At 60.0% G+C, this 57,671-nt stretch carries 43 protein-coding genes and 1 tRNA gene (1 of these 44 running past the window's edge); 35 read left to right on the plus strand and 9 right to left on the minus strand.

The annotated features are described in order from the left end of the window. Positions 1–152: 152 nt before the first annotated feature. The gene (locus tag DW850_RS02850; RefSeq protein ID WP_158551165.1) at positions 153–935 is read right to left on the minus strand and encodes a GntR family transcriptional regulator; all 783 of its coding nucleotides are present in this window, start codon (positions 933–935) and stop codon (positions 153–155) included. A 308-nt stretch (positions 936–1,243) separates the two neighbouring features. Here DW850_RS02850 and DW850_RS02855 point away from each other — a divergent pair, with 308 nt between their 5' ends. The 10 genes from DW850_RS02855 to DW850_RS02900 all read left to right on the plus strand — a co-directional run bounded on the left by DW850_RS02855 (position 1,244) and on the right by DW850_RS02900 (position 14,197). Further along, positions 1,244–1,678: a PTS sugar transporter subunit IIA gene (locus tag DW850_RS02855; RefSeq protein WP_117769736.1), complete on the plus strand. Its 435-nt coding sequence runs from the start codon at positions 1,244–1,246 to the stop codon at positions 1,676–1,678. A gap of 83 nt (positions 1,679–1,761) precedes the next feature. Continuing rightward, a complete protein-coding gene (locus DW850_RS02860; protein ID WP_117716198.1) occupies positions 1,762–2,250 on the plus strand; it encodes a PTS sugar transporter subunit IIB in 489 nt (162 codons plus the stop codon). Between the two features lie 71 nt (positions 2,251–2,321). Next, on the plus strand, positions 2,322–3,179 hold the full coding sequence (locus DW850_RS02865; RefSeq protein ID WP_117786175.1) for a PTS sugar transporter subunit IIC: 858 nt from the start codon (positions 2,322–2,324) through the stop codon (positions 3,177–3,179). Continuing rightward, a complete protein-coding gene (locus DW850_RS02870) occupies positions 3,179–4,006 on the plus strand; it encodes a PTS system mannose/fructose/sorbose family transporter subunit IID (protein WP_117584043.1) in 828 nt (275 codons plus the stop codon). Before DW850_RS02865 ends, DW850_RS02870 begins: the two co-directional genes overlap by 1 nt. Positions 4,007–4,202: 196 nt before the next feature. After that, on the plus strand, positions 4,203–4,529 hold the full coding sequence (locus tag DW850_RS02875; protein ID WP_117584044.1) for a DUF202 domain-containing protein: 327 nt from the start codon (positions 4,203–4,205) through the stop codon (positions 4,527–4,529). Positions 4,530–4,633: 104 nt separating this feature from the next. Further along, positions 4,634–5,074: a MarR family winged helix-turn-helix transcriptional regulator gene (locus tag DW850_RS02880; protein ID WP_158565208.1), complete on the plus strand. Its 441-nt coding sequence runs from the start codon at positions 4,634–4,636 to the stop codon at positions 5,072–5,074. Positions 5,075–5,584: 510 nt separating this feature from the next. Beyond that, positions 5,585–11,998: a discoidin domain-containing protein gene (locus tag DW850_RS02885; protein WP_158565209.1), complete on the plus strand. Its 6,414-nt coding sequence runs from the start codon at positions 5,585–5,587 to the stop codon at positions 11,996–11,998. A gap of 217 nt (positions 11,999–12,215) precedes the next feature. Then, positions 12,216–12,680 (plus strand): 5-(carboxyamino)imidazole ribonucleotide mutase, encoded by a 465-nt coding sequence (gene purE, locus DW850_RS02890; RefSeq protein WP_117786178.1) that lies wholly within the window; start codon positions 12,216–12,218, stop codon positions 12,678–12,680. 35 nt (positions 12,681–12,715) lie between these two features. Further along, entirely contained in the window at positions 12,716–13,714 is a 999-nt protein-coding gene (locus DW850_RS02895) for a class B sortase (RefSeq protein ID WP_117786179.1), read from the plus strand. 66 nt (positions 13,715–13,780) lie between these two features. Further along, positions 13,781–14,197, plus strand: coding sequence for a molybdenum cofactor biosynthesis protein MoaE (locus tag DW850_RS02900; RefSeq protein ID WP_117564036.1), 417 nt, complete (start codon positions 13,781–13,783; stop codon positions 14,195–14,197). A gap of 90 nt (positions 14,198–14,287) precedes the next feature. Here DW850_RS02900 and DW850_RS02905 read toward each other — a convergent pair whose 3' ends face one another. Continuing rightward, a complete protein-coding gene (locus DW850_RS02905) occupies positions 14,288–15,517 on the minus strand; it encodes a putative ABC transporter permease (protein ID WP_117786180.1) in 1,230 nt (409 codons plus the stop codon). 294 nt (positions 15,518–15,811) lie between these two features. On the opposite strand from DW850_RS02905, the gene DW850_RS02910 reads away from it, so the two are divergent. The 11 genes from DW850_RS02910 (at position 15,812) to DW850_RS02960 (ending at position 26,138) form a co-directional block, all read left to right on the plus strand. Further along, positions 15,812–17,482 carry an amidophosphoribosyltransferase gene (locus DW850_RS02910; protein WP_117786181.1) on the plus strand — a complete coding sequence of 557 codons (1,671 nt, stop codon included), beginning with the start codon at positions 15,812–15,814 and terminating at the stop codon, positions 17,480–17,482. Between the two features lie 155 nt (positions 17,483–17,637). Then, the gene (gene purM / locus DW850_RS02915) at positions 17,638–18,741 is read left to right on the plus strand and encodes a phosphoribosylformylglycinamidine cyclo-ligase (RefSeq protein ID WP_117786182.1); all 1,104 of its coding nucleotides are present in this window, start codon (positions 17,638–17,640) and stop codon (positions 18,739–18,741) included. Then, on the plus strand, positions 18,731–19,432 hold the full coding sequence (gene purN / locus DW850_RS02920) for a phosphoribosylglycinamide formyltransferase (protein WP_117786183.1): 702 nt from the start codon (positions 18,731–18,733) through the stop codon (positions 19,430–19,432). Before purM ends, purN begins: the two co-directional genes overlap by 11 nt. 152 nt (positions 19,433–19,584) lie before the next feature. Further along, a complete protein-coding gene (locus DW850_RS02925) occupies positions 19,585–20,049 on the plus strand; it encodes a PTS sugar transporter subunit IIA (RefSeq protein ID WP_117786184.1) in 465 nt (154 codons plus the stop codon). A 170-nt stretch (positions 20,050–20,219) separates the two neighbouring features. After that, entirely contained in the window at positions 20,220–21,440 is a 1,221-nt protein-coding gene (locus tag DW850_RS02930; protein WP_117786185.1) for a peptidylprolyl isomerase, read from the plus strand. 54 nt (positions 21,441–21,494) lie between these two features. Next, positions 21,495–21,938 (plus strand): GatB/YqeY domain-containing protein, encoded by a 444-nt coding sequence (locus DW850_RS02935; RefSeq protein ID WP_117786186.1) that lies wholly within the window; start codon positions 21,495–21,497, stop codon positions 21,936–21,938. 379 nt (positions 21,939–22,317) lie between these two features. Further along, complete coding sequence (locus DW850_RS02940) at positions 22,318–23,049, plus strand: amino acid ABC transporter ATP-binding protein (RefSeq protein ID WP_055251548.1); 732 nt, start codon at positions 22,318–22,320, stop codon at positions 23,047–23,049. Between the two features lie 8 nt (positions 23,050–23,057). After that, positions 23,058–23,933, plus strand: coding sequence for a transporter substrate-binding domain-containing protein (locus tag DW850_RS02945; protein ID WP_117786187.1), 876 nt, complete (start codon positions 23,058–23,060; stop codon positions 23,931–23,933). Positions 23,934–23,958: 25 nt separating this feature from the next. Then, a complete protein-coding gene (locus tag DW850_RS02950) occupies positions 23,959–24,705 on the plus strand; it encodes an amino acid ABC transporter permease (RefSeq protein WP_035136546.1) in 747 nt (248 codons plus the stop codon). A gap of 3 nt (positions 24,706–24,708) precedes the next feature. Next, entirely contained in the window at positions 24,709–25,347 is a 639-nt protein-coding gene (locus DW850_RS02955) for an amino acid ABC transporter permease (RefSeq protein ID WP_055285379.1), read from the plus strand. Positions 25,348–25,514: 167 nt separating this feature from the next. Beyond that, positions 25,515–26,138 carry an AAA family ATPase gene (locus DW850_RS02960; protein ID WP_117786188.1) on the plus strand — a complete coding sequence of 208 codons (624 nt, stop codon included), beginning with the start codon at positions 25,515–25,517 and terminating at the stop codon, positions 26,136–26,138. A 452-nt stretch (positions 26,139–26,590) separates the two neighbouring features. Here the strand turns inward: DW850_RS02960 and gltA are convergent, their stop codons facing one another. From gltA to glmU, 5 genes are all read right to left on the minus strand, one after another. After that, positions 26,591–28,000, minus strand: coding sequence for an NADPH-dependent glutamate synthase (gene gltA, locus DW850_RS02965; RefSeq protein WP_117786189.1), 1,410 nt, complete (start codon positions 27,998–28,000; stop codon positions 26,591–26,593). After that, positions 27,991–28,830, minus strand: coding sequence for a sulfide/dihydroorotate dehydrogenase-like FAD/NAD-binding protein (locus tag DW850_RS02970; protein WP_006235793.1), 840 nt, complete (start codon positions 28,828–28,830; stop codon positions 27,991–27,993). Before DW850_RS02970 ends, gltA begins: the two co-directional genes overlap by 10 nt. 359 nt (positions 28,831–29,189) lie before the next feature. Then, complete coding sequence (gene pth, locus DW850_RS02975) at positions 29,190–29,819, minus strand: aminoacyl-tRNA hydrolase (RefSeq protein WP_199575510.1); 630 nt, start codon at positions 29,817–29,819, stop codon at positions 29,190–29,192. Between the two features lie 223 nt (positions 29,820–30,042). Continuing rightward, positions 30,043–31,029 carry a ribose-phosphate pyrophosphokinase gene (locus DW850_RS02980; RefSeq protein WP_089573682.1) on the minus strand — a complete coding sequence of 329 codons (987 nt, stop codon included), beginning with the start codon at positions 31,027–31,029 and terminating at the stop codon, positions 30,043–30,045. A gap of 191 nt (positions 31,030–31,220) precedes the next feature. Beyond that, entirely contained in the window at positions 31,221–32,633 is a 1,413-nt protein-coding gene (gene glmU / locus DW850_RS02985) for a bifunctional UDP-N-acetylglucosamine diphosphorylase/glucosamine-1-phosphate N-acetyltransferase GlmU (protein WP_117786190.1), read from the minus strand. 199 nt (positions 32,634–32,832) lie between these two features. On the opposite strand from glmU, the gene DW850_RS02990 reads away from it, so the two are divergent. Genes DW850_RS02990 through DW850_RS03000 form a run of 3 tightly spaced genes read left to right on the plus strand, consistent with a single transcriptional unit; the run spans position 32,833 to position 36,081 of the window. After that, positions 32,833–33,720, plus strand: coding sequence for an energy-coupling factor transporter transmembrane protein EcfT (locus DW850_RS02990; protein WP_233540594.1), 888 nt, complete (start codon positions 32,833–32,835; stop codon positions 33,718–33,720). After that, positions 33,720–35,363: an ABC transporter ATP-binding protein gene (locus DW850_RS02995; RefSeq protein WP_117786191.1), complete on the plus strand. Its 1,644-nt coding sequence runs from the start codon at positions 33,720–33,722 to the stop codon at positions 35,361–35,363. Before DW850_RS02990 ends, DW850_RS02995 begins: the two co-directional genes overlap by 1 nt. Positions 35,364–35,367: 4 nt before the next feature. Beyond that, on the plus strand, positions 35,368–36,081 hold the full coding sequence (locus tag DW850_RS03000; RefSeq protein ID WP_117786192.1) for a DUF6580 family putative transport protein: 714 nt from the start codon (positions 35,368–35,370) through the stop codon (positions 36,079–36,081). 535 nt (positions 36,082–36,616) lie between these two features. Here the strand turns inward: DW850_RS03000 and DW850_RS03005 are convergent. Further along, entirely contained in the window at positions 36,617–37,435 is an 819-nt protein-coding gene (locus DW850_RS03005) for an exodeoxyribonuclease III (RefSeq protein WP_117786193.1), read from the minus strand. A 114-nt stretch (positions 37,436–37,549) separates the two neighbouring features. On the opposite strand from DW850_RS03005, the gene DW850_RS03010 reads away from it, so the two are divergent. From DW850_RS03010 to DW850_RS03025, 4 genes are all read left to right on the plus strand, one after another. Continuing rightward, positions 37,550–38,302 (plus strand): NAD-dependent protein deacylase, encoded by a 753-nt coding sequence (locus DW850_RS03010; protein WP_117786194.1) that lies wholly within the window; start codon positions 37,550–37,552, stop codon positions 38,300–38,302. Between the two features lie 95 nt (positions 38,303–38,397). Next, entirely contained in the window at positions 38,398–40,128 is a 1,731-nt protein-coding gene (gene folP, locus DW850_RS03015) for a dihydropteroate synthase (RefSeq protein WP_117786195.1), read from the plus strand. Continuing rightward, complete coding sequence (locus tag DW850_RS03020; RefSeq protein ID WP_117786196.1) at positions 40,129–40,830, plus strand: hypothetical protein; 702 nt, start codon at positions 40,129–40,131, stop codon at positions 40,828–40,830. Positions 40,831–41,082: 252 nt separating this feature from the next. Further along, entirely contained in the window at positions 41,083–42,279 is a 1,197-nt protein-coding gene (locus DW850_RS03025) for an ATP-binding protein (protein WP_117786197.1), read from the plus strand. Between the two features lie 105 nt (positions 42,280–42,384). On the opposite strand, the gene DW850_RS03030 is transcribed toward DW850_RS03025, so the two are convergent. Beyond that, on the minus strand, positions 42,385–43,158 hold the full coding sequence (locus tag DW850_RS03030) for a type III pantothenate kinase (RefSeq protein WP_158565210.1): 774 nt from the start codon (positions 43,156–43,158) through the stop codon (positions 42,385–42,387). Positions 43,159–43,354: 196 nt separating this feature from the next. Here DW850_RS03030 and DW850_RS03035 point away from each other — a divergent pair. The 7 genes from DW850_RS03035 to DW850_RS03065 all read left to right on the plus strand — a co-directional run. Continuing rightward, positions 43,355–43,431: transfer RNA gene (locus DW850_RS03035), tRNA-Met, on the plus strand. 453 nt (positions 43,432–43,884) lie between these two features. Continuing rightward, a complete protein-coding gene (bilR, locus tag DW850_RS03040) occupies positions 43,885–45,915 on the plus strand; it encodes a bilirubin reductase, long form (RefSeq protein WP_233540595.1) in 2,031 nt (676 codons plus the stop codon). A 256-nt stretch (positions 45,916–46,171) separates the two neighbouring features. Next, positions 46,172–47,476, plus strand: a complete 1,305-nt coding sequence (locus DW850_RS03045; protein WP_117786200.1) for an ATP-binding protein — start codon at positions 46,172–46,174, stop codon at positions 47,474–47,476. Positions 47,477–47,760: 284 nt separating this feature from the next. Continuing rightward, positions 47,761–48,810 carry a hypothetical protein gene (locus DW850_RS03050; RefSeq protein WP_117759358.1) on the plus strand — a complete coding sequence of 350 codons (1,050 nt, stop codon included), beginning with the start codon at positions 47,761–47,763 and terminating at the stop codon, positions 48,808–48,810. After that, positions 48,811–49,650 (plus strand): hypothetical protein, encoded by an 840-nt coding sequence (locus DW850_RS03055; RefSeq protein ID WP_117786201.1) that lies wholly within the window; start codon positions 48,811–48,813, stop codon positions 49,648–49,650. A gap of 14 nt (positions 49,651–49,664) precedes the next feature. After that, entirely contained in the window at positions 49,665–50,609 is a 945-nt protein-coding gene (locus DW850_RS03060; RefSeq protein ID WP_117640496.1) for a hypothetical protein, read from the plus strand. Positions 50,610–50,648: 39 nt separating this feature from the next. Further along, positions 50,649–57,671, plus strand: the 5' portion of a protein-coding gene (locus DW850_RS03065) for a hypothetical protein (RefSeq protein WP_117786202.1). It continues 3,645 nt past the right edge of the window; only the first 7,023 of its 10,668 coding nucleotides appear in the window; the start codon lies at positions 50,649–50,651; its stop codon lies beyond the right edge, outside the window.

Below are 57,671 nucleotides of genomic sequence, written 5' to 3' on the forward strand. Positions count from 1 at the left end.
TCAGTGGGAAACTCAGCCCCCTCCGCCCCGGCCTACGGTGACTCGGCTGCACCGTGTGCTGCCGAAGGGGCTTTGCGCGATGACTAGGGCTGAAAAAGAAAGTGAGTGTGGGCTCCGCCGTTCGTTCGAACGGCGGAGCCCACGTTTTGGATTTATTGGGCTGTGGCGGTGAAGGTTGTTTTGTCGGCGGCGATGTGCACGTGCAACTTTGCCTGACCGTCGCAGCTGATGAGCACGCCTACCTCGAACGGGGTTCCCGTCTTGTCGTAAGTCGAACGCACGATGCGCATCGCCGCCTTACCGGTGTTCTGTCCCAAAAGGCGCGCCTCATGCTTGTCGAGGTTGACCGTCTCGTAGACGGCATCGACGCTTGCGGGCAGGATGCCGGTCTTTTCCGCGATGTAGGCGTAGAGCGAGCCATCCACGTCTTTGCGTGTGAGCTCGGGGCAAAGTGACACGGGGATATAGACGTAGTTGAGCTCCATGGGTTTGTCGTTGGCGAGACGCAGGCGGCGAATCTCCCAGACGGGTGTCCCTTCGGGCACTTTGAGCCCGGAGGCGATGCCGCGGACGGCCGGTATGCTTGAAAAGGCGAGAATCTGTGAGCTCGGAACCCGTCCCGCTTCGCGCATCCGCGCGCTGAAATTCAGGGCCAGGTCGATGCCGGGCGCTGAGGTTTGGGGCTTGATGAACGTGCCCTGCCCGCGTTTGCGCACCACGCGCCCCTCGATGACGAGATCTTGGAAGCAACGGCGCACGGTCGCGCGCGATAACTCCAGCCGCTCACAGATTTCGAGCTCGCGTGGCAGCGGCGTCTTGGTGTCGAACGCCTGGCTGGCGATAAGCAGGGCGATTCGATGTTTAAGTTGGACATAGAGCGGCGTATCACCGCTGCGATCGAAGGGTTCGGAGGCGAGAAACGAGATCATGTCCATGGGGTACCTCCATGTCGTGAGCATACGTGACATGGTCTGACACTGCGGGACAAACCGGTGATGTCAGGCCCGATTCTTGTCGGTATGTATGGTACATAAGGAACATAAAACATTTACCAGGCAATCTACCTGCTATTTTAAAAATAATTGGAAGAAAAAATAATTTAGGCACAAAAATAGTTGCTACCGTTAACCGATGAATAGTTGCCGTTCGCAGCTGTTTTCTTGTACCGAACATGCCCCGGCGCAACAATAATCTCGGCAAAAAGCAAAGCCGTGCGACACACGGCAGGTCGAGAGGAGACCGCATGCGGTATCTGGTAATGGTCAGTCACGGAACGCTCGCTCCCGGACTGCACAGTGTCCTCAAGATGCTCGGCAATGACGCCCCGAACATCTTGTCGACGAGTCTCGTGGACGGCATGGGCGCTGACGAATATGTCGAGAACGTCAAGGCGATGGTCGCTCCCGTTACCGCCGATGACGAGGTTGTCCTGCTCGGTGACATCCTGGGCGGATCGCCGCTCACCAATGCTATGAACACGATGGCCGAGAAGGGCTTGCTCGCCCACACCATTGCCTTCGGCGGTATGAATCTGCCCATGGCTATGACCGCCATGATGGGGCTTGCCACCATGGACCTGGATTCTCTCAAGCAGATGATGCTGCAGGAGGGCAAGAACGGTATGTCCGAGCTTGTGGTCCCGACCGATGACGCCGACGACGAGGACGACGACATCTAGGCCGCACCAAGGTTTCATCTAGCTGCAAACGTTAGGAAGAAGAGGCCGCGACCGCGGGCCTCATGAAGGAAAGGGGAGAACGTATGATTTCGTTCATCCGTATTGACGACCGTATGATCCATGGACAGACCGTTACCCGTTGGGCCCTCGAGTATCCCTGCGACGGTCTTATCGCCGTCAACGACGCCGCGGCGTCCAACCCCGTGCTCAAGGAGGCCTACAAGAGTGCCTCGGGCAAGAAGACGTTCGTGTGGACCAAGGAGCACTTCAAGGAGGTCTCCGAGAAGGTTCTCAAGTCCAACACCAAGTACTTCCTGATCACCAAGAACCCGCTCGACATGAAGGAACTTCTCGTCGATTTTGGCTTTAAGCCCGGCATGGACCGCATCATCGTCGGTCCCTGCAACGATCGTCCCGGCACCACCAAGCTCGGCAACAACCAGTCGATCACGCAGGAAGAGGCCCAGGCGCTCGAGGATCTCACCAACGCCGGCTACACGGTCGAGTTCGCCCTTATCAAGGAGAAGTCCATCGGTGAGTGGCCCAAGTTCCGCGGTCAGTTTGGCTTCTAGTTAGGCGCCAGCCGCATTTTGGTACCTACAGCCCTGGGGGAAAGGGCTGAGGAATAAAGAAAGGGGAAAGCATGGCAATCAATGCATTCCAAGCCGCGCTGTTCGGCCTGTTCGCCTGCCTGGCATCACTGCCTGGCATGGGTGGCACGACGATCGGCAACTACACTCTGGGTCGTCCTCTGGTCGCCGGCCTCATCGTCGGCATCATCATGGGCGATATGCAGACGGGCATCCTCGTCGGCGCTGCCATCCAGGTTGTCTACATCGCTCTCGTGACCCCCGGCGGAACCGTCTCCGCCGACGTCCGCGCCGTGTCCTATATCGGCATCCCGCTGGCGATCCTCGCCATCAAGAACTCGGGCATCGATCCCGCCTCCGCTGAGGCTGCCGGCATGGCCGCATCCCTCGGTGCCGCCGTCGGCACGCTCGGCACTGTGCTCTTCTATGGCACCGCCACCATTAACCTGGTGTGGCAGGGCATGGGCTGGAAGTGGCTCGAGAAGGGCGACCTCCACAAGCTCTACCTGGTCAACAACGTTCTGCCTTGGATCGGTCACATCGTCTGCTCGTTCCTCCCGACGTTCATCATCACCATGGGCGGCACCGCCATGGTCGACCTTATGAAGACCTACATGCCCATGGACGGCATCGCGATGAAGACGCTGTTCACCGTCGGCTCGCTGCTGCCTACCGTCGGTATCGCCATCCTGCTCAAGCAGGTCATCTCCAAGACGACGGACTTCCTCACGTTCTTCTTCGGCTTCACCCTGTCCGCTGTCATGGGATGCAACCTGATTGCCGCCGCCGGCATCGGCTGCTTCTTCGCCCTGATCAACTATGAGATCGCTTCGCTCAAGATCGACCTCGCAAACGCTCCCAAGGCAGCTATCGCCTCGGGCTCCGATGATGAGGAAGAGGAGGACATCTAATGGCAGAGAAGAAGAAACTCTCTAAGAAAACGCTTGCCAAGTCGTTCCGCAACTGGTCCTATGGCAACCTGACTTGCTTCTCGCAGGAGCACATGCAGACCTTCGGTTACCTGTGCGCCATGCTTCCGATCGTCGAGGAGCTCTACGACACGCCCGAGGAGCAGAAGCAGGCCCTCCAGACCTACTCCGCGTTCTTCAACACCGAGCCGCAGATCGGCACCATGATTGTCGGCGTCACCGCCGGCCTCGAGGAGGCTCGCGCAAACGGCGAGGCCATCGACGACGACGCCATCAACGGCATCCGCGCCGGCCTCATGGGCCCGCTCGCCGGCCTTGGCGACTCGCTGATCGTCGGTACCCTGATCCCGATCCTGCTCGGTATCGCCCTCGGTCTCTCGACCGGCGGCTCCCCGCTCGGCGCTATCTTCTATATCGTCGTGTGGAACCTGCTCATGTACCTCGGCATGCGCTTTGCCTACAACCAGGGCTATGAGCTCGGCGGCAAGGCGGTTGAGGCACTGGTCGGCCCCAAGGCAAAGGCTCTTCGCGATTCCATCGTGATGGTCGGTACCATGGTCATCGGTGCAGTCGGTGCTACCTGGGTCTCCATCACCTGCAGCCCCAACCTGGTGCTGCCCGGCGGCGGTAAGTTCCAGGACACTCTCGATGGCATCTATCCGCACCTGCTGCCGATGGTCTTCATCATCTTCTGCTGGTACATGATGACCAAGAAGAAGGTCAACCCCATCGTTATGATGCTGATTCTCGTCGTGATCGCATTCGTGGGCGTTGTTATTGGCTTCTTCGACCCGGCACTGAGCTACTAGTCATCATCCCCTGGCCCCCTGTAAGGCCGTGCGGCCTCAACCGCACGGCCTTCTGATTTTGCGCCGCCCTTCAAGGGCAATATGGCCAGCGACCTCCATCGCCTACACGACACCCGCTATATTGCTCTTGAAAGATGACGTATTCGAAAAACGATGTTCTTGCACATGATGCACGCTTTGCACGAGGAGGACCCATATGCACGAGAAACACGGACACGACCTTTCGCGCGACGACTTGATCCGCGAGGCTAAGATGCAGACCGATGCTATTCAGCGGCTCAACGTTTGGCTGCGTCTGGGCTATTCGCTCGTGGCTATTGGCTTTTTGGTGGGGATGTGGGGTATGCAGGGCGGCCCCGGCTGGGGCGTCCCCGCGGGCATCGTATGCTTGGTGGTGGGCACTCCGCTTTCGATTGTGCTTAAGGTTGGCACGACCAACGCCAAAAAGAATGTTGAGCGTATGCTCGAGGCCGCGGGTATCGACGTTGAGGAGCTTATGCGACGCAAGAAGGACGAGCAATAGACTTCCGCGTTGGGGTATCATAAATAATTGTTGCGAATGTTAACTAATGTACGGCAAATGACGGTTTTATGGCCCTTCTAGAGTTGCAAAGGACAATATCCCCAGTGGATTACGATGACGTCGCTCGAAAACTGATTGTGTACTCACGTTCCCTTGCCAAGGGATCCTTGAGTGCTGCCGGCGGCGCCAGTGTGGGCGAGGCACCGGTTTTACAGTATCTATCGGGTATTGACGGTGATGTTATTCCCTCCGAGATTGCCAAGAAGCTGAAATTCTCCCGTGCGCGCATGTCGCATATCTTGGATTCACTCGAGAGCAAGGGTTACGTTCAGCGCAGGACCGATCCAAACGATCGTCGGCGTGTGCTGGTGAGCAGTACCGAGGAAGGCCGTGATTTCGCGGCGAAAAAAAATGCCGAGAGTGTGGCATCGCTCTCGAAGCAGCTCTCAGCGCTCGGCGAACACGATGCTCAGGAGCTCGTGCGCATCCTGAATAAAGCCTACAGCCTTACCTATGATGCCGACGACTACCTGGACAATCTATAAGGATGAAGGCAGACATTTAGGTGCATCTTGAAATGCACCCGGGACAGTTGTGCCCATTGACTACCGTCAGCATCTCATTCCAAACCAAATCAGCCAACGTACGGCATAGCAATCTCCGGTAGGTCGCAGGGCGGCGGTCGAGCTTTTCTCTCGGGAAACTTCGCGAAGCCCAGTTCCCGAGGGAAAGGTATGGTCTGTGTAATACCAGATAAACAGTACATTTTTGCTAGATTGGTATTTGACTGAAGAACCAATTGGTATGGCTTATTAAGCCCACCTTGCCGTTGACGCTCATTTTACTGCCGCTGGTGGACTTCCGAACTTGGTTGCGCAAGTGCTCCCATATATTGATATGACCAAGTAGGTGGCTATCTGGTTACTACCAGTTGGCCCCTTGGTAACGGGTGGCCCCATTGTGCGGAATGTACCGAACATCCCCGTTTGATACGTTTTCCCATGCTGCCGGGGGGCGTCCTCGGCACCTCAGCATCTCGGAAGAAAGGAGACCAGGTGCGCAGGAATTCCATTTTTACGAAACGGTGGGTGAAGGGAAGCGCGGTCCTCGTTGCCACTGCAGCGACGCTCGTGTTTGCCAATCCCCAACAGGCGATTGCCACGCCACTCAAGGGCGTCGACTCAGCGACCGTGTCACAGTCTGCCTCGAATGTCGTCGACATCGATTTCGCTGACGGCATCAAGGGCCGTATTACGTTCCTCGAGGACGGTATTTTCCGTTATAACGTCGACCCCAAGGGTGAGTTTTCCGATTACGCCACACCGCGCAGTAAGTCCCACACGGCTAAAATCCAGGCTCAGCCCGATACCTCGGACACCTACAGCAAGCCGAGTGCGACGGTTGCCGACAAGGGCGACACTATCGAGATCACCGGCGGAAAGGCGACCGTGATCCTGGACAAGGCGACCGGCAAGATGAGTATCAAGTCAGGCGACCGTGTCGTGGTTTCCGAGTCCGCGTCCCTCGACCTTGATAAGAAGGGTACCGTCCAGACGCTCGCCAAGGAGAAGTCCGAGAACTTCTTTGGCGGCGGCACCCAGAACGGACGCTTCCTGCACACCAACCAGACCATCGCCATCTCCAACACGAACAACTGGACCGATGGCGGCGTTGCCTCGCCCAACCCGTTTTATTGGACGAGTGACGGCTACGGCGTACTCCGAAACACGTTTGCAGAGGGTTCCTACGACTTCGGTTCCACGGACTCATCGACGGTCACGACTTTGCACAGCGAGAATGAGTTTGATGCCTACTACTTCGTGGCGACCAACGAGGGCGCTTCGAACGTGGCAACCGAGATGCTGCAGGACTACTACAAGGTGACCGGTAACCCGGTACTGCTGCCCGAGTACGGGTTCTACCTTGGTCATCTTAATGCCTATAACCGTGATGGCTGGTCAACGACCTCGGGTCAAAAGAAGTGGGAGACCAAGGGCAGCAAGTCCTCGAGCGAGAAGGGCGACGTTAAGTACGAGTCTGGCATGTCGACGGGCTACAAGCTCGACGGCACACTTGCGGCCGAGACGCTCAACGGTGAGGGCCCTACGGTTGATACCGAGAACATGAAAGCGACCGATTTCGACCGCCAGTTCTCTGCTCGTCAGGTTATCGATGACTACGAGGACAACGACATGCCGCTCGGCTGGTTCCTGCCGAACGACGGTTACGGCGCCGGCTATGGCCAGAACGGTTACTACAAGACCGGCGGCGTCAACTCCGACGGAGCGAGCTCGGCCGACCGTCTTAACGCTGTGCGTGCCAATGTCGACAACCTTAAGAAGTTCACCGAGTATGCCAACTCCAAGGGTGTGAGCACGGGCTTGTGGACCCAGTCCAACCTTGAGCCCGACAGCAACCCTGAGACCCCGTGGCATCTGCTTCGCGACTTCGACGCCGAGGTCAAGACGGGAGGCATCACTACCCTTAAGACCGACGTTGCCTGGGTTGGATCTGGCTACTCCTTTGGTCTTAATGGCATCAAGACAGCTTATGACACGGTGACGACCGGCGCTAACAAGCGCCCCAACATCATCACGCTCGATGGTTGGGCCGGCACGCAGCGCTTTGGTGGCATTTGGACCGGCGACCAGTATGGCGGTAACTGGGAGTACATTCGCTTCCATATCCCCACGTATATCGGTCAGAGTCTTTCGGGCAACCCCAACATCGGCTCCGACATGGATGGCATCTTTGGCGGCGACCCCATCATCTCTGCGCGTGACTACCAGTGGAAGACGTTCACGCCCTCTATGCTTGACATGGACGGTTGGGGCACCTACCGTAAATCGCCCATGACGCACGGCGATCCCTACACAGGCATCTCGCGCTTCTACCTCAAGCTCAAGGCGCAGCTCATGCCCTATATCTACACGAGCGCGGCCTCGGCGGCCAACATCGACACGGGTAACGGCGATGCCGGCCTGCCCATGATCCGCGCCATGCTGCTTTCCGACAACTCCGAGTACGCCGCAAGCACTTCGACGCAGTACCAGTATATGTTCGGTGAGAACTTCCTAGTGGCACCGGTGTATCAGGATACCCAGGCAGACGAGAACGGCAACGACATTCGCAATGGGATTTACCTCCCCAACTACGGCACCGACGAGAATCCCACCATCTGGATCGATTACTTCTCGGGTAAGCAGTATCGCGGCGGCCAGGTTCTCAACAACTACGAGGCTCCGCTTTGGAAGCTGCCGCTGTTTGTGAAGGCCAACGCTATCGTGCCGATGTACGCCGAGAACAACAACCCCGAGGCCGTGAGCGACACCAACACCAAGGGTACCGACCGCAGCCAGCGTATCGTCGAGTTCTTCGCCACCGAGGGCGACGGCACCTTTACGCAGTACGAGGACGACGGCTCCTCAATCGAGAACAACACGACTGAGGACGATTCCTACGGCACGATCGACAATATCTCCTACGGTGAGCATGTGAGCACCGTCTACAGCTCCAAGGCCGCAGGCGGCACCGCGACCTTTACCGCCGAGGCCTCGCAGGGCGGCTACAACGGCTACGACTCCAACCGCACCACGACCTTCGTGGCCAATGTGTCCGCCAAGCCCACGAGCGTTGTCGCCAAGAACGGCGGATCCGCACTCAACGTGGTTGAGGTCGACTCGCAGGAGACCTTTGACGCCGCGACCCCCGAGGCCGGCCAGGCGGTCTACTTCTACAGCGAGACCCCCAACCTCAACCACTACGGCAGCGATGCGGACGGCACCGAGGCCGAGCAGGGCGAGAGCTTCAACAACACCAAGATCACCACGAACCCCAAGGTCTACGTCAAGTTCGCGAAGACCGATGTTGCTGCAGCGGCGCAGACGCTTGAGCTGGGCGGTTTCGTGAACGCCGACGCCACGCTCACAGCCGATCGCCTCAACGAGAACCTCTCCGCACCCACGAACCTTGCTGCCCCCGAGGACGCCACGACCCCAACGAGCATCAAGCTCACCTGGGGAAAGGTCGATGGTGCTACCTCCTACGACCTTAAGGTCGACGGCACTGTGTTTGCCGTGGGTGATGCGGCCGAGTTCACGCACACCGACCTCGCCTACAATAGCAAGCACACCTACCAGATTCGTTCGCGCAACGCCGAAGGTTACTCCGCCTGGAGCGATGTGCTCGAGGCGAACTCCGCACTCGATCCGTGGCGGAACGTCCCCGACGCCGAGGAAATCACCTGGGAGGGCTCACTTTACGGCAGCCATAAGGCCGAGCTCGCCTTCGACCATGAGTTCCAGTCGGGCGACGGCGGTTTCCACTCCGGTGGCAACGATCTGGGCAAGGCGCTTACCGTTGACTATGGACGCGCTTACAAGCTCGATAAGCTCGAGTACTATCCGCGCGATGACGCCGGCAACGGCACCGTGACCAAGATGCGTGTTGAGACGAGTCTCGATGGCGTCCACTGGACGAGCCAGGAGGTCGATTGGGCACGTTCCGCTGATTGTAAGACGGTAGCGTTTGACGGCACCGTGGCCGCCCGTTACGTGCGCATGACACCGCTCGCCTCGGTCGGCAATTTCTTCTCCGCGTCCGAGATTGCCATCTACAAGACCGACGGCACGGATGGCTTCGCCGTGGGCTCCAACCTCAACAAGGCCACGATCTCCGACGGAGACTACTCCAACATGAAGAACTATCTGGGCCTCGAGAATCGCGAGCCCGATACCCCGACGTTCGGTTCGCAGATCCGCGACCACTTCGCCGACCTCAACGATAACGGCGTTTACGACGTCTACGATTACTCGTTCACCATGGCGGGTCTTGACGGCGGCACTAAACAAAAGGGCAAGGTCGCAGGTTCGCTCGCGGTGATTCCGAGCAAGACCGAGGTCGAGGCCGGTGATGAGATCACCGTTGATGTCTATGCGGCCGACGCCAAGAACGTCAACGCCCTGGGCGCCCTCGTCAACTTCAAGAGCGACCAGTTCGAGTTTGTGTCCGAGAGCATCGCGCAGGACGGCTCGACTGCCGGCATGGAGAACCTGTCTCGCGAGAAGGTCCAGTTCGTGGACGGAACGCAGACTATCAATCTCGCCTTTGCCAACCGCGGCGATGGCAAGCTCTACAACGGTACTGGCGCGGTGGCGAGTTTCAAGCTCAAGGCCAAGACCGCCGGAAAGGTCGAACTGCCCTCGACATCTTGGCTTATCGGCCCGGCATGCGACGCACTTGAGTTTGCGAGCGACGGCACGGTGACGATGCCGGACGTTCCTCAGCCAACGGTCGCCGAGTACGCCCAGGATGCCTTCAACATCACGATGACCAACGATGAGCTCACGACCGACGACGGGACCAACGTCGAGAAACTTATCCAGCAGAAGAGCTATAACGCGCTGTTCGATAATAACGAGGGCGACAACGGCTTTGAGTTCCTGTGGAACTGGAGTGGCAACTGGGACAGCGAGGGTAAGCTACCGAGTTACGTGAAGCTTCCCACCACGATGACATTCGCATTTAAGACGCCGTCGAAACTCGATAGCGTCGAGGTCGTTAACCGCAACGGCGGCAACGGAACCGTACAGAAGATCAAGGCCGTCGTGACGTTCGAGGATGGCTCGATCCAAGAGTTCGCGGGCGGGGAGTACGATTCCTTCCTGGCTCGCTACGCCTTTGACCTCTCTGCCGAGAACAAGGGCAAGAAGGCGACCAAGGTCGAGGTCACGCCGCTTGAGGCATCGGGTGACCAGATGCTCACACTGCGTGAGGTCAACTTCAACTACACGCAGGGTGTCGAGGCCATCGAGGGTGTCGAGCTAGGCAAGAACCAGACCGAGTTCTTTGAAGGCGACATTACGCCCGTCGACGCCAAGGCTACGCCTGAGAGCGCTGGCTACCCCTATGTGACGGTCGAGAGCTCCGACCCCTCTGTGGTAAGCGTCTCCGCTGTTCAGGCTGGCGATAGCGTGAGCTACTACCTGCGTGCCAACAAGGCCGGCAAGGCAAAGATCACGGTGGCGTCGGTACTCGACCCCTCCAAGACCGCATCCTATGAGGTCGAGGTCAAGGCTGGTGTCGATACCTCTGCGCTCGTGGCAGCGCTTTCCAAGGCCGCGGGCTACAGCGAGTCCGTCTACACCAAGGATTCCTATGCAGCTCTCACCACTGCGGTCGAGGCGGCTCGGAAGCTCCTCGACAGCGGCCAGGGCAGCTATAGCAAGAAGGATGTCGCAGACGCCACTGCCAAGATCGAGAAGGCAATCGACGGCCTCAAGATGCGCCCTGTCGATGAGAAGATCCTCATCAACACGCCCGAGAACCGCAAGAACGTCAAGGTGGCCGACTTCTCGAGTGAGGCCGACTACGAGGGCAGCAACGCCGTCAACGCTCTCGACGGCGACAAGCGGACGCTTTGGCACAGCGACTGGGCCCATGGGACCGGTATGCCCCAGTATCTGAGTGTCGACCTGGGCCGCGACTACGATCTCACCGACGTTACATTCCTGCCGCGCCAGGACGGCGGCACTAACGGCGATATCTTCGAGGCCGAGATACTGGTCTCCGACACTGCCGACGGTTATGAGATGGGCACCGCCGCGTCGATGGGTACGTTCGCCTTCGACAACGACGGCCGCGTGCTCACCGACCGTGGCGACTGGAAGCAGATGAGCTTTGGCGCCGCGCGCGGTCGCTACGTGACCGTCAAGGTGATTCACGCCGGCGGTGGCGACGTTGATGCCTACTGCAGCATGGCGGAGCTCAAGTTCTACGGTACGGCCGTCCCCGATCCGGTGGCGAAGGATGATCTCGCTACCGCGATCGAAAAGGTTGATGCCGAGGTTGCTGCCGGCGACCTCAAGGCCGGTGACTACACCGAGGCCTCCTGGACGGCGCTCGAGAACGCCCTGGCGAGCGCCCGCGCCATCTTGAGTGACGAGAACGCCACGCAGGACGAGGTCGACCAGGCGCTCAGGGCGCTCGAGAGCGCCCGCGGCGCGCTCGAGAAGACCCCGGTGGCCCCGGTCGAGAATCCGACTAAGAAGCAGCTCAAGGCTCTGGTCAAGCAGGCGAAGGAGACTGACACCAGGGGCAAGACGGCCGAGTCTGTCAAGGCCCTGACGGATGCCATTACCTACGCCGAGGACGTCTTGGGTGATGAGGATGCTTCCGACACCCAGATCCAGGCGGCCTATGGCCAGCTCAAGCTGGCCATTGAGAGCCTCAAGGATGCCGATTCCGGCAACCAGGGCGGCTCGGGCAACCAGGGTTCCGGCAATGGCTCGAACGGCGGCAACCAGGCGGGCAAGCCCGCAGGCGACAAGGCCCAGGGCAGCAAGAAGAACGGTTCGGCGATTCCCAATACCGGAGACCAGACGGCGGCGACCGTCGCGACCGTCGGTGGTCTTGGCGCCATCATCGCCGCGATCGGCGCTTTCTTCCATCGTCGCAGCAAGGCTAAGTAGCCCCAGCAACAGCTAAGCAAGCGTGCCCGCCGCCCCACCCAAGGACGGTGGGCACGCTTTTTGAATGTAGGCAGAAAGCTCCGACCCTTCGGCCCTAATCTCGCAAAGCGTTCCGTCTCCCGCCGAACACATCAGCATCGGCGGCTATACTTGATTTATTTGCAGTTAAGGGTCGCGGATCCGCCGCGTCGCCGCTCTCAACAGGAGGTCTTTGTTTATGGCAGATCAAAAGCCGGTTGTCGGGATCATCATGGGTTCCAAGTCCGATCTGGGCGTTATGGAAGGCTGCACCGCCGAGCTCGAGGCACTGGGTGTGCCCTATGAGCTCGTGATCGCGAGCGCGCACCGCACGCCGGCGAAGGTCCACGAGTGGGCTTCGACTGCCGCCGATCGCGGTGTCAAAGTGATTATCGCCGCCGCCGGCAAGGCCGCTCACCTGGGTGGTGTCGTGGCTGCCTTTACGCCGCTGCCGGTTATCGGCGTGCCTATGAAGACGAGTGACCTGGGCGGTATGGATTCGCTGCTGTCGATGGTGCAGATGCCTTCGGGCGTGCCCGTGGCCTGCGTTGCCATCAACGGTGCCAAGAACGCCGCCATCTATGCCACACAGATTCTGGGTGCTTGCGACCCCGAGTACCGCAAGGTTATCGAGAAGATGAAGCAGGAGATGGCTGACGCCTAAGCGTTCCGCCGTTTCACCGCAGTATAAGGAGAGCCATGTCCGATTATCAGGGAAAACGATTCAAGGCTTCTCAGATTCCCGATCCGTCGAAGCCGGGTGCTGCCCGTGCGGCACAGCAGGGTCGGACATCCTCTCCTCAGCAGCCGCGCGCGCCGCGCCCCGTGACACCGGCGACCCATCGTCGACAGGACGCGCCGGCCGCATATCGTCCTTCGTCTTATAGCTCCGCTAAGAAGCCGCCCCGGTCTTCATCGCATGCCGCGCCGTCGGATCGCACCGAGCCGCCGCGCAAAAAGCGCCACTCCATTATTCCCATTCTGCTCATCATCATCGGTATCGGTCTGATTGTCGCCGCCGCCGCTATTTTTATTAATGCCCAGATTGGCTATAAGCAGGCGAGCGATTCGTATCAGAAAATCGAGAAGCAATATGTAAGCGATAAGGACGCCAGCGGCGTGCCGATTATCGACTTTGATGCGCTTGCTCAGACGAACCCCGAGATTGTGGGTTGGATTTACGTGCCGGAAACCAACATCAACTATCCCGTGGTGCAGACCAACAACAACTCCAAATACCTCAACGCGCTGTTCGATGGCACGTCTAACGCCTCGGGTGCCATCTTCTTGGATAGCGATGACACCGCGCCGGGAATGGTCGACCAGCAGACCACGATCTACGGCCACCATATGAACGATGGGTCGATGTTCAACGTGATTTCGGATACGACTGACCAGGCAACGTTCGATAGCATTGAATATGTGTACTACATCACGCGCGATGCGACGTATAAGTTGCGTCCGCTGGCGACCAAGGTGGTCGAGGACACGTATGCCAAGGCGCGCACGACCAATTTTGAGGGCGACGACGGACTCAAGAACTACCTGTCCGAGATGCTCGACGGCGCTTCTGCCGTGGCGAGTGATGCCACCGATCGTGCCGCTTCGGCAACTAAGGTTGTAACGCTTGTGACCTGTCGTTCGCTGTCGCTGAGCAACACACGTGCCGTCATGGTGCTCACGCCGGTCGAGGAATAAGTTGTTCGAGAGTAGCTAAAAAGGCCCGTCCCAAATTGGCTACTCGACGACGGTAAGGGAGAAATGATGCTCGAGAGTGGCAAATTGATGCCTTCGATTGATGCTTGGCTGCGCGAGGCCAAGGCCGATGCTTCGGCGGCAGGCTGTGGGATGTATCTGACGCATAACGGTGTGGTGCGCGCGACGCCCAAGGCTGAGGTGCGCGGAGTCGAGACCGATGGCGTGGCGCCTGGGCATAAGGTGGGCGGCATGGTGTTTGGCTTCGATGCTCAGAAGGTGCAGGCTGCTATCGAGGCGACGCGTGCGATGCCGGGTATCGGCTATGTGCGTGTGTGGCTGGCAAGCGGCGAGCTTGCCGTAGGTGACGACATCATGCTCGTGCTCATCGGCGGGGACATTCGCCCGCACGTGGTCGATGCGCTGCAGGCGCTCGTTGGCACCATTAAGAACGAATGCGTGAGTGAGGTCGAGCGCGAGGCGTAGAGGCTTGCGTCGATAGAAGGATCGTTTATAAAAATGCCCACCGGTACGTGTGATACCGGCGGGCATTTTGCGTTTTGGGCGCGGTGGGCGCTACACGCGCGTCGCATCCTTGGGGCTCATGGTCATGCTCTGGAAGCGGTTTTCCATGTATTCGTTGTCGAAGTGCTCTCCGTAGAACTGTGCGACGGGAATGTCCGGCTCCGTGCCGTTAACGCGCTGGTACCAGTAGTCGAGCGACTGCAGCGTCATGACGCCGTCGACCAGCATGATAACGGTAAAGATGACGGTGGCCGAGTAGCGGCTCTTCCAGGGGATCTTGTTGATAAGCTTAAGCAGCCTCGGCAGCAGCAGCTTGATCCAGATGAGGCCGCCCAGGCCCCACAGGCAGGCGAAGCCCGTGCAGGTGCGTCCGCCCGTGAGGACCACGAGCGGATCGGGCAAACCGAACAGCGTTATGTGCGAGTAGCTCCACGAGACCACGCCAAACGCGGTCTGCATAAACCAGCCCACGAACACCTCAAAGCTGGCGCCGAGCAGGGCGCTCACCAGGAAAATGATGATGGGGTTCTTTTTGTAGAAGCGGTTAAGCACCATGGTCATGAGCACGGCGCCAAATCCGTAGATGGGGCTGAAGGGGCCAAACAGCATGCCGGCGCGGTTCTGGTAGACGCCCGGGTCGTCGACCGTCATGTGCCAGATGTCCTCGGCGATCAGGCCGAGCACGCAGCAGACAAAGAATACCCAGAACAGGTTGAAGTAGTTGAGCTTGATGTAGCCTTCGCCGGTTTCATCGCGCCCGAGCATGCCCTCGGCGGCGGCGTCGCGGTCGAGCATCTCCTGCAGGCGGCGCTGCAGTTCGCGCTCCTGACGCAGCGTGGGGTCGACGGTGGCCGAAAGCGCGATGAGGATGCCGAGCTGAATAGCGGGACGCAGCAAGAAGGGCCCGATACCCTGGAGCATCACGTCGACCAAAAGCTCGACGACGGTAAATGCGATGAGGATATAGGACAGGCGGGCGGCGTTGCGGCGCTGGTTTTTGATAAGGTCCAGGCCAAAGATGATTAGGATGACGGCACTTGCCGCAGAGAGCATGATGCCGGCGACGATAAGGCCGACTGCGACGAGCGTGTTGTCGCCGAGGTTGGCGGCGGCGTTGCCGTTGATGAGCGCGGTGATGACCTGCCACATAAAGGCGCCGACCGAAGGGAGCGTGCCCACGCCGGACAGGATGCACAGGACGGCGTACACCTTAATGATGAGGGGGATCTTCTTGACCTCCGTGGCGCTGGGGACGCTGGGGTCGAGTTCGTTTCGATCCATACATAACCTTTCTCGTTTTGCTGTAGGTACAAGGATACGCCGCCGACCTGCCAAAAGACAGGACGAACGTCCCAATTGCAACAATGCAAGCCCCAACGGCGGGCGAGACGCGTCGTAACGGAAGTATGCGGGATCGTCGGCCCCGAGGCGGTTGCCCAATAAAATGTTTGGCTGCAAAACGGATTATTAGCTCGGTGGGCTTTTAAAAAGCGCTGTTCATGCGCGGGAGTGCTTGTCTTGCCGTGCGTATAATAGGTCAGGTAACGCCAAATAACGAGGCTCTGAGGGGATGCCATGTCTCAAGAAACCATCCACGCGGCCGAGCGTGCCGCGGGACAGGTGAAGACCATGTCGACGTATGATCCGGACTCCGACCAGCTGCATGAGGAATGCGGCATTTTTGGTGTGTGGGCACCCGATCGCGATGTGGCTCGACTGACGTACTTTGGTCTGCGCGCGCTGCAGCATCGCGGCCAGGAATCGGCGGGAATCGCCGTGGGTGATGGCGGCACGGTTATGGTCCGCAAGGATCTGGGCCTGCTCGACCGCGTGTTCTCCAACGCCGACCTGTCGACGCTCTCCGGTCAGCTGGCCGTGGGTCATGTGCGCTACGGCACTGCCGGCGCCAAGAGCTGGGAAGCCTCTCAGCCGCATCTTTCCACCATCAACAGCGTCATTATCGCGCTTGCTCACAACGGCACTCTGGTCAACACCGACGAGCTGCGCCGCCAGCTGATCGAGCTGGGCGTGCCGTTCCTCTCCAATTCGGATTCCGAGGTCGCGACCAAGCTTATCGGCTACTTTACTCAGCGTACAGGCCATCTACGCGAGGGTATCCGCAAGACGATGGAGCTCGTGCGCGGCGGCTACGCCATGACGCTCATCAACGAGCAGGCGCTCTACGCATTCCGCGATCCTCACGGCATTCGCCCGCTGGTGCTTGGCAAGCTCGTGGACGAGGGCCTGGATCAGGCTGACGCCGCTTCTGTTTCGCAGCTGCCCTCGCAAGACGGCGCCGCGACGGTTGACGCCACCACCCATGTCACCCGCGCCGGCGGCTGGGTCGTCGCCTCCGAGACTTGTGCGCTCGATATTGTGGGCGCCGAGTACGTCCGCGACGTCCGTCCCGGTGAGATTTTGCGCATCAGCGCCGAGGGCCTTGTGTCCGAGCAGGGCGTGCCTGCCGCCGAAGAGCCTGCTAACTGCATCTTTGAGCAGGTCTACTTCGCTCGCCCCGATTCCATCATGAACGGCAAGAGCGTCTACGCCTGCCGTTATGACATGGGTCGTCAGCTGGCACACGAGGAGCCCGTCGAGGCCGACCTGGTCATCGGCGTGCCCGACTCCGGCCTGCCGCCCGCGGAGGGCTATTCGCATGAGAGTGGCATTCCCTTTGGTGAGGGCCTTATCAAGAACCGCTACGTGGGTCGTACGTTTATCGAGCCTACGCAGGAGCTGCGCGCCATGGGCGTGCGCATGAAGCTCAACCCGCTGCGCGACAACATCGAGGGCAAGCGCCTGGTCGTCATCGACGACTCCATCGTGCGTGGCACCACTATGGTGCAGCTCGTCAAGATGCTACGCAACGCTGGCGCCAAGGAGATTCATATCCGCATCAACTCGCCCGAGGTCATCTGGCCGTGCTTCTACGGTATCGATACCGACGTGCAGTCGCAGCTTATCAGCGCCAACAAGACGGTCGACGAGATTTGCGAGTATATCGGCGCCGATTCGCTGGCCTTCCTTTCGGTCGAGGGCTTGCTGAAGGTCATGCCCAAGGGCGGTTACTGCGATGCGTGCTTTACCGGACGCTACCCCGTGGCGATTCCCGAGAGCTTTGGCCGCGACAAGTTTATGGAGGGCTTTAAGCCCCGCAACCTGGACAAGCCGCTTCACTTTGACGACGACGCCGTGGTCGAGAAATACGACGACCGCAGCTGGGAAGAGGAACACGGCGAGGCCTAAAACCTGCCATTTAGGGACAGGTTTATTTTGGTAGGTTTTACCTGCTGTTTTGTTGATATGACGGCGCGTGCTGTTATGGCGCGCGCCGAAATGGCGCAACTATGAGCACCGTTTGGCGCCTGCTCGTCAGACGGTAGTGGGAGAGGAAGGCTCAGATGAGCGACAGCAAGCATGTGACGTACGAGGACGCCGGCGTCGATACCGCCGAGGGCGGCCGCGCCGTCGACGCTATTAAGCAGATGGTCAAGGACACCAACCGCCCCGAGGTCATCGGCGGCATCGGTGGCTTTGGCGGCCTGTTCTCGGCCGCCGCGCTTAAGGATATGGAAGACCCGATCCTGATTAGCGGCACCGACGGCGTGGGCACCAAGCTCGTGCTCGCCCAGATCATGGACCGTCACGAGACGGTGGGCCAGGACTTGGTCGCCATGTGCGTCAACGACATTTTGGCTTCGGGCGCCGAGCCGCTGTTCTTCCTGGATTACGTTGCCATCGGTCACATTGAGGCCGAGCACATGGCAAAGATCATCAAGGGCGTTGCCGACGGCTGCAAGCTCGCGGGCTGCGCGCTCGTGGGCGGTGAGATGGCCGAGCACCCGGGCGTCATGGCTCCGGCCGACTACGACCTCGCCGGTTTTACCGTGGGCGTCGTCGATCGTCCCAAGATGCTTGACCCCGCGAACGTTCGCCCCGGCGATGTGATCCTGGGTCTGCCTTCCACCGGCGTGCACTCCAACGGCTACTCGCTCGTGCGCAAGGTCATCGGTGTCGACGGCATCAAGCCGGGCACGCCCGAGGCCGCCGCTAAGGCCGAGGAACTGAGCCGTCCGCTCGAGGAGCTCGACGGTGCTTCGCTGGCCGATGCTCTGCTGGCCCCTACGCGCATCTACGTCAAGCCGATTCTGGAGCTGCTGCGTGGCGGCGCTTCGGTGCACGCCATTGCTCACATCACTGGTGGCGGCATTACCGAGAACCTCAACCGCGCACTCGCCGACGACGTCGATGCCGTGGTCACCCGCAACGGTGCCGAGATGGGCTGGGACGTTCCGCCCGTCATTACTTACGTGTCGCGTCAGGCCGAGCTCGCGCCCAACGAGGCATGCAAGACCTTCAACATGGGCGTCGGCCTGTGCCTGATCGTCGCCCCCGAGGACGAGGCCGCCGTGACCGAGGCTCTGGTCGCGCTGGGCGAGAAGCCGTTCCGCGTGGGCGAGTGCGTCGAGGGCTCCGGTGAGGTCGTGTACTCTGATGAGCGCTAACGAGCAGATGGCTGCCGCCGAGGTCCTGGCTTGGGACCCGTATACCCGTCCGACCGGCACCGATACGGCCGAGCCGCTCAAGATTGGCGTGCTCATCAGCGGCTCTGGCACCAATCTGCAGGCGCTGATCGACCTGATCGCCGCCGGCAAGCTCAATGCTTCGATTGAGCTTGTGGTCTCGAGCCGTCCCTCGGCCAAGGGTCTGCAGCGTGCCGAGCGTGCGGGTATTCAGACGCTGACCCTTTCCAAGGATGTCTATGCTGACCCTATCGCCGCCGACGAGATTATCGCGCACGAGCTGCTCGAGCGAGGCTGCGAGTATGTGGTCATGGCCGGCTACATGCGCATGGTGCACACGCCGCTGCTGGCGGCGTTCCCCAATCGCGTGGTCAACCTGCATCCGGCGCTGCTGCCGAGCTTTACCGGTGCCCATGCGATTGACGATGCGTTTGCTCGCGGTGTCAAGGTGACCGGCGTGACCGTGCACTTTGCCAACGAGATCTACGACAACGGCCCCATCATCGCCCAGCGTGCGCTGGCTGTTGAGGAGGGCTGGGACGTCGACACGCTCGAGGAGCACATCCATGCGATCGAGCATGTGCTGTATCCCGAGGTCGTGCAGATGCTCGCCGACGGTCGCGTCCACGTGCTGGAGAGCGGCAAGGTCGCAATTGATGCGTCTCGCGGCTAGCGGTGCACAGTACAATTTAGCCGAGTAGTCAGGGTGGTCATTGGCGCCAAGGCGCGCGTGGCCACCTTTTGTTTTAGGTAGCCACCTGCGACGTTCTTTAACGACTAGTCATTCAAGAACGTCGCAGGTGACTAGGCGAGAGAGGTGAGCGCATGGTGGATAACGAAGCGCTGTTTAGGCCTGAGCTGGTATTTTTTGATTGGGAGTGTGCAACGCCGGATGAGGTGTTTGCGCGGCTCGAGGGCGAGCTTGCCCCGCGCGGCTACATTGCCGACGGTTGGCTCGACGCCGTTCGCACGCGCGAGGATGCCTATCCCACGGGTCTTGCCATGCCGGCGGCAAACATTGCCATTCCGCATACCGATCCGGGGTTTGTGGCCAAGCCCTATATCGCGGTGGTGAAGCCCGCCGCGCCCGTGACATTTAACGCTATGGCTGGCATGGGCGCTCCGGTGCCGGCGCAGATCGTCATCAATCTGGGCATCGCCGAGCCGGGCGGTCAGGTCGAGGCCCTGCAGACGCTCATGAATATCTTTATGGACGCCGATGCCGCAGCCGATGTGCTCGGCCAGACCACGCCCCAGGGCATGGTCGACGCCATCCGCCGCCACTTCTAAGGTGGGGCTGAGTCGGCACTTGGGGACTGTCCCTAACTGCCAAGTGCCACATCTGTCCCCTTTGCACCAAAATGGTGCAGATTAACCTGTCCCCAATGCACCAAGCGTGCCGCGGGGGCTGCGTTGTGACACAATGGCGTTTGTTCGATTTGTTATGCGAAAGGCCAACTATGGCAAATAAGAAAAAGAACCCCGCACCCGAGCCGACGCCCGAGCAGCAGGCTCGCGCTGCCTCCAGCTCTCGTAAGAAGCAGCGCAAGACGTACGTGTCTAAGACCGTCAAGATCGTTCTGGTGGTCATCGGCGTGCTGGCAATGCTGCTTTCCGTCTCGGCGATGGCATGCTCCGGCCTTATGTCGCAGGCCGAGGACACCTCGGGCTACAAGCTGACCGGCGGTGTTGCTGCTACTATCAACGGCACCAACCTCACCGAGGACACCGTGACCAAGCAGATCATGAGCATGCGCACGTCCTACGGCTACACCAAGGATGAGGATTGGGCGCAGTATCTGGTTGACAACGACCTCACGCCCAAGAAGTACCGCAAGCAACTCATCGACTCCTACACGCAGCAGATTCTGCTTCAACAGGCACAGAAGGAGAACGGCGTGACGGTGTCGGATGAGGAGGTCGAGAAGGCTTGGAAGGACGCGTGCAAGAGCGCGGGCGGTGCCAAGGCCTTTAAGAAGACCCTCAAGACCTACGGCTATACCGAGGACACCTACAAGGACTCGCTCAAGGAGAGCCTGGCGCAGCAGAAACTCAAGGATGCCGTCGCGCCCACGAGCAAGCCCAAGGACAGCGAGATTGTCGACTACATCAACGAAAACCTGTCCAGCTACAACGACGCCCGCCGCTCGTCGAACATCCTGATCAAGGTTGATTCCGACGCATCTGATGAGGACAAGGCCGCCGCCAAGGCAAAGGCGCAGGAGTGCCTGGACAAGATCAACTCCGGTGAGCTGAGCTTTGAGGACGCCGTTGAGCAGTACTCCGAGGATACCGGTTCCAAGGAGAAGAAGGGCGATGTGGGCTGGGATAAGCTCACCACTTTCGTCGACAGCTACCAGACGGCACTCGAGGGGCTCAACAAGGGCGACGTGAGCGAAGTCGTCGAGTCGACCTATGGTTACCACATCATCAAGTGCACCGACTACTTCCATGTCGATAATCAGGTTGATGACATCAACCAGGTGCCCAAGGCCATCAAGAAGTATGTCTCCAACGTGGTGAAGACGCAGGCGGCCAGCACTGCATACAGTGAGTGGCTGGAGCAGTACAAGAAGGACGCCGACATTACCGTCAACCCCATGCCCAAGGACGTACCCTATAACGTGAGCCTGAAGGGCGTCACCAAGAGTTCGACCGACGATTCGTCGACGACTGAGTAATCATGGGGCGGTGCTCGCGCGAGTGCCGCCCACGCTATTGAGGAGGATTTGAAGATGACCAACGAAGAGCTGCAGAAGGAAATGATCGCGGCCATGAAGGCCAAGGACAAGGTTCGCCTGTCCATCATTCGCCAGGTCAAGGCCGAGGTGAAGAATATCGAGGTTAACGAGCGCCGCGATGTGACCGAGGAAGACGTCAACAGCATGATCAAGCGTCTGATCAAGCAGACGAGCGAGACGCTGGAGATGTCCATCAAGGCCGGCACCGACCAGGAGCGTACCGACAACCTGACCGAGCAGGTCAAGATTCTGGAGAGCCTGCTGCCCGCGCAGGTTTCGGGCGAGGAGCTCGAGGCCCTGATCGAGCAGGTTATCGCCGAGCTGGGCGCTACGTCCAAGAAGCAGATGGGCCAGGTCATGGGTGCACTCGGCAAGGCCACCGGCGGCAACTTCGACAAGCCTGCGGCGGCAAAGATCGTCGGCGGCAAACTCGCGTAATTTGTTACGCGGTTTTACCAAACCGCGTAACGGCTCGACGCTGCAAACCCGTACACACGGCAATCTGACGTTCAATTTCAAGGGCGCGACCATAAGGTCTGCGCCCTTTCATTTCACGTCACCTTGCTCGCGTGTACGGGTTTTCGCTGACTTATGCTCAACAAGGGCGGTTGTATTATTTTCGGCGCTCATTGGGGACAGGCTTAAATGAATGCCCAATGAGCGGGCACTCATTTAAGTCTGTCCCCAATGAGTGCAATGAGCACCAACGAGCAGGTGGAAGGTTGCGGGTTCTTTACGGGAATGTAGTGTGGGCTGCGGAAACGTGGTTCTTTCCGTACAATAGTTCAACTCGTGTAAACGCAGGGAAGGGACATTCATGGCAGACATGATCGAGATTAAGCATCTCAACAAGTACTTTGGCGACCTGCATGTGCTCAAAGATATCAACCTCACCGTCAAGCGCGGCGAGAAGCTCGTAATGATCGGGCCTTCCGGCTCGGGTAAGTCGACGCTCATCCGTTGCGTCGATTATCTGGAGGAGCCCACGTCGGGCGAGGTCATCATCGACGGTACGCCGCTTACCAAAAAGAACCACCTGGAGATGGCTCGCAAGTATAGTTCCATGGTGTTTCAGCAGTTCAACCTGTATCCCAACATGACGGTGCTCGGCAACCTGACGCTCGCGCCCATCAAGCTGCAAAAGAAGAGCAAGGAGGAGGCGACCGAGATCGCCATCGCCGCACTCAAGCGCGTCGGCATGGCGCATAAGGCCGGCGAGTATCCGCAGAATCTCTCGGGTGGTCAGCAGCAGCGCATCGCCATCGCCCGCGCCCTGTGCACCAAGCAGCCCATCATCCTGTTTGACGAGCCGACTTCGGCGCTCGACCCCGAGATGGTCCAGGAGGTTCTGGACGTTATGATTGAGCTCGCGCAGGAGGACATCACCATGATCTGCGTGACGCACGAGATGGGCTTTGCGCGCCAGGTGGCCGACCGCGTCATCTTTATGGAGGACGGCCGCATTCTGGAGGAGGGCACGCCCGAGCACTTCTTCGATAACCCCGAGAACCCGCGCTGCCGCGAGTTCCTGTCCAAGATTCTGCACTAGGCGCGGTGATGGACATGACGGATATGACGAGGGCGGCCGTGTCGCGCCGTCACTTTTTGCAGCTGGCGGGCGCCGGCATGCTTGCGCTGACGGGGACCGCGCTTACCGGTTGCGGCAACTCCACCAGCGGCGAGGGCTCCGACAAGGGGTCTAAGCTTGCGGCCATTAAGTCGCGTGGACATCTGAATGCCGGCGTCAAGAAGGACGTTCCCGGCTATGGCTATTACGACACCGCCAAGGGCCGCTTTGAGGGCATGGAAGTCGATTTGTGCTACCAGATCGCCGCTGCCGTCTTTGGCGTGAGCTACAAGGAGGCCCGCGCCCAGGAGCTTGTCGAGTTTACCGACGTAACGCCCAAGACGCGCGGCCCGCTGATCGATAGCGGCCAACTCGACGTGGTCGCGGCGACCTACACCATCACCGACGAGCGCAAGAAGAGCTGGGATTTCTCGACGCCGTACCGCACCGACTACGTGGGACTCATGGTCAAGAAGCGTTCGGGCTTTACCTCGATTGAGGACTTGGACGGCAAGGTCATCGGCGTGAGCCAGGGTGCCACCACGCAGAGCCTGATCGAGCAGATGATCAAGGACAACGGCTTTAGCTGCAAGCCCGAGTTTAGGGCCTTTAGCGGCTATCCCATCATCAAGAGTTCCCTCGACGCCGGCAATATCGACGTCTTTGCCATGGACCGCTCCACGCTGGCCGGTTACATGAACGAGACCGTTGAGCTGCTGCAGCCCGAGGTCAAGTTTGGCGAGCAGGGCTACGGCGTGGCGACCAAGAAGGGCTGCGACCTTTCGGCCGTGGTCGATCAGGTGATTTGCGATCGCCTGGCCGACGGCTGGCTCGACCAAGAGGTCAAGACCTGGGGTCTTGTGTAGGCGCATCGTCCAAGGAAGGAATCAAATGCTCGAAGGATTGTTTGACGCCGACCGCTGGTCGACGACATTTCAAAACATGGGGCCCTTCTGGGAGGGCTTTGGCGTGACGCTGCAGGTGGTCGTTGCCGGCCTGCTGCTGTCGCTGGTGCTGGGCACGCTGCTGGGCGTGTTCTCTACCACTCGCTCGCGCGTGCTGCGCGCCATAAGCCGCGTATACGTGGAGTTTTACCAGAACACCCCGTTGCCCGTACAGGTGCTCTTTATGTACATGGCCGGTCCGCAGTTTTTGCAGGCCATAACCGGTGCCGACCAGCCGGTGCGCATCGCGCCGTTCGTGCTGGGCTTCTTGGGCGTGGGTCTGTATCACGCGGCCTACATTTCGGAGGTCATCCGCACCGGTATCGAGGCGGTTCCGCGCGGTCAGATGGAGGCGGCCCAGAGCCAGGGCTTCACCCGTGCGCAGGCGTACTGGTACATCGTACTGCCCCAGACGTTCAAGATCATTCTGCCGCCGCTGTGTAACCAGGCGCTCAACCTGGTCAAGAACACGTCGGTGCTGGCGCTTGTGGCCGGCGGCGACCTTATGTACCGTTCCGACAACTTTGTGAGTCTGTACGGTTACCTGCAGGGATACATCGTCTGCTGCCTTATGTACTTCATCATCTGCTTTCCGCTCGCCATGCTGGTTCAGTGGCTCGAGCGCCGCTCCAAGGAGCGTCCGCGCGGCGTGAGCCTGGCCGAGCTGGGGCTCGACAACGTAGAGGAGGCCTAGCGCATGGAAATCTTCAACGCGACCAACCTGCTCTACATTTGGGGCGGCTTTGTTAAGACCATCGAGATCTCGGCGCTGTCGATCTTTTTCTCGCTCATCTTTGGTACGGTGCTGGCGCTCGTTAAAAGCTATGCGCCCCGCCCGTTCCGTATTCTGGTGAGCGCCTATATCGAGCTGTTCCGTTGCACGCCGAACCTGCTGTGGATCCTATTTATCTACTTTACGGTGCAGGGTTTGGACATTGTGATTTCGACCATCGCCTTTACGCTGTTTACCAGCGCCGTTATGGCCGAGATTGTGCGCGGCGGCCTCAACTCGATTCCGCGCGGCCAGTTTGAGGCGGCGCAGAGCCAGGGCTTCGGCTTCTTTGCCACCATGCGCTACATCATTCTGCCGCAGACGTTTAAGACGATCATTCCGGCGCTGTTTAGCCAGTGCACGACCGTCATTAAGGACAGCTCGTATCTTTCGGGTATTAACGTGGCCGAGCTCATGTACACGGCAAACGTCGTGATGGCCCATGCGATCGACCTGTCGCAGGTGCTTATGCTCTACGGCCTGGTGTTTGCGATGTACTTTGTGCTCAACTTTGGCATCTCGCTGCTGGTCCGAGCTTACCAACGCCGCATCGTAGCCGCATAGCCTGGCTTTCCCTGGCACCCAACCTTGGCCTTCAAACCGTCGCTCGCGTACCAAAGTACGCGTCGCTCCTCTTTCAGGCCAATCTTGGGCACCAGGAAAACCCAGGTACGGTATCGTGGGAATAAGAGATAAACAGCCCTTTTCTCATTTGTTAGAAAGGAATCGCGATGAGCGATCTGGAGAATAAGAAGAATCCTGTGGTCATTACCATCGCGCGTGACTTTGGCGCCGAGGGCCATGAGATTGGTCGCATGCTTGCCGACGAGTTGGGGATTCCTCTGTACGATAACGAGCTGCTGGTGCGTGCGTCGCTGCGCGCGGGCGAGTCGCTCGATAAGATGGCCGCCTACGACGAGCGTCTGGCCGTGGAGAACATGGCGTTTCTGCCCGACCGCTACGATGCGCGTTCGTACTCGGATAAGTTGTTCCAAAAGATGAGTCAGGTGATTTTGGATCTGGGCGAGACCGAGAGCTGCATTATCGAAGGCCGCCTGTCCGATTACCTGCTTCGCAACAACCCCAACCACATTGCCGTGTTGGTGACCGCTCCCTTTGAGGACCGCGTCGAGATCGTGCGCAAGAAGCGTGGCCTTAATAAAAAGAAAGGCGCCAAGCTGGTCAAGCAGCAGCAGAAGGCGCGCGAGGCGTTCTATAAGCGCTATAGCGCCGGAAAGTGGAAGATGACGAGTGGTAAAGACATCGTCGTCAACCGCGCCAAGCTGGACCGCGAGGGTTGCAAAGACGTTATTGCCGCTGCCTACCGCTACAAAGTCGCCCAGCTCGAAGCCTAGCCAATCAAAACCACCACAAAGGCACCTTTGTGGTGGTTTGTTTTAGGCCGAGGGAAAGGCCTTGGCGGCAGTGCCTATCCTCGGCTTTTGCAAAATCTCGATCTGTAACACCAAGCCAGCGAAAAAGGCTCTAACTGTTACAGATTGAGACGAACTGTTCAGCCGCCAACCTAACGTCTCGATCTGTAACATGTAGCGAGGAATTTGGCCTCTAACTGTTACAGATCGAGATAAAGCGGAGGCGGCTGGCGCAATATCTCGATCTGTAACAACTACGATGCTCAACGGGCTCCAGGTGTTACAGATCGAGACAAACTAGTCGGTCAGGCCCCCAACCACCACAAAGGTGCCTGTCCCCTTTGTGGTGGTTGGGGCGGCCGGCATAGAAAAAGTCCCCGCCGGGCGTGTGCTCGACGGGGACTTTGCCGTTTGGTGGCTAGCACTGCAGGTGATTACTCGCCCAGCAGGCTCTTGGTGATGGAAGCGGCGGCCTTCTTGCCGGCGCCCATCGCCAGAATGACCGTAGCGGCACCGGTGACGATGTCGCCGCCGGCCCAGATGCGGGGATCGGGGGTCTGGCCGGTCTCCTCGTCGGCGACGATGTAGCCCCACTTGTTGAGCTCCATCTTGCCGCCGATTTTGGCAGCGAAGGGGTTGGCGTTGGTGCCGATAGCCGAGATCGCGACGTCGCAGGGAATCTCCTCGATGGCGCCCTCGATGGCAACCGGACGACGGCGGCCGGACTCGTCAGGCTCGCCGAGCTCCATCTTCTGGACCTTGACGGCGCACACGGAGCCGTCCTCGCCAGCGACAAACTCGAGCGGGGAGACGAGCGGCAGAACCTCGACGCCCTCGGCCTTAGCGTGGTGCAGCTCGGCGCGACGGCAGGGCATCTCATCCTCGGTACGACGGTAAGCGATGATGGCGTGCTCGGCGCCCAGACGCTTGGCGGTACGGACGGCGTCCATGGCCACGTTGCCGCCACCAAAGACGACGACGTTCTTGCCGTGCTTGGTGGGGGTGTCGTACTCGGGGAACTTGTTGGCCTTCATCAGGTTCACGCGGGTGAGGTACTCGTTAGCGAAGAAGACGTTGGGCAGGTTCTCGCCGGGGACGTTGAGGAACTTGGGCAGGCCAGCGCCGGTCGCAACGTAGATGGCGTCGAAGCCCTGCTCGAACAGCTCCTCGGCCGTGGCCATGTTGCCCACGACGGAGTTGTACTCAAACTTGACGCCCATGTCCTCCAGGCCGTCGATCTCGCGCTTGACGACTGCCTTGGGCAGACGGAACTCGGGGATGCCGTAGACCAGCACGCCGCCGCCGGTGAAGAAGGCCTCGAAGACGGTGACGTCAAAACCGTTACGGGCGAGCTCGCCGGCGCAGGTGATGCCGGACGGGCCAGAGCCGACGACGGCGACCTTCTTGCCGTTCTTGGGAGCCATCTTGGGCGTGGAAGCGAGCTCGGGGCGGTCACCCAGGAAGCGCTCGAGCTGGCCGATGGCCACGGGCTCGGACTTCTTGCCACGGATGCACTTGCCCTCGCACTGGTTCTCCTGCGGGCAGACGCGGCCGCAGATGGCGGGAAGCATGGAGTCCTCGCGGATGGTATCGAGAGCGCCGCCGAAGTCCTTCGCGCGGATCTGCTCGATAAAGCGGGGGATGTTGATGTTGACGGGGCAGCCCTCAACGCAGAACGGCTTCTTGCAGTTGAGGCAGCGCTCGGCCTCGGCCAGCGCCATCTCCTCGGTGAAGCCCTTGTCGACGGGGCGGAAGTCGCAGGCGCGCTCGGCAGCCGGCTCCTCGTTATCGGGGGTGCGGGGCGACTTCATATCGGCAACGAAACGACCGTTAACTAGTGGCATGCGCAGCTCTTTTCCTCATAGGCCTTGAGGGACTCGCCCTCTTCGGAACGGTAAGCGGCCTGGCGGGCACGAAGGTCATCCCAGTCGACCAGGGTGGCATCGAAGTCGGGGCCGTCGACGCAAGCGAACTTGGTCACGCCGCCCACCTCGACGCGGCAGCAGCCGCACATGCCGGTGCCGTCAACCATGATGGGGTTGAGTGACGCGGTGATGGGGGTGTCGTACTTCTGGGCGGTGAGGGTCGAGAACTTCATCATCGGAACGGGGCCGACGCAGAAGACCTGGCTCACGGCCTTGTCCTGCAGCAGGCGCTCCAGCGGAGCGGTGACAACGCCCTGCTCGCCGTAGGAGCCATCGTCAGTGGTGATGTGGATGTGGTCCTCGTCGAGGAGCTCGCGGAACTGGTCCTCCATGAGCAGGAGGTCCTTGGTGCGGGCGCCCATGATGGCGTGTACCTCGTGGCCGGTCTCGACCAGGTGCTTGGCGACCGGGAAGGCAATTGCCAGGCCGACGCCGCCGCCAATGACGGCGCAGGGGCCCTCGGCCATCTCGGTGGGAACGCCCAGCGGGCCCACGACGTCGCGCAGCGACTCGCCGGCCTCGTAGGTGGACAGCATCTCGGTGGTCTTGCCGATCACCATGAAGATGAACTCGACCCAGCCCTCGTCACCGTTCCAGCCAGCTAGGGTAAACGGGACGCGCTCGCCCGTCTCGTTGGCGCGAACCATGAGGAACTGTCCAGCGTGCGCATGCTTGGCGATTGCGGGCGCCTCGATGCGGAACTTGAACACCTTCTCCGAGAACTGCGTCTTCTCCAGGATCTTATACATAGAACCCCTCTCTTGTTAGGGCGGCCGAACCGTGCCTCCACGGAAATGGACGGCAGCCCGAATAAAACCGTACGCGCACAGGCGTTGTGCAGACATACGGTGCAAATTATACCCTCATGGACATGTCGCTTACGTGTGTCTTTGGCAGGTGGGAAAAGTGACCTACCAAAAAGGGACAGGTTTATTTTGGTCGGTTTTATCAGGCAAAACGGCAAAGGGGGCCGGCCTCAGGTTGTGATGAGGCCGGCCCCCTTTGGGGCGCTATGTGTGTATGGCAGTGCGGGGTTTATTTCGATGTGGCCACCGGGGCGTTTTCGTAGATAAAACCCGCCAAAATAAACATCCCTAAATGGTAGGTTTTAGTGCTTGCCGTTGGAGGAAGCGGCGCCGTTGACGTGGTCGCGGGCATAGATCACGCCGTGCACGATTGCCAGGCCGGCGGCGTCGGCGGCGCGGGCGCAGGTGTCCTGGAAGTCCTCGGCCTCGCGGGCGCGCAGCTGCTTGAGCACGTAGTCTGCCACGGCCATCTTGCCGGGAGGGTTGCCGATGCCGGTGCGGATGCGGCTAAAGTCGCGGCTGCCCATCTTGTCGATGATGGAGCGCAGGCCGTTGTGACCGGCATGGCCTCCGCCCACCTTAACACGCACGTCGCCGGCGGGAATATCGAGCTCGTCGTGGATGACGAGCAGCTCCTCGGCCTTGATCTTGTACTCGCGGCAGAGCTTGGAGATGGGGCCGCCCGAGGTATTCATGTACGACTGCGGCTTGACCAGTACAATCTGGCGCTTACCGCCCTCTTCCTCGGGATCGTTGATGTTGATGAGCGCGACCTCGGCGCCTGCCTGGTTTTTCCAGTACGTGACGCCGGCCTGACGGGCCAACTTGTCGATTGCCTTAAAGCCAGCGTTGTGGCGGGTCTCGGCATATTCCTCGCCAGGGTTGCCAAGTCCGGCAACCATGCGAATCTTAAGCGGCTGTGCAGCTGCCATGTTTGTCCTCCGTTACATAAAAAGTTTAATCAACGACAAAGGCTACCACGCCCGCCGAAGGCGAGACTTCGTTTCAGCGAAATCCCACCAGACAAAAGCGCGGCCGCGGCAGAGCGAGCCGTCGGAACAGAAGAAACCCCCGCGCGACCTTTGCGAAGCAAGGGGGAGCGCGGGGGTTTCTTCTGTTCCGACGGCGAAGCGCCGGGTTGCAAGGACGATGCGATTACAGCGCGAAGTCGCCGCCGACGAGCGTGGAGACGGGCTCCTCGTGGTAAACGGCGGAAATGGCCTGAGCGAACTCCTCGGCGACCGAGATGGTCTTGATCTTGCCGCCGACCTCGACGGGGATGGCGTCGGTGACGACGCACTCGACGATGGGGGCATCGTTCAGGCGCTCGATGGCCGGGCCGGAGAAGATGCCGTGGGTGGCGCACACGTAGATGTCGCCGGCGCCCATTGCCTTGAGCTCCTTGACGTTGGCGCACAGGGTGCCAGCGGTGTCGATCATGTCGTCGTTGATGATGCAGGTCTTGCCCTTGATGTCACCGATGATGCCCATGACCTCGGCGGCGTTGTGGCGCGGACGGCCCTTGTGGGCGATGGCCAGGTCGCAGCCGAGCATGTCGGACAGCTTCTTGGCGGCCTTGGCGCGGCCCACATCGGGGGAGACGACAACCAGGTTGTCGGTGTCGAAGTGCATGTCGTTGTAGTACTGGCCAAACAGCGGCAGTGCGGACAGGTGGTTAACCGGGATATCGAAGAAGCCCTGGATCTGGCCCTGGTGCAGGTCGAGGGTGATGATGCGGTTGACGCCGGCGCGCTCGAGCAGGTTGGCGACGAGGCGGGCGGTGATGGGCTCGCGCGGGCCGGCCTTGCGGTCCTGGCGGGCATAGCCGTAGTGGGTGATAACGGCGGTGATGGAGCGGGCGGATGCGCGCTTGGCAGCGTCGGTGGCGATGAGCAGCTCCATGAGCATGTCGTTGACGTTGCCGCCGGCCACGGACTGAATCAGGAAGACGTCGGCGCCGCGGACGGTCTCGTCGTAGCGGGCGTAAATCTCACCGTTGGCGAACTGCTTTAGCGTAAGGCCCGAAAGCTCGACCCCAAGGTACTCAGCGATCTTCTGAGCGAGGGGACGGTTGGAGGAACCGGAATACACGCGGATGGACTTGCGCATATTCTCCGACTTCTCGGGATCATTAATCGGCATTACCCTTCTCCTTTATATCGAATGCAATATAGATGCCTTGTTGCATTGTAACCGCGCGACGGGGTTAATCGGGTCTTGATAACGTCTTTACCGTCAACGGACACGAACCGACCACTCATCCGGCCGCGCAGGTCAGCATAGAAAAAGGAGCCGCCCCCATGGGAACAGCTCCTTAGATGCTTGGTAAAACGTTATACCTCGTCGTCCTCGTGCAGACGGCGGCGATAATCGGCGGCCCAGCCCTCAATGTTTACCTGACGGGCGCGGCCCAGGCCGAGTGCGTCGGCCGGGACCGGCTCGGTGATGACGGAGCCGGCGGCCACGAGCGCGCCGTCGCCAATCTGGGCGGGCGCGACCATCATGGTGTCGGAGCCGATGAAGGCATCCTTGCCGATGACGGTCTTGTGCTTGTGTACGCCGTCGTAGTTGCAGGTGATGGAGCCCGCGCCCACGTTGACGCCGGAGCCCATGGTGGTATCGCCGATGTAGGACAGGTGCGGCACTTTGGAGCCCTCGCCGATCGTGGACTTCTTGATCTCCACGTGCGTGCCGGCCTTGGAGCCGTCGAGCATGTGGGTGCCCGGGCGCAGGTAGGCGCGCGGGCCGCAGTCGACGCCGTTCTCGATGACGGACTCGATGGCGATGGTCTCATCGATGGTGCAGCCGCTGCCGACGGTGGTGTCGGTGAGGCGGCTGTTGGGGCCGAGCTGGCACTCCTCGCCCACGGTGACGTGGCCGATCAGGTGCGTCTGCGGCCACACGACGGTGTCGCGGCCGATGGTGGCGTCGGGGCCGATCCAAGCCTGCGTGGGGTCGATGAACGTGACGCCCTCGGCCATCCAGTGCTCGTTGATGCGGTCGCGCGCAATGGCGGTGAGCTGTGCGAGCTGGATGCGGCTGTTGACGCCCAAACCGTCGCGGTAGTCGTCGCAGTGGAAGATGGAGACCGCCTGGCCGTGACCCTTGAGGATTTCGAGCATGTCGGGCAGATAGTACTCGGACTGCGCGTTGTCGTTGCCGATCTCGTTAATGTGGGCGGCAAGCTGCGCGCCGTCGAAGGCGTAGCAGCCGGCGTTGCACTCCAGCAGCGTGGCGGCCTGCTCGGGCGTGCAGTCCTTCTGCTCGATGATGCGCTCGATCTGACCATCGGCGCCCAGCTTGATGCGGCCGTAGCCGAAAGGATCGGGCGGGGTCATGGTCATGACGGTGCAGGCGAGCTCGCCGGTGGCGACGGTCTGTGCGAACTTGGCGACGGTGTCAGCGGTGATGAGCGGCAAGTCGCCGTTGAGCACGACGACGGGGCCTTGCGTGATGCCGCAGGCCTCGAGCGCGACCTTGACGGCGTGGCCGGTGCCCAGGCGCTCGGTCTGCTCGACGCACTCGACCCTGGTGGCGCTGTTGGCGTAGGCGCCATCGATGAGGGCGCGCATCTCGTCGGCGTGGCTGCCGATGACGACCACGACGCGGCTGCAGCCGGCCTTGATGGTGGCGTCGACGATCCACTGAACCATGGGCTTGCCCAGGATCTTGTGCGAAACCTTGCAGTGGTTCGACTTCATGCGGGTGCCCTCGCCGGCGGCGAGGATAATTGCGGTTGCGTCCATGTGATCTCCTGTTACGTTATAGAGACGTGTGTTTGGAAACGATACACGGCGCAATATGATACCGCAGGCATATGTTGAGCGCGTAGCGATTGGTTTGCGGCGGTTGAGGCTTGCGCCGCCGGCGTGGCGTTTGCGCTGCTTGCATGCGGCGTTGGCGGTGCTGCGGAGCTGTCGTTTGAGCGAGGGGACGGGGGTGCCCGTGGACAACATACAAGAGGAGTTTGGCGGCGAGCCCGTCGCGGCATTCTCGATGTCGCATCCGGCTGTGCCGGCCCTCTACATGGTGCTGACGCTGGGGCTCACCATGTTCTCGATGCAACCGGTGCTGATCGCGCTGTCGCTTGCGGGCGGGCTGGCATACGGGCTTGCGACGCGCAGTGCTGCGCGCACGTTGGGGGCGCTTCGCTGGCAGCTGCCGGTGATTTTGATTATCGCGCTGGTCAATCCGCTGTTTAGCGCCTCGGGCTCGACGGAGCTGTTCCGTATTGGTATGCGCGCGGTGTATCTGGAGAGCATGGTATACGGCCTGTGCATGGGCGGGCTGTTTGTGGCGAGCGTGCTGTGGTTTGAGGCCGCGGCGTCGATGCTCGAATACGACAAGGTGCTCGCGCTGCTGGGTAATGCCGCACCGGTGATTGCGCTCATGATCTCGATGTGCATGAGGCTTATCCCGCAGTTTTTGCGCCGCGGTCGTACGGTGCTGGCGGTGCAGGATGCGATTGATGTGCCGGGCCGCGCGCCGGCCGACCCCGTATGCTCGCGCCTGCGGGCGTCGAGCGTGTTGATGGGCTGGGGCATGGAAGATTCGCTGGAGCGCGCGGACGCGATGCGCTCGCGCGGGTGGGGTGCCGCGACGCGTCGTACGACGTATGCGCGGTATCGACTGGGGCGCAGCGACGTTGCCGCGCTGGCTGGGCTTGCGGTGTTTGGTGCCGCCGCGGTGGCGGTGGCATGGACCGCGACAACGCAGTATTCGTTTTATCCGCAGCTCTCGGTGCCGGCGCCGTGGCGGGGCTATGTCGTGTACGCTGCCTGGATGATGCTGCCTTGCGCGTCGCACGCGATTGATGAGAAGAGGTTTGGCTGATGGCTCGGTTGGATAGGGGCCCGGTGTCGGGCGCGGCGTGCGGCCCGGATATTCCGGCGATTGAGGTGCAGGGCCTTAGTTTTGCCTATCCCGGGGCCGAGGCACCGGTGCTCGAGGGGCTTGATTGGCGTGTTCCCCAAGGTGCATTTGCGCTGCTTGTTGGCGGTACCGGTTCGGGCAAGTCGACGCTGCTGTCGCTGCTCAAGCCCGAGATCGCGCCGGCGGGCGAGCGCACTGGTGATGCGCGCGTGCTGGGCGAGAACGTTGCCGATATGGACGTGCGGGCATCGGCGGAGCGCGTGGGCTATGTGTTCCAGGATCCCGAGAACCAGATCGTGTGCGAAACCGTGTGGCACGAGATGGCGTTTGGCCTGGAAAACTTGGGGCTAGCACGTGATGAGATGCGTCGTCGCGTAGCTGAGACCAGCTATTTCTTTGGTCTGGAGGACTGGCTTCATCGCGATACCGATACGCTTTCGGGCGGCCGCAAGCAGCTGCTGTCGCTTGCCGCCGTCCTGGCGCTGCGTCCGCGTGTGCTGCTACTCGACGAGCCCACGTCTCAGCTCGATCCCGTTGCCGAGAAGAATTTTCTGCACGCGCTGTTTCGCGTGAACCGTGAGTTGGGCTGCACGGTTGTTGTGGCTACGCATCAACCGCGCCCAATGCTCGAGTATGCGACGTGTGCGTACCGGATTGAGGGCGGCCGCGTGCGCGAGGTGGCGGATATGGTTTCTTTGGGACGCCGAGAATCGCTGTTTTCCGACGACATGTTGGGGTGGGGTGCCGTCCGATGTGCAAAAAACGGAGTATTCAGCAGGCGTGAGGACAATTTGGGCTCTCTGGAGCCGCCCGGGGACGTATCGAGCGCGAAAAAAAGTTCGGAATTGGACAAATCGTCCGAATTTGTGGCGCAAACGTCGCTCAAGAACGGCTCGGAAGCCTTCCCGCGCACGGATGGGAGCAGAATACTCCAAAAAATGCACGGCGGGTCGGCTACCACCCTGGCAGGGAGCTGGTTTCGCTACGATCGCGCGGGCGGTTGGGTGCTGCGCGGGCTCGACGTGGCGTTTTCGGCCGGTGCGGTGCATGCGATTGTGGGCGGAAACGGCTGCGGCAAGTCGACGATGCTCTCGGTACTGGCCAAAACGGTCAAGTTGCAGCGTGGTCGCATGGTGCGTGGGGCGGCATCGGCGGCGCTGCTGCCCCAGAATCCCAAGGCGTTGTTGGTTGCCGAGACGGTGCGCGACGAGCTGATGGAATGGGCTTCGGCCTGCGGGTACGACGAGGCTATGGCGCGGGAGCGCGCGGCGAGTCTGGGGCTCGCGGACTTGGGGGAGCGCCACCCCTATGACCTTTCGGGCGGACAGCGTCAGCTGCTTGCGTTGGCAAGGCTGCTGTTGATCGGCCCCGAACTGCTATTGCTCGATGAGCCCACCAAGGGTTTGGACCTGGCCAGCCGCCGCATCATCGCCCGCGCCCTGCGCGACCATGCGCAGGCTGGCGGCACCGTCGTCATGGCGACGCACGACCTGGACTTTGCCGAGCAGGTTGCCGATGACATTGCCATGATGTTTGACGGTGAGATTGCCTGCATGGAGCCGCCGGCCGACTTCTTTGCCGACAACGTGTTTTATAGGGCGTGATGGGATGACGGATTATCGCGTCGCGCGCCTGCTCGCAAAACTGGAGATCCCGCTGCTGCTGGCGGTGCCAGCCGTGATGGCTGCGGCGTTGCTGGCGGGCGTTGAGCAGGCGGCACTCGCCATGCTTGTCGTGGTGGCGCTGGTGCTTGCGCTGTTCTTTGCAGGCTACGAGGCGTCGCGACCGGGCCTGCGCCAGATTATGCCAACGCTGGTTCTGGCGGCGTTGGCCGCGGCGGGGCGCATCTTGTTTGGCCCCATTCCCGACTTTAAACCGGTGAGTGCCATCGCCATTATCGCGGGGGCGACGCTTGGTCGCCGCAATGGTTTTATGGTTGGCGCGTTGGCGGCGCTGACCAGCAATTTCTTTTTTGGACAGGGCATGTGGACGCCGTGGCAGATGTATGCCTGGGGCCTGGTTGGCTATGTTGGCGGCGCGCTGGCGCATGCGGGTGCGTTCGACCGCGCCGACGGCACCGTGCGCATGCCAGCACTGCTGGCGTACGGCTTTGCGTCGGGCCTGCTCTATGGCGTCGTGATCAACGCGTATGACATCATTGGTTTTGTACAGCCGCTTACTTGGGCGGGTGCCATGGCGCGTCTTGCCACGGCGGTGCCGTTCGATATCACGCACGGCCTTGCGACCTGCGTGTTTTTGGTCGCCCTGTACAAGCCTTGGTGTCGCCGCATCAACCGAGTCGTCGTGAAGTACGGACTGTAGGGCTGGTTGCGCCGGGGCGGGAATCAATACTGCCGAAGTGCCATTTTAAAACTATGCCGGTTTACGGGGCCAGATTGGCACAAGCAGACCATGCCGGCTATTTTTGAAATAGAGCAAGCCGTTTACCTGCGGTTTTATTATTTCGGAATTGCGTATGGTTGGGGGTTCGCGATTCAGCCCCGTAAACCGGCATAGTTTTGAAATAGCCGGCTGATACGACGGGCATCGTGGCCCTCGGAGAGCCAAATTGATCCGTTTTCTTTCGCCTCCAGACGTTCCCAGGGAATCAGCTGAACCCGCCCGCCACGAAATCGGTCTATCTACTACGTTTGGCCCGACACCCCCAACCTCAACCGTGTTTTATGAAAAACCGTAGGCTTTCTACCTGCGGTTTTCTTTCTGCGTTGTTCACTGTGGTTGAGGGTAGTGGCTTAAACGTAGTAGATGGGCCAGTTTCGTGGCAAGCGAGCTGCGTGGATGATCTCGCGAAGTGAAAATGATTCCTTTTCCTCCGTCCCCAGGAGATCAGTTGGGGCTAGAGCTCTAGGGTGAGGGTGACGGGGCAGTGGTCGCTGCCAAAGATGTCGCCGCGGATGCCGGCGTCGCGCACATTGCCGGCGATTGCGTTGCTTACCAGGAAGTAGTCGATGCGCCAGCCTGCGTTGTTCTTGCGGGCATTAAAGCGGTAGCTCCACCAGCTGTAGACGCCCTCGACGTCCGGATTGGCCGCGCGCCAGGTGTCGGTAAAACCGGCGTCGAGCAGCTCGGTAAACTTGCCGCGCTCCTCGTCCGAAAAGCCGGCGTTGCCGCGGTTGGGTTTGGGGTTCTTAAGGTCGATCTCCTCGTGCGCCACGTTAAAGTCGCCGCAGGTTACGACGGGCTTACCGGTCTCGCGTTCAAGCGCGCTCAAAAAGTCGCGATAGGCATCGTCCCAAGCCATGCGTACATCGATGCGCGCGAGCTCATTTTGGGCGTTAGGCGTGTAGACATCCACAAGCCAAAACTTGTCGAACTCGAGCGCGCAGACGCGGCCCTCGGTTGCGGCTTGGGCGACGAGCTCGGCCGCCTCGTTCTCGCCGGCGTAGGGTAGCAGTGCGTCGGCGTGCAGCACGCGCAGCGGTTTCTGGCGGCTAAAGACCGCAGTGCCCGAATAGCCTTTACGCTCGGCGTAGCTCCAGGTTTGGTGATAGCCGGGCAGGTCAATATCGACCTGGCCTTCTTGCAGCTTGGTCTCTTGCAGCGCCAGGATATCGACGTCGAGTTCTTGCGCGATCTGGATAAAGCTCGGGTCCTTTTTGAGCACGGCGCGCAGGCCGTTGACGTTCCACGAGGCGAAAGTGTAAGTCTGAGGCATGGTGTCCTTTCGACGGGGTTGGCAGGCTTAAGATTAGCGCAACAGGGGCGGGGCGGGCCCCGCGGACGACGGCGCAATCGCGGCCGCCCCGACCAACATGGACGGAGGACAAACATGACGCAAGCGATAACAGATCCCAAGCAGGCCTCCGCCGCGCTGGCGGAGCTGTTCAATACCCACGAGCACGTGGTGTTCTTTGGCGGCGCTGGTGTTTCCACGGCAAGCGGCATTCCCGATTTTCGCAGCGTGGACGGCCTGTATCACCAGCAGTTTGCCTATCCGCCCGAGAGCATGCTGTCGCACAGCTTTTACGAGACACATCCGGCGGAGTTCTTCGACTTTTACCGAACCAAGATGATTGCGCTTAACGCTAAGCCCAACCGCTGCCACACCAAGCTGGCCGAGCTGGAGCGCGTCGGCAAGCTTGATGCCGTGGTGACGCAAAACATCGACGGCTTGCATCAGATGGCGGGCTCGCAGCGCGTGTTTGAGTTGCACGGATCGGTCCATCGCAACATTTGTCAGTCGTGCGGAGCGGTCTATAGCGCCGAGTGGATTTGCTCGCGCGAGCACGAGGACGCCGCGGGCGTGCCCGTGTGCCCCGCGTGCGGTGGTCGCATCAAGCCCGATGTGGTGCTCTACGAAGAGCCGCTCGACGAGCATGTGTTGACCGGTGCCGTTGCCGCCATCGCCGCGGCCGATGCCCTCATTGTAGGCGGGACCTCGCTCGTGGTGTATCCGGCGGCGGGTCTTACACGCTACTTTACCGGCGATACACTGGCCATATGCAACCTTGCCCCCACCGATCAGGATGCAAATGCCGACCTGCTGATTTCTTGCGACATCGCGGCCGCGTTTGCGTTCTAGCCCGCGTGCGCGGATACAATAGAAAGACTGAGTGCAAAGCGACCCCGCCGCCAGCTCCCCAAGCTCGGCGGCGTGGGCATTTTAGGAGGATGTTCATGGCGAACGACAGCAAGACATGGCGGTGCGGAAAGTATGAGCTCAGCTTTGACCGCCCGCGCATCATGGGCGTCCTCAACGTGACGCCCGATTCGTTTAGCGATGGCGGGGAGCACTTCGACCCGGATGCCGCGATCGAGTATGGCCTGGCGATGCTCGACGCCGGCGCCGACATCATCGACGTGGGCGGTGAGTCCACGCGCCCCGGCTTTACCCCGGTCAATCCCGATGAGGAAGCGCGCCGCGTGCTGCCCGTGGTGCGCGCGCTGGCCAAAGAGGGCGCCATCGTCTCGATTGACACGCGTCATGTGGCGGTTGCCAAGGCGGCCGTGCGCTGCGGCGCCTCGATCGTCAACGACGTGACCGGCTTCACCGACCCCAAGATGGTCGAGTTTGTTAAGACGAGCACCTGTGGCGTCATCGTGATGCATGCCGGCGAGGTCGCCGCGCCCGCGCGCACGCACGCAACGGTGCAGCTCGATACCTCGGCAGCGGCGTTTGTTGCCGAGAAGGCACGCGAAGCGGCTGCCGAGGCCGCGCGCGAGGCCGAGAAGCCGGCCCGTCGCCGTCGCGGCAAGTTGCTGGGCGAGCCTAAGCCGGAGGCCAAGCTTCCGGGCGGCGTGGTGCAGCCCTCGTTGCCGTTTGGCGAACCTGAGCCCGCGACCGAGCCTGCAAACGAGCAGGAGACGCCGGCCGCCGAGCAGGCTGCTGCTGCCGAGACCGTCGCGCCCGCGCCCGAGGCCACCGAGGCCGCATCGGAGCCCAATGACCGCCTGGCCGCCATGATGCGCCGCAGCGCCCGCCGCGAGGAAGCCTACGTGCCCACCTCGCAGCTCCGCCGCTTCACCCTGCCCGATTCGGCGCCCATCATGCGCCGCGTCATGGGCTTTCTGTCCGACCAGGCCCGCGCGCTCATCCACGCCGGCGTGTCGCGCGACCGCATCTGCATCGATCCCGGTCCGGGCTTTGGCAAGACGGCCAACGAGGACATCGTCATCCAGCGCGAGACTGCCAAGATGGCGTCACTGGGCTATCCGCTCATGTGCGCCGTATCGCGCAAGCGCTTTGTGGGCGCCGTCTCGGGCGTGACCGAGGCCGCCGAGCGCGATGCCGCTACGTTTGGCGTGTGCCTGGGCGCCATCCAGGCCGGTGCCAACATCGTGCGCGTGCACGACGCCGCGGGCTTTGCGCAGTTCCTGAACGGCTACTGGGCGGTTGCCAAGCCGCAGCCGCGCCGCGCGTTTGTGGCCGTGGGCTCCAACCTGGGGCATCGCTGTGACAACATCCGCGCCGCACGCGACATGATCGCCGAGATTCCACTCACCTGCGTGTCCAACTCCTCCAAGATCTACGAGAGCGAGCCGGCCTACGAGACGCGCCAGGACGCGTTTGCCAACGCCGTCATCGAGATTAAGACCGAGCTGGCGCCGTTGGTGCTGCTCGACGAGCTCATGAAGATCGAGGCCGAGCTGGGCCGCGACCGCTCCAAAAAGGCCAAGGCCAACGGTCCGCGCACCATCGACCTGGACCTGCTGTGGATGGACGGCGAGACCCACGGCGGCAAAAAGCTGCGCCTGCCGCATCCGCTCATTGGCGAGCGCGACTTTGTGCTGGTGCCGCTCGAGGACCTGATGCACGACCCGGCGCGGTTCTTCCGCTATAACGGTGTCGAGGTCAAGGGACCCGAGGATCGCGTGGGCCATATCGTGGGCGAATTGGGGCGTATGTAGATGATCGAGATGAATGCTGTTGTCGCCGGTACCGAGCTCGACGCGGCGCGTGACGCGGGCCGCGAGGGCGTGTCCGCGGGCTGGTGCGCATGGAACGCGGGCGATGCTTCGCTGACGTTTTCGCTGGTCGTGCGTCCGGATGTGAATATGCACGCCTTCCACGGCCTGCCGTTTGTGGCCGCGATGGGCATGATGGACGCGCTCGTGGGCACGGCTTCGACGCCGGGGTTGGGCCTTGCCGGTAAGGTGGGTATCCAGTGGCCGAGCGATATCGTGTGCGGTGCGCCTGCGTTTGAGACGTCGTTCGCGCGCGTCGCCGTCAACGGCGGTGCCGGTGCCGCGGGCATGTTTGCCGCAGTGACGGTTGATATTGAGCGTGCGGCGCTGGGTGAGCTTGGCGTGGATATGGCCGACGAGGTGCTGGTCGAGGCATTGGCCACCGCCGTGCTGACCCGCGTGGACACCTGGGCGGTTGCCGCCAACACACCACAGGGCGCTGCCGGCCCGCTGGCTCCGGTGCTGGGTGAGTACTTCGATATGGTGCCGCTGCTGGGTCGTCAGGTTGCGGCGGTGTCGCCCAACGGTTTGCCGCTTGCGGTCGGTGTGTTTGCGGGCCTGGACATCTGGGGCCGCGCGACCATCAAGACCGATGCCGGCGAGCAGGAGTTTCCGCCCGAGGCCGTACGGATTCGCGGGCTGTAACGCGGGGCGTTCGCGCCCAAAGATAGACATGACAACAAGACCCTCCTCGGCCTGTGCCGGGGAGGGTTTCGCCTATCTGGGGAATGGGTTGCCAGCGCCCTATTCCTCAAAACTGAAAAATTTTCGTTTTTGAGGAATAGGATTAAGGCGGCTCGGTCTTTCGCGAGGTATATTCGCTATAGAGCCTATTCCTCAAAACTGAAAATTTTTCAGTTTTGAGGAATAGCGATAAAAGACCGCGAGGAGGCCCCGATGAAACTCATCAATAGAACGTCATATATGGACACGTTGACGAGTCTTATTGGCGTGCCGGACATCAAGGTCATCACGGGCATCCGTCGTAGCGGTAAATCAAAATTGCTCGAGGCCCTCCGCGATTACGTGGAGGCACATCTGTCCAATTCGAATGTCATCCATATCAACTACAACCTCGATGAGTTCGAGAACCTGCTCGAGTATCACGCGCTGCTCGCCTATGTAAAAGAGCATCGAGTGTCCGGCAAACAAAACTTTCTGCTTATCGATGAAGTTCAGATGTGCGACGGTTTTGAGCGTGCGATCAATAGCCTTCACGCATCCGAGCAGTACGACATATTCATTACCGGATCGAATGCCTTTTTGCTGTCGAGCGATCTGTCGACGCTCTTTACGGGGCGTACGTTCGAGATCGAGGTTTTCCCATTCTCGTTTGAGGAGTATCGTCTCTATGGCGACGAGGGCGAGGTCGACCGCGACTTCGATGAGTACGCGAGAACCGGCGGTATGTCCGGCTCTTACCCTTATCCACTGCAGGAGCAGCGCTATCAATATCTCTCCAACGTCTTCAAGACGCTCATTGTGAGAGATATCGTGCAGCGGCATAACGTGAGAAACGAATCGGCGCTGCTGCGCATTGCCGATTACATGATGGACAACGTTTCCAACATTACGTCGGCACGCAACATTACTGATGCATTAAATGCGGATGGGTTAAAGATTACGAACAAGACGGTCGGCACGTACATGGGGTACCTGTGCGATGCGTTTGCCTTCTATAAAGTTCGTCGGTACGACATTCGCGGCAAAAAATACCTTAAGAGCGGCGAGAAGTACTATCTGGCGGACCATGCGTTTAAATATGCGCTTCTTGGTACACGTGATATGGATTGGGGACGCGTATACGAGAACATGGTGGCAATCGAGCTGCTGCGTCGCGGATACGAGGTATACGTCGGCGTGCTCTATAAAAAGGAAATAGACTTTGTAGCAATCAAGCGGAGCGAGAAACTCTACATTCAGGTGAGCGACTACATCAGCTCGGATAAGACATTTGAACGCGAGATTTCGCCACTGCTGAGCATTGGCGATGCGTATCCCAAGATGATTCTCGCCCGCACGCATCACGAGGCCACGGATCGCGACGGAGTGCAGATCGTGGACCTGGCGAGGTGGTTGTGCGGCGAGGCGTAGCAGAAAGCCTATTCCTCAAAACTGAAAAAATTTCGTTTTTGAGGAATAGGACCGATGCATTGCTTAGTCCGCCGCTCGCGCCCGTGCTCGACTTAAGCCCCTGCCTTACCCCAGCTCCTGCATGCGGCGGTAGATTTCGCAGATGCCCTTGATGGTGAGCTGTCCGTCGACCACGTCGAAGGCATCGGTCGAATCGGCGACGATGCCGGCGAGACCGCCCGTGGCGATAACGGTGGCATCCTCGCGGCCCAGCTCGCGCTTCATGCGCTCGACCAGGCCCTCGGCCATGGCAGCAGCGCCCACCACGGCGCCGACCTTGATGCACTCCTCGGTATCGCGGCCGATGGCATGCTCGGGCGCCTCGAGCGGCACACTGGCGAGCTTGGCGGCACGGGCGGCAAGCGCGTCCATGGAGATGCGGATGCCCGGCGCGATCGCTCCGCCAATGTAATAACCGTCCTCATCGATGACGTCGATATTGGTCGCGGTGCCAAAGTCCACCACGATTGCCGGCGCGCCGTAGAAAGTTTCGGCCGCAACGGCGTTAGCGACGCGATCGGCGCCTACGGCTTGGGGACGCGCCGCGCGCAGCTTGGTCACGGCGGCCGTCTGCGGCCCGATGACGATGGCGTCTGCGGCAATGCGGTCGGCCACGGCGTGCCACTCGCGCGAGAGCTGCGGCACCACGCCCGCAAAGGCGATCGCGTCAACCGCATCGAGCGAGAGGCCGTACATCTTAAAGAAACCCATCAGGCGCACGTGGATCTCGTCGGCGGTATAGGAGCGGTCGGTGGGCATGCGCCACGACTGCACCAGCTCGTCTCCGTCGAACAGGCCCATGGCCGTCTGCGTGTTTCCCATATCGATAGCGAGCAGCATGTCTACTCCCAGTGTTGGCATAAAAGGACGCGCACCATTGTATACGCGCCGTCGACGGCGCTCGGCCGCGATTCGTTTACGGTGATAGGGGCTGAGGGGTTTAAATATGAAGGAATTATGCTCTACGAGATTTTCCTTGCCGTTTACCGAACTCCCGCGTAATATTCTTTCTTGCGCACATGAGGCGCCCAGACATTGCGGGGTGGAGCAGTCTGGTAGCTCGCCGGGCTCATAACCCGGAGGTCGTAGGTTCAAATCCTGCCCCCGCGACCAAGAACTTGCAGCTCGTCGGCCTAGCCGGCGAGCTTTTTTGTTATTCCGGGACCGTGTTTTCGGTCCAATTCCCAACCTCTCAATCAAAGATCTCGATCTGTAACATCTAGACCCGATTTGGGCGGCTAGATGTTACAGATCGAGATATACCGGTGGATTGGGTCCCGTTTGTCTAAATCTATAACACGAGGGACGGATTTCGCCGAGTTGTTGTTATAGATTGAGATTTTCTAGCAGGCGGGTCCCGTTTGTCTCGATCTGTAACAGTAAGACCCGATTTTGCCGCGTAACTGTTACAGATTGAGATAAACCGACGGGCCGCCCCGCCCATCCCCATCCACCCGCCGCCACCTGATATTCGCCGATTTCCGTTGCACCACTGTGCTCCCATGTCATATCCTCTAGACAACTACGCGGCAACATCGCCGCCGCGCCTACAAGAGAGGAATGTCCATGACCGCACCCGCATCCAAGCTGCTCCAGCCCATTACGGTTGGCCCCCTTGAGCTCAAAAACCGCATTATGTTCCCGCCGCTGACCACCGGCTACGAGGAGCGCGACGGTTCCATCGGCGAGCGCAGCCTGGCTTTTTACGAGCGCCTGGCCCGTGGCGGCGTGAGCTACATCGTCATCGGCGACGTTGCTCCCGTTATGACCGCAAGCCCCACGCCCAAGTTGGCGACCGACGCCCAGATCCCCACGTTTAAGGCGCTGGCTGACGCCGTCCATAAGCACGGCGCCAAGGTCGCGCTGCAGCTGTTCCACCCCGAGTACGACGTGCCCGGCGTCGGCCGCATGGTCATGGGCTCCATGGCCGCCGCCAAGGCCGCGCAGGAGGCCAAGGCCGCCGGCGACGAGGAGACCTTCGCCGCCAAGATGGCCGAGTCCAACGAGATTCGCAAGCAGGCCTACGCCAAGCTGCACCACGACATGCAGCACTTTGTGAACGAGGCCACCGTGGAGCAACTCACCCAGATCAAGGAGGCCATCGCCGCCTCGGCCGCCCGCGCACAGCAGGCTGGCATCGACGCCATCGAGGTCCACGGCGACCGTCTGGTGGGTTCGCTGTGCTCGGCCATCCTCAACCAGCGCACCGACGAGTACGGTGGCTCGTTCGAGAACCGAGTTCGCTACGCGCTGGAGGTCGTCGCTGCCATTAAGGAGGCCGCGCCGGAGCTGATGGTGGAGTACAAGCTCCCCGTGATCATGGAGAACCCCGACGGCACGCCGCGCGGCAAGGGCGGCCTGCAGCCCGATGAGGCCTGCGAGTTTGCCAAGCTGCTCGAGGGCGCGGGCATCGACATGATCCAGGTCGCGCAGGCCAACCACACCGGCAACATGGGAGACACCATTCCGCCCATGGGCGCCATGCCCTACAACTGGACGCTGCCCGTGGCCGAGCGCGTCAAGGCCCTGGTCTCTGTGCCGGTGGCAACCGTCGGCCGCGTTGTCTCGGTTGAGGCCGGCGAGAAGATCCTGGAGGACGGTTCGGCCGACATCGTCGCGTACGGCCGCTCGCTCATGTGCGACCCCGACATTGCGCTCAAGGCCGCCACGGGTGAGCCCATCCGCGAGTGCCTCAACTGCAACAAGGGTTGCGTCGATGCGATTCAAAACCGCCAGTACATCTCGTGCGTGCTCAATGCCGAGAACGGCGACGAGGCGACCATCGCTATTAAGCCGGGCGAGGGCGACAAGAAGATTGCCGTGGTGGGCGGCGGTATTGCCGGCCTGGAGGCCGCGCGCGTGGCGGCCAAGCGCGGCTACGACGTGACCGTCTACGAGGCGAGCGATCATCTGGGCGGTCAGATTGTGCTGGCGGCCGCGCCCCCGCGCAAGGACGAGATCATGCGCTCGGTCGAGTACTACGAGAAGATTCTGCCCGGCCTGGGCGTGAAGGTTGAGCTCAACCATGCCGCTAGCCCCGCGGACCTCAACGCCGCCGACGCTGCGATTGTGGCCGTGGGCGCGCACGACGTGGTCATCCCCGTTCCGGGTGCCGATTCGGACAAGGTCGTCTCGAGTTGGGACGTGCTGGCCGGCAAGGTGGAGCTTACGGGCCGCGTCGCCGTCATTGGCGGTGGCCTGGTGGGCACCGAGACTGCCGAGTACCTGCTGCAGCACGGCTGCGAGGTGGCGATCGTGGAGATGCTCGACAAGATTGCCGCGGGCGAGTCCGAGACCATTCTGCCACTGATCATGAGCGATTTTGCCGAGCACAACGTGGAGCAGCACGTGAAGACCCGCCTGACCGCCATTACCGACGAGGGCGTGGAGGCCATTCGCACCACCGAGGACGGCGCCGAGGAGCCGGTGAAGATCGCCTGCGATTACGTGGTGATGGCCGTGGGCTCCAAGGCCAACGCGTTTGACCTGGACGGCGTGACGGTGCCCGTGACCTGCGTGGGCGACTGCTCGGGCGAGCGTACCGCCGATATTGCGAGCGCCATTCGCACGGCGTATCACGCGGCCAACGAGCTCTAAGCAAGAAAGCTATCGCGTATTGAGTGGGCGGGGAGTGCCGTATCGGTGCTCCCCGCCTTTTTGCCAATAGAGTGTCCCTGATCAGCGGGTTCAGAAAATCCGAATCTTGAGCACCCGAAAATCCGAATCCTTAGAACATGAAAATCCGAACTATATGAACACGAAAATCCGAATCGCAACTACCCGAAAATCCGAATTTGCTACAGTGGAATAGAAGAATCAGAAAGCAGGACCTGGAAATCTGCGGGGGTGGCTCATGGCAGGTGAGAGGCTACATCGGGACGGATACATCCCACGTATCGTGGATGCGCAAATCGAGCGCTACCTTCACGTCTTTGGCGCGGTCGAGATTGCAGGCACCAAGTGGTGTGGCAAGACGTGGGCCGCGCTTGAGCATGGGGCGTCCGTCTCGTATGTCGACGAGAATCTCGACCTCGCGCGTGCCGACCCGGCGATGATGTTGCTGGGAGACCGTCCGCATATTATCGATGAGTGGCAGCGCGTTCCCCAAATTTGGGACTACGTTAGACACGAGGTTGACCGCACCCGGGGTACGCGCGGCGCCTATATCCTCACGGGTTCCGCCACGCCTGCGTTTGGCTCAAAGGGGGAGGCGCCCGCGCATAGTGGAGCCGGCCGCATCGGTCACGTCCGCATGCACCCCATGACACTTGCCGAGACAGGTGAGTCCAACGGCAAGGTGAGCCTGGCGGGCTTGTTTGAGCATCGTTTTGAGCCCTGCCGGTGCAATGGCGATACACCGGGGCTTGTCGAAGCCGCTTGCCGCGGCGGCTGGCCCGAGGCGATCGATATGGTTTCGGCTGACGCTCAGCTCATCGCCCGCGAATATCTCAACACCACGTTTTCGAGCAGCTTTCCGGCGGTCGGTCTCGACCCCGATATTGCTCGTCGAGTCTCCGCATCGATAGCGCGCAATCTGGGACAGGCAGCCACGTATAAAACGATTCTTATGGATATGTTCGGTGCCGAGGAGGAACCCGCAGCGTTTGCCGATGAGACCAAGGTGCGCAGGTACTTGGATGCTCTCAAAGGCATGTTCATTCTCGAGGAGGTCCCCGGTTGGGTTCCCGCCGCGCGCGACAAACGGCGCTTTACCGTCAAGCCCAAGCGCTATCTGGCAGATCCGAGCCTTGCTTGTGCCTTGCTAGGTATGTCCTTGCAGGCGCTGCTTGCCGACTGGCAGACATTTAGTCTGGTGTTTGAGAATTTGGTCATACGCGACCTTTCGGTCTACGCACGTTCGCTCGACCTGCTGGATAGCACTCCCGTGCGCTATTATCGCGACGATTCGGGCCTTGAGTGCGATGCTATCGTGCAGCTAGCCGACGGACGGTGGGCCGCCTTTGAGATTAAGGTAAGTGAAGATAAGGCGAGTGCCGGCGTTGAGAGCCTCAAGCGCGTTCGCAAGAAGGTCTGTGGAAATCCTCGTTCACGCACACGCGAACCGGAGTTTATGGCCGTGATTGTGGGGGTGGGTGAGTACGCCCGCGAGGTCGAGGACGGTATCTACGTGATACCCGTGCGCGCGCTGGGGTGTTAAGGGGCGGCACGCCGTGTGCCCGCTGCCCGGTGCTGCGGATTGGTGCAAGTGGTCAGGTTTGTTTGCACCATGTCCTTGGCATATGGAAGAAGCTGCTATTCGTAATCTTTAAGACATCATTAAGGCTTGCGCTGTGGAGCAAACCGCAGGTCAATGCTATTCTTTTACCTTATCGTATGGTGTTGTATTCTGCCTGAATTCTCTACCTGCGAACAACGGATAAACGCGACCGAGCGGAAAGGATGGCACGCCCGCTAGCAGGGCAAACGTAAACGATGAGTGGCATGGACCGACATAGCGAGCTCCAGCAGCACAAGACGGCGGCCGAGTACCGCCAAGCTGCCGACGAGCACGTGCGGACCCTCAAGGATTTCTGGAAGGATTTCCTGGTGAGCGGTCTGTTTGTGCTGGCCGCCATCGTTGCCATCTTTGCATGCCTGGCCTGGTTTGCCGCGAATAACCGAGTGAGTGCCACGGGGAGCACGATCGCGGCGAAGGGCCCGCGGTTTGTGCTCTCGGGAACGCAGGGCGGCACGGCGGGTAAGTACGACACTCAGGACAACTACGCGTCGGACAGTACAAGCCTTGCCGTGAACAATCTTTTCAACCTCAATAACATGAGCACCGATGGCGGTCTCTCTCCGGGGTCGGCCGGCCAGCTCCAGCTCAACGTCAGGCCGCTCTGCAATGACCTGCACGATATCACGGTGGAGATGACCTGGGAAATTTCTGTTCAGACGAGCGTTGCGGGCACGGGCGGCACTGCTGCGGATGCATCGAAAAACGAAGAGATCATCAACTCGCTTAAAGATTTGGTGCGCGGTCATATCCTGGTTTTTCAGGGCAAAGATGCCTCTGGCTTTTACTCGAATCCGCTGGTCCCCACGACCACCACGGTGACCCAGGACGGGGCCAGCGTCACCGTCATTACGCAGAGCTTTACCATCCCAAAGTCGAGCTTTTACGCTGCGGACTCAAATAGCACGACCGAAACCGTCACCAAAACCCTCTACTGGATTTGGCCGGAACAGTTCAAGAGCTATGTTCGCACGGGCAACGCCGGCTACGGTGGCAACCTTTTCGCTAACACAGGCGACGAGGGGGGATACACAACCCTCGTCGGCGACATCAACAATAACCACGCGCGCTATTTCCGCGCCGATAGCACGAGCGTGCCAGGTCAGGCGCCTAGCGCGGTTCCGCCTGTCGGAGCCGGCATGTCCTCTGCGGATGTGGAAACCTGCGCCAGCTACTACAACAACGCCGACGAGATTATCGGCAAGAACGTCAAGTACATTCGCGTGCGCTTCACCGCCAAGGAGGCGGATAAATAAATGGACGAGCAGCTTAATGCCCGCGAGCAGGGCGATATCAAACACAACGAAGGAGCGGCAAACCCCGGCGGCAACGGGTTCGGCTCGCACGGCGAAGCGCGTCCGGCTGGCCGCATCGAGCGCATCAAGGCTTGGGTGAGCGACCACCGTCGCGAATCCCTGGCCATCATGGGTCTGGTGGCCGTGCTTCTCGTGTTGCTGGGATTGACGCTCGGATGGTTCGTCGATGCCAATCGCGGCTCCACCGTTGGCAAGATCAAGGAGCCGGCGGAGCTCAAAGTGCTGGGCCCCAACGCTACGGCAACAGAGCAGGTCGACCTGAGCTACAACCCCGAATACGGCGATACCAAGACCGGCAACACGGTGACGCTCAAGCGCCCGTTTTGCGTGCAGACGGGCGGTGACGGTTTTGAGCTGCAACTCGCGAATACGACCAACATTACGGGTCTCACTATTGAGCTGTACAGAGCCGAGAACACGTCTGCGCTCCAGACGCCCGACGTGAGCGGTACCGCAGACGGCAAATCTTATAGCTGGAAAGCAACCGGAGAGAACCTGCTGACGAGCTTCGAATATATCAACAAGGAGAACGACGGTCTGGCAGCCGTGCCGGGCGAGGGCGCAAGCGACCCTACATTCAAGGACTATCAAAACGTCCAGCGCAACGCGCGCCCGCTCTACCGATACAAGAAATTCGGCAAAGGCGACCTCAACGCTAAGACACTCGACAACTCGACTGGCAATGACACGCTTAACTTTATCATCAAGCTTTCGTGGGACGAGAGCGCCAAAGAGACCGACGTGATTTACCTGATCGCGCGCAACACGAGCGGCAAGTAGGAGAGGGGGCGCACATGGAGAAGCAAGAGAAACAGCAGGATGCCGAGCGCGAGCAGCTGGCAAAAAGCAAGAGCCTAGTCAAGAACAAGCTGGTTGTGGCGGCAATCGCACTTATTTGCGCCGTGGCGCTCGTGACGGGTGGCTACTTTACCTATTCCGCCTACACCGCCAACGGATTTCTAAAGTCCGTCGCCGCAACGGGCACTGCGCAGAGCCTATTTGCAAGCGATTTGCTCACGGGCTATATGAGTGCGCCTAGCCCCGACGAGCTCGCCCGTGCCCAGCGCTCCGTTACGGTGTATCCCAACAACGGGCAGTGCAACTTTACCTTTAGCATCTACAACTACTTGCTGGGCAACAGCAACTTCTGCAACGACAAAAATGTGACATACACCTTGACGGTCGAGGGGCACGGGCTCGATGGCGCCACGTGGAGCTATGCGCCCCAGCCCGGTAGCAGCGTCACGCTTCCGGAGAATCAACCTACCAAGAACGACTACACCGTGACCTTCCCCGAGGCTAAGTTGGGACAAGCATACTTTGTGATTAAGGCCACGGTCGTATCGGAGAAGAGCCCCGGCACCGAGCTAGCCTGTCTGGCGGCGAAAGTCGTGCCGTCAAAGAGGGCCGAGGTCAAGACCGCTGCGGTTGAGGGCGCGCTGGTCGATGAGGCTGGCAAGTTTGCTGATTACGCTGCATACAACTACCGCGTGACGGTTACGGGCGCACTGGCAAACGTCACGCTCACGTGGGGGGAGAACGTGGAGATCGACCCGTTCTTTGAGACCAACCATAGCGCGACGGTGGATGCTGCAGCTCGCAAGGCTACGTTCACCATGGAGCCGGGTTCGATGGTCGTCAACTTTTACCGAGCGGACGGCAAAACGCCCGGTGGCTGGGGCGACCTGGACATTAGCGTGAGCGGAACTACTCTGACGGGCGCGACGGAGACTCGATAACTCTGGAAGCGGAGTTTTAGGATAAGAGGTACGGAATCGATGAGAACGGCAAAGCGCATATTCGCAGAGTTCATGACGGTGGTCATGGTGCTCCAAGCATGCTCGCCCACGGTGGCTGCTGTGGCGGCAGGCTGGCAGAACATCTCGAACGAGATTGCTGCCGCATCTGCGAAGGCGTTGGATACTGCCGAGAGCGGCGAGACCAACGGCGATGTCACGATCGGGTCTGGGTCGAGTGATGCCGGCGCCGACAGCGACAGTGCTGGGGATGACGCGGTGAAGGATGACGCTGCAGCAGGCGATACCACCGATAGCGCCACTGGTTCCGATTCCACGGGCGACCAGACGGAAGGCGACGATGCCGCTGACGATGCCGCCGCTGACGACGCCGAGCAAGATGCCGATGATGCGACTTCGGAGGACGCTGATGCCCAGGCGGGTGCGACGATCACGGATTTGAATAAGCTCGTCGAGCTGCTCGAGAAGAACGGCGCGGAAAGCATCGTGCGCAAAGACGACGAGAGCGGAATCCGAAGCCTCGATGTCAAGTCGTCGGAGGCGTTCGCCGTCCTGTCTAACGCCGACGCTTCGCTTTACTATGATGCGCAGATCAAGGTTATCATCACGGGCGATGCGAAGCTCACCGAGTCGGCTAATAACGGCATGTCTTTCCAGGGTCTTGGCAGTGATGAATGTCCGTTTGAAGGCAGGATCTATAGGGACGTTGATAGTCCCGTCGAGCTTACGACTGATCGGACGGTTTTTAATAACCTCAAGCTGTCTGACCAAAACAAAACGGTCAGGATAAAGTGGGTAGGCGCGACTAGCTATAGCGCACCGATGGTCGCTTCGAAGGTCAGCGGTGCGGAAAACGGCGAAGAGAGCAAGACACTCATCGCGTCGGTTGACATCGTGGAACCCGTGAACGTTGATGTGAAGGATGCGACTTCCGCCTTGACGGCACCCCTCCTGGGTGCGACGACGGGCGACCTTGCTGCGAACGTTACCTATAGCCTCACCGATTCTCGAAAGAATCTCAACGCGAATGCGACGGGCAACATTGGCTTGATTGCCAACACGGTCGAGAGCGGGAGCTTGACGGTTGAGTCCGTCACGTTCCCCAACGATCTGACCTCAGGCGGAGCCGTCAAAACGAGCTCTGGCAACGCTGGCCTGCTCGTAGGCGAAGTCAAGGACGGTGCGACCCTGAGCATTGGCACTCTGGCAAACGTTCCCACCGCCACCGTCCAGTCTACGAACGGCTCCGCCGGTGGCGTTGTAGGACTCGTTGGCTCGAGCACGGGTGCCATGGTCAACGTCGCGAAAGCTCTCGACCTACACGCGCTCACCGTCAAGGGCACAACTGCCAGCGGCGGTTTTATTGGTAAAGCGACCGTGCTCACACTGGGCGCGGATAATAAGCAGATTGGGTGTCCTCTAAATATTGGCGACGAGAACAGCGCTTGCTCTGGTGGCGTTATCGGCGACGTGAGCTTTGCGCAAGGATTTGCCGTTACGTCCAATATGTTCGACCTGGGCGACCTTGTGACTCTTGGTGCGTCGCAGCGCGCCGGCGCTCTTTTTGGCATGGCCGATATCTCTAATGGAGACATCGTGGTGCAAGGCGGGACGTATAAGAGCAAACTCGCCTTACCAGAAGATGTTAGTGTCAACGGCAGCTACGGCGGCCTTGTCGGCAAGGTGTTCGCGACGAAAACGGACGACGACGGCGCTTTGCGCGCCTTTGTTGTTGAAAAGGATGCAGATAATAAGAATACGTGCTCAATTGAGGTTGACCTTGCGAGCAAGTTGTCCGACGCAGGCGGCGTTGTTGGCTATGTTGGCGATAGCGCAAATCCTAACTCGCAGCCCGTTGCCGTTGTCTTCAACGGCGTGACGGTTGCGTGCAAGGGAGATGCTTCGGCGCGAACGGGTACCGGAAAGTTCGGTGGCGCCGTGGGCGTTGTCGATACGCGCAATGTCCTTGACGTGCGAGATTTCAAACTTACAAGCGACAATCCTATCGGTAAGGCGCAAAGCAACCGTGCCGCGGGAATTGCGGGATCCGCGTGGAATGCTGTAATCAAATTCAGCGGCATCACGGATCTGTCGGGCGCAAGTTTTGCCGAGAACGCCACGACGGGTCAGCTCGTATACGAGAACCACAACGCGCTGATCTTCGCTGCCGGCAATGGCTCTAATGGTGATCTGGGAGACAAGGGCGCTGCGGTCTGGACCTTCAAGCGTAGCAACTCAGCCTCAAAGACGGACGACATCGCGACCTACGGTGAAGTTGTTCGTCTGGGCGGCGACTTCATTAAGCTTGATGTGGACACTCATAAGTTGACCTTGCCGGATTCGCTGACGGCAGCTAACGGTGCCTACGCCCTAACCACAGCTGAGGATTTCGCCAAGCTTGCGATTACCTGGCAAACCAACGGCTACTACTCGATGGTTGACGGCGTTACCGAAAACAACCTTAACGGCTTGCAGTCCTCGACCATTACGGTGAACGGCACTATTGATCTCAAGGGCACGGGCCTGACGGGTTTCACGCAGGATCGTGCAGACGGCTCGCAAGTTTTCTCGGGAACGTTGAACGGTGGCGGCACAATCAATCTTGCCGTCGGCGAGGCGTACGGCAAGCGTGGTGAAGACGTGCTCGACGGCAATAACACGAGCAACGGCAACGGCAAAATCTACCGCCACGGCCGCTTGGGCTTGTTCGCGGCCGTCAACGGTGCAACCATCTCCAACGTCACAATCGCTGGCTCCATGAAGTTCGATAACGGTTCGGCTATCGATGCCGGGTCGCTTGCGTGTGCCATCGTCGGCAACCTGTCATTGTCTGGCGTAACGTGCAAAACGAATATCGCGTGCGATGATACGTTTGCCAATGACGTGAACATTGGCGGTATTGCGGGCAGCGTGCTGGCGGCTTCTACGGTTGCGTTTAAGGATAACAGCAAGGCTCAAGCGACCATCGCTGCAACTAAAACGCTTAACGGCAATAGTCGCATTGGCGGCGCCATTGGTTATGCGGGCGATTATGGCTCGTCATTCAATGTTGCGGGCCTCGAAGTCGCCGGATCAATCGAAACTGGCGATTGCGCCGGCGGCAAGATTGCCCAAGTCGGTGGTCTTATCGGCTGCATCGCACAGAGTACCTACAATGCAGGGACAATAGCCAACTCAGCTGATAAGTACGTGAACATTTCGGGCCTTTCGTTCAATTCATTCGAAATGAAAGTCGGCAGGAACGGCGATAAGCTCAATGGCACGGGTGGTTTCTTGGGTTATAGCTGGGGCAACGCGGTCGTAACTATCGGAGATGAGAGCATTAACAAGAATGAAAACTCTTATGCTCTGAAAACGACCAACGCTTCTATAACCGCGACTGCGGATGATTCCAAGGAACTCGGTGGTCTTGTATACGCCGCGAGCGGCCACTGGATTATCAACAACTATGCCATCGATCTCTCGGGCACAACCATTAATGCGGGCGCCGCTCAGACGCTCGGCGTTCTAGTTTGCCGCGGCTGCAAGGTGGATGATAAGACGACATATGGCGTCGAGAGCTACCTAGGCCTGTACTTGGAGGACAGGGCTTATTGGGATACCGCCTATAGGGTGCCCACCGGCGAGGGGGCCATCGTTGCGTCGGGCGTAACGTCCTTCGATGAATGGGTTGGCAGCGGTGTAAAACCAAACAACGGCAGCAAGCTCATGGACGCCGACTGGAACACGGTCGTTTCGCTACACACACAGAAAAACAAGCTGGACATGGACGGCGATTCCACAAAAGACAACAGCTACCATAATCGCTCGTCTTTCGGTCGAAGCCAGAATACGAACGGCAATACCCGCTACTTCTACAACCTCGACATAGTCTCTAAGAATTGTGAAGGCGGCTTTAGTGGCAGTCAAATCGATACAGCGGAAAAGCTGCTCTTATGGTCTGCTTACCGTTATGCTCCCGAAGGTATTCGTTCGACAATCGTTCCCAATGGCACGACAGGGCTCGATGATTCCATAACCATAACGGGTACAATCGATTTGGCCGGCTACAGCTATTATCCAACTCAGCCGAGCGGAGAGGTGACGGTTGAGAATGCGACCATTACCTTCTGTTACTCCAAGATCAAGGCCGAGCAGAATGGCAACAAGCTAAATTCCGATGCTACCCAGCACGAGAACATGCACTGCGGTCTTTTTCGAACGGTGGCAAACGGCGATCTCACAGTAAAAAACGTCACTTTGCGTGGTACTGTTGGGCCCGTTATTAATGACGGAAAGAGCTCTGAAGACACTGATGGAGCAAGCGGAAGCTCTTCGGGCGCGCTCGTGTGCCGCTACGTGTATGGGTCCAGCGACGGCAATGGCACCAAGATTAGAAAGATCTCAATTGATGGTCTTACGCTCAACAATCTGATTGTCGACGGCGCCAACAGCGCCACGGATGCTAACGCCTATATGCCTCTGCTCATCAACGAGATGCAGAAGTACGTGAGCCTGAACGCGAAGAATATCAAGACTACTGGGTACACGAGTGACACCAAGGCGGCTACGTCGCTGTTCGGAAAGCTTGGTGTAGGCAGTGAGGCCGATCAGGTGACGGCAAAGTTTGAGCAAATCAGCTTGCCCAGCCAAAAGAACAAAACGATCTTCACCCATGCGAGCCTGCTGGAGAGTTTTGGCTACGGAAGCACGAGCACGGGCTCTGCGGACTACACCTTTACTAAGGCCGATGCCGATGCCGATGCAGGCAAGGTGACATACGGATCTGAGATTGATGGGAGTACGGAGTACCCGGGCAAGCAGCTTTGGTATTACGACGAAGCGACGTATGGTGCCGTGAGCGGCTATGTGACGGTTGATGGTAAGAAGGACGGTGACGTCAGGCCTTGGTTTGGTGGCTATCTTCCTTATGTTTATAAGGGAAAGGCCACCGAGAGCGGCGTCCAATATCATGAAATTAAAGTCAACCAGCGCATTCCAAAGCTGGTAGAGGGATGCGGCACATATGGCGATCCGTATGCCGTTAAGGACGCGACTGAGATGAACGCCATCGCCAACTACATCAACAACCAAACTGCGCTCGACGGTTGGGAGGTCACCATTGCCGTCAACCAGAGTACGCTCTGTACTCGCCGCAGCGACAATAAAACCGACAATGAGGTTACGTACGTCTATAAGCAGGCGAAAGACACTGGGAAGAAGTGGGAAAAGAAGACCGGCGACACCACTGATCCTTCGGCCACACTTTCCGACGAGATGATGCACCGCTATATCCAAAGCGCGTACTACAGTATTGAACCTACCGGGGGTAATACGATCACCCTCGACGGCGCATCGTTTGGCGGTTTTGGCAACAAAGCCAACCCGTTCCGTGGCGTCATCGTTGGCAACCCTAAAGGTGATAAAAAGGCAACCATCAAGATAGAGAATAACGAGGGTTCGCTTCGCGGCCTTATTCCCTATAGTTACGGCAGCGTGGTGCGCGATCTGAATATTCGCTATGTGAACGCGTCGGCGACTATTACTTATTCTGCCAAGGATGCCGACGGTGTTCCGACGTCGTTCTTCGGTGGCGTTATCGGCTGCATCCTTGGCGGCGATAACATTATCGACGGTGTGGCCGTGAATGGGACAACGCCCGATAACTCCACAACCGGCTTTACGGTTGCTGGTGGCGGAACTAAGCCACATCTTGTTCCCATCGGCGGTTACGTTGGTGCCATTGCGGGCGGCGGTGTGATCTTCCGCAATATGTCAGGGACGTCTTGGCGCGCTGGAACCAGCGACAAGTCTCAGGGTCTTGGAACGGGCAACTTCCGGCAGTACGACAATCCCTACGTTGGTCGTGTGATTGATGGCTATGCCTTTAGCGAGGGCTGCAAAGTCGAAAACGGTAACGCTAACTACAAGATCAACGAGCTCACAAACAAGGGAGCTGCCTGCGTCACTACCACGGGCACCGACAACAAGTATATCGGCACTGATGCCGAGGCACCCGTGACCACGGTGGAAAACGCCCAGGGCCTTTTGGTGCTCTCGGCCATCATTAGCTCGGGTGCGGGTGCTGGAGCGGCACATACTGACTACGCTAATTATGGCGTGTTCCGCGGCTCCAAGGCGTACTGGGGCAGCGATAAGCAGGACCCGGCGATAAACGGCTACCTGTTTGGCAACAAGGAATATGGTAAGGTGCGAAATGCCAGCTACGACTGCGTGGGCAAGCCTGCGAGCGCTTCCGGCGATTTCGAAACCGCCAAAAACGATGACCAGAAGGCCCCGGGCAAACAGGGGTGGCACGGCCCGCTCAACCATGATGACGATGTAAATTCGCCCTACCTGGTGGCGTCCTACGCTGCCGACTACCAAACGGGCTACGTGTGCGCGTCGAAATCGATCGGCATGAGCCTGGAGTTCAAGGAAAATGCCACCTATGATATGACTGGCTACGGCACGGGATACGTGGGTCTCAGCGGCCGTTACTATTCCAATGCTTGCAGCTCGAACGAGGCGTCCACCGATCGCGACCGCATCACGCCGCACGTGGCAACGATCGACGGCAACGGGGCCACCATCACGGTGGGCACCAAAGATGCCACTTACGGCGTCGTCGAATATGCCGATGACGACTATAAGGTCTCGGGCGTGGGCGGCCTATTCAGCACCGTGATGTTCACCTCAACCAATGTGGGGCAGAGCGTCACCGCGAATGACGGCGCTCAGGTCAAAGACCTCACCTTTAGTAACTGCAACGTATCGCTCACGTACAAAGACGCCAACGGTAGCATTGCCTCGGGACCGGCATCGAACGACCTCATCGGCACCGGCCTTTTGGCGGGCGCAACGGCCAACTACGACGGCAACACGCGTGGCGTCTACCGCAACGTACAGATGAAGAACTGCACCGTGTTGGGCGCAAAGAGCGTAGGAGGGCTTCTTGGCAGCTCGGGCCGTACCAGCCGAAGGACGGATAACGACGTGACCTATATGGTCAATTTCGGCTCCGGCACGCAGGCGCCCGCGAATCTCTGTGACTGCTCATACACT

It is taken from the genome of Collinsella sp. AM36-4AA (genome assembly GCF_003467795.1).
Classification (GTDB): domain Bacteria; phylum Actinomycetota; class Coriobacteriia; order Coriobacteriales; family Coriobacteriaceae; genus Collinsella.

Coding starts and splice junctions, on each gene's coding strand:
- DW850_RS02850 (WP_158551165.1), bottom strand. CDS start 935: ATGGACATGATCTCGTTTCTCGCCTCCGAACCCTTCGATCGCAGCGGT.
- DW850_RS02855 (WP_117769736.1), top strand. CDS start 1,244: ATGCGGTATCTGGTAATGGTCAGTCACGGAACGCTCGCTCCCGGACTG.
- DW850_RS02860 (WP_117716198.1), top strand. CDS start 1,762: ATGATTTCGTTCATCCGTATTGACGACCGTATGATCCATGGACAGACC.
- DW850_RS02865 (WP_117786175.1), top strand. CDS start 2,322: ATGGCAATCAATGCATTCCAAGCCGCGCTGTTCGGCCTGTTCGCCTGC.
- DW850_RS02870 (WP_117584043.1), top strand. CDS start 3,179: ATGGCAGAGAAGAAGAAACTCTCTAAGAAAACGCTTGCCAAGTCGTTC.
- DW850_RS02875 (WP_117584044.1), top strand. CDS start 4,203: ATGCACGAGAAACACGGACACGACCTTTCGCGCGACGACTTGATCCGC.
- purE (WP_117786178.1), top strand. CDS start 12,216: ATGGCAGATCAAAAGCCGGTTGTCGGGATCATCATGGGTTCCAAGTCC.
- DW850_RS02895 (WP_117786179.1), top strand. CDS start 12,716: ATGTCCGATTATCAGGGAAAACGATTCAAGGCTTCTCAGATTCCCGAT.
- DW850_RS02900 (WP_117564036.1), top strand. CDS start 13,781: ATGCTCGAGAGTGGCAAATTGATGCCTTCGATTGATGCTTGGCTGCGC.
- DW850_RS02905 (WP_117786180.1), bottom strand. CDS start 15,517: ATGGATCGAAACGAACTCGACCCCAGCGTCCCCAGCGCCACGGAGGTC.
- DW850_RS02910 (WP_117786181.1), top strand. CDS start 15,812: ATGTCTCAAGAAACCATCCACGCGGCCGAGCGTGCCGCGGGACAGGTG.
- purM (WP_117786182.1), top strand. CDS start 17,638: ATGAGCGACAGCAAGCATGTGACGTACGAGGACGCCGGCGTCGATACC.
- purN (WP_117786183.1), top strand. CDS start 18,731: ATGAGCGCTAACGAGCAGATGGCTGCCGCCGAGGTCCTGGCTTGGGAC.
- DW850_RS02925 (WP_117786184.1), top strand. CDS start 19,585: ATGGTGGATAACGAAGCGCTGTTTAGGCCTGAGCTGGTATTTTTTGAT.
- DW850_RS02930 (WP_117786185.1), top strand. CDS start 20,220: ATGGCAAATAAGAAAAAGAACCCCGCACCCGAGCCGACGCCCGAGCAG.
- DW850_RS02935 (WP_117786186.1), top strand. CDS start 21,495: ATGACCAACGAAGAGCTGCAGAAGGAAATGATCGCGGCCATGAAGGCC.
- DW850_RS02940 (WP_055251548.1), top strand. CDS start 22,318: ATGGCAGACATGATCGAGATTAAGCATCTCAACAAGTACTTTGGCGAC.
- DW850_RS02945 (WP_117786187.1), top strand. CDS start 23,058: ATGGACATGACGGATATGACGAGGGCGGCCGTGTCGCGCCGTCACTTT.
- DW850_RS02950 (WP_035136546.1), top strand. CDS start 23,959: ATGCTCGAAGGATTGTTTGACGCCGACCGCTGGTCGACGACATTTCAA.
- DW850_RS02955 (WP_055285379.1), top strand. CDS start 24,709: ATGGAAATCTTCAACGCGACCAACCTGCTCTACATTTGGGGCGGCTTT.
- DW850_RS02960 (WP_117786188.1), top strand. CDS start 25,515: ATGAGCGATCTGGAGAATAAGAAGAATCCTGTGGTCATTACCATCGCG.
- gltA (WP_117786189.1), bottom strand. CDS start 28,000: ATGCCACTAGTTAACGGTCGTTTCGTTGCCGATATGAAGTCGCCCCGC.
- DW850_RS02970 (WP_006235793.1), bottom strand. CDS start 28,830: ATGTATAAGATCCTGGAGAAGACGCAGTTCTCGGAGAAGGTGTTCAAG.
- pth (WP_199575510.1), bottom strand. CDS start 29,819: ATGGCAGCTGCACAGCCGCTTAAGATTCGCATGGTTGCCGGACTTGGC.
- DW850_RS02980 (WP_089573682.1), bottom strand. CDS start 31,029: ATGCCGATTAATGATCCCGAGAAGTCGGAGAATATGCGCAAGTCCATC.
- glmU (WP_117786190.1), bottom strand. CDS start 32,633: ATGGACGCAACCGCAATTATCCTCGCCGCCGGCGAGGGCACCCGCATG.
- DW850_RS02995 (WP_117786191.1), top strand. CDS start 33,720: ATGGCTCGGTTGGATAGGGGCCCGGTGTCGGGCGCGGCGTGCGGCCCG.
- DW850_RS03000 (WP_117786192.1), top strand. CDS start 35,368: ATGACGGATTATCGCGTCGCGCGCCTGCTCGCAAAACTGGAGATCCCG.
- DW850_RS03005 (WP_117786193.1), bottom strand. CDS start 37,435: ATGCCTCAGACTTACACTTTCGCCTCGTGGAACGTCAACGGCCTGCGC.
- DW850_RS03010 (WP_117786194.1), top strand. CDS start 37,550: ATGACGCAAGCGATAACAGATCCCAAGCAGGCCTCCGCCGCGCTGGCG.
- folP (WP_117786195.1), top strand. CDS start 38,398: ATGGCGAACGACAGCAAGACATGGCGGTGCGGAAAGTATGAGCTCAGC.
- DW850_RS03020 (WP_117786196.1), top strand. CDS start 40,129: ATGATCGAGATGAATGCTGTTGTCGCCGGTACCGAGCTCGACGCGGCG.
- DW850_RS03025 (WP_117786197.1), top strand. CDS start 41,083: ATGAAACTCATCAATAGAACGTCATATATGGACACGTTGACGAGTCTT.
- DW850_RS03030 (WP_158565210.1), bottom strand. CDS start 43,158: ATGCTGCTCGCTATCGATATGGGAAACACGCAGACGGCCATGGGCCTG.
- bilR (WP_233540595.1), top strand. CDS start 43,885: ATGACCGCACCCGCATCCAAGCTGCTCCAGCCCATTACGGTTGGCCCC.
- DW850_RS03045 (WP_117786200.1), top strand. CDS start 46,172: ATGGCAGGTGAGAGGCTACATCGGGACGGATACATCCCACGTATCGTG.
- DW850_RS03050 (WP_117759358.1), top strand. CDS start 47,761: ATGGACCGACATAGCGAGCTCCAGCAGCACAAGACGGCGGCCGAGTAC.
- DW850_RS03055 (WP_117786201.1), top strand. CDS start 48,811: ATGGACGAGCAGCTTAATGCCCGCGAGCAGGGCGATATCAAACACAAC.
- DW850_RS03060 (WP_117640496.1), top strand. CDS start 49,665: ATGGAGAAGCAAGAGAAACAGCAGGATGCCGAGCGCGAGCAGCTGGCA.